Origin of the sequence: Mesorhizobium sp. CU3 (genome assembly GCF_006442965.1) — a bacterium.
Classification (GTDB): Bacteria; Pseudomonadota; Alphaproteobacteria; order Rhizobiales; family Rhizobiaceae; genus Mesorhizobium.
In genome coordinates this window covers 166,486-222,431 of the sequence record NZ_VFWX01000006.1, presented here as the reverse complement: position 1 = coordinate 222,431, position 55,946 = coordinate 166,486, and the positions used below count along the sequence as shown (strand labels likewise).

The following is a 55,946-nucleotide window of genomic DNA, read 5'->3' as shown; positions in this document are numbered from 1 at the left end:
TCGCCCGAGGGCGATGCGGTTGCCGCGTGCTGGCCTTCCAAGTCGAGTTCTTTCGCGCCCCCCTCTGTCCTGCCGGACATCTCCCCCACGAGGGGGGAGATTGGCAGCTTCGCCGCCTCGCTCTTTCCTGCGGCGCTTGTGATTGGCGAAAGCCGGCGCGCAATCGATCGCCCCCCTCGTGGGGGAGATGCCGGGCAGGGCAGAGGGGGGCGCCTCGCGCCGGACAATCGATTTTCCCATCCGCCCATCCTGCCACACCCGTCTCCCAGCACAACTGGTTCCTTCATTTTCTCGAAAACTGGACCTCGCGATGGAGACAGAGCGGGATAGACTTCTCATCGTGACGCTGGGGTAAGACGTCGACACTGATACAGTCGGGCAAGGCGCCGGGAGGGCGTTTTTCTTCGACCAAGAATGGGCGGGGCATCGTACCCAGCCGCCATAAGCCAAAACCATCTCCTCCCAAGACCAACCCCCGCGGCCATCCGGCCGCGGGGCGGAAAGTGTGCAATGACCACAGTTCGACTTGGCATCAACCCGATCACCTGGACCAATGACGACGTGCCGGAACTGGGCGGCGACACGCCGCTCGAGACCTGCCTGAGCGAAACCGCGCAAGCGGGCTATGCCGGCACCGAGCTTGGCGGCAAGTTTCCGCGCGAGAGCCGCGCGCTCAGGCCCATCCTCGACCAATACGGGCTGGCGCTGGTTTCCGGCTGGTATGACGGCCGCATCTGCGAGAAAGATGTCGACGAGGAATTCGAGGCGATCCGGCCGCATCTGACCTTGCTGCGCGATCTCGGCGCCAGGCATGTCGTCTATGCAGACACCTCGCGCGGCCGGCATGGCGCGATCCACGATCCGATCTCGCAGCGGCCGAAGCTTCTTGCCGGGGAGTGGAAGCCCTACGGCGAAAAGATCACCCGGCTCGCCGAACGTTTTGCTGATTTCGGCGTCGGCATGGCCTTCCATCACCACATGGGCACCATCGTCGAGACCGACGACGAGATCGGCAGGCTGATGCACAATACCGGCGAGGCGGTCGGGCTGCTCTACGACACCGGCCACTGCGCCTTTTCCGGCGGCGACCCGGAACGGCTGTTGCGCCGGCATGTCGAGCGCGTCGTCCACGTGCATTGCAAGGATGTGCGCCCGGCGATGCTGAAGAAGGCGCGCGAGAAAGACATGAGCTTCATGGGCGCGGTGATGGAGGGTATCTTCACGGTGCCAGGCGATGGGTCGCTCGACTATGCGACGCTGCTCAAGATCCTCGCCGACCAGGGCTATTCCGGCTGGCTGGTTGTCGAGGCCGAGCAGGACCCGGCCAAGGCGCATCCCTTGACCTATGCGACGATGGGGTATCGCAATCTGAAGAAACTCGCCGAAGGCGCCGGATTCTACGTGCACGAGCGCAAGGCCTGAAGGCAGAATGGGGCGCCGGGGAGGGCGATGAGTTCGGTCCTGTACAGAAGCGTGGTCAAGAATTTCGGCGCGCTCAACGTGCTGCGATCGCTCGACCTTGCCGTGCCGGACCACAAGTTCCTCGCCTTGCTCGGGCCGTCGGGCTGCGGCAAGACGACGGCGCTGCGCATCCTGGCCGGGCTCGACATGCCGACATCCGGCAAGGTCTTCATCGGCGAGCGCGACGTGACACGGCTGCAGCCGCGCGACCGCGACATCGCCATGGTGTTCCAGAGCTACGCGCTCTATCCGCAGATGACGGTGGGCGACAATATCGGCTATCCGCTGTGGATCCGCGGCATGGCGGATGCCGCGCGCAAGGCCAAGATCGACGAGGTCGCGGCCATCCTCGAGATCGGCCATTTGCTCGACCGCCGGCCGCGCCAGTTGTCCGGCGGCCAGCGGCAGCGCGTCGCGTTGGCGCGCGCCATCGTGCGCGACCCGGCGGCCTTCCTGATGGACGAGCCGCTCTCCAATCTCGATGCGCGGCTCAGGCTCACCATGCGCGGCGAGATCAAGCGGCTCTGCCAGCGGCTCAGCGCCACCACCATCTATGTCACGCATGACCAGGTCGAGGCGCTGACCATGGCCGATCTCGTCGCCGTCATGCATGGCGGCGAATTGCAGCAGATGGCGCCGCCGATCGAGATCTACGACCGCCCGGCCAACCGCTTCGTCGCGACCTTCGTCGGCAATCCGCCGATGAACATCCTGCCGGCCGCGCTTGCCGAGCAAGGCGTGATGGCGGGCGGCAAACTCGTCCCGCTGGAGCGGACGCGGGTCACCGCATGCCGGCTGGCCGAGATCGTCGAGATCGGGCTGAGACCCGAGGATTGCAGCGTTGCCCCATCCGACGCGCCGGGCGCGCTGCCCGGCGAAATCTACGTCGTCGAGCCGATGGGCAACGAGACGCTGGTCAATGTCCGGCTGGAGGGCGGCAACGTCCAGGTGCGCGCCGGGCGCGATTTCCGGGGTGTGGTGGGTGAAAGCATCGGCGTCGCCTTCGACCCGGCGAACGCCTGTTTCTTCAATTCGGCCGGCCTCACCGCCGTCCATAGGGTCAACAACAATGGGAGAGTGACATGATGCATTCCAGCAGACTTACTCGCCGCTCCGTCATCAAAGGCGGGCTGGTGCTGGCCTTGGCTACCACGGCCCTGACCACGCTCGGCCTGCCGCTGCCGGCCAGGGCAGCCGGCAAAAAGGTCATCATCGGCGCCTTCGCCGATGGCGGCCTGACGCCGTTCAAGGAAAAGATCATCCCGCTGGCCAAGGAGCAGGGCTTCGACATCGAGTTCCTCGAAGACGAATATGGCGTGACGCTGGAGAAGTGGTTCGCCGACGCCCATAGCGGCGCCGGCCAGTACGACCTCTATCTGCTCGACGACCCGTGGGTGCCGCAGTTCGGCGCCGCCAACGTGCTGGAAGACCTCGGCGCCGGCGGCATCGATGGGGCCGACAAGGACTGGATCGGCTCGATGATCGACATGGGCTACTGGCCGCCGCAGCAGGGGCCGCGCGTCAAGGGTTTCGAAAACGCCAAGCCGACGCTGATCTGCGTGCCCTTCGTCGGCGATTTGCAGACGCTCACCTATCGCAACGACGTCTTCACCGGCGGCGCGCCCAAGACCTGGGACGAGGTGATCGCCAAGGGCAAGGAAGGCGTCGCGGCCGGCAAGATCAAGTATCCGGTCGTCTTCCGCGGCGTCTCCGGCAACCCGATCGTCACCAGCTGGTATCCGATCTTCCTGTCGTTCGGCGGCTCGTTCTTCGACGACAAGTGGAACCCGATCTTCAATTCGGCCGAGGGCAAGGCTTCGGCCGACTTCTTCGTCGGCACGATGAAGCAGAACGCGCCGAGCGGGGTGGTCGAGTTCGATTCCGACCAGGAGGGCGCGGCGATCCTCGGCGGCGAAGCCGGCGCCATCATCCAGTATTCGGGCAACGCGCTGAAGGCCGACGACCCGGCGCAGACCAAGGTGGCGGGCAAGCTCGATTTCGGCGTCGTGCCGAAACAGGAGAAGGCGATCGCACAGATGGGTATCTTCATCGCCGGCGTGCCGAAATCGGCGCCCAACAAGGCGAACTCGATCGAGTTCCTGAAATGGTATGTCAGCGCCGAAACCCAGGCGAAGCTTTCGGAAGCGGGCTCCATTCCGGTCAAGCGCAGCGCCTTCGGCATCGCCAAGCCGGGCAACCGGCTGATCCCGGTCGCGCTGCAGCAGCTCGACGCCGGCGCGCTGCCCAGGCCGCGCACGCCGGACTGGGCGAAGGTCGAGGAACTGCTCGGCATCGAGCTCAACAAGGCGCTGCAGGCCGGCTCCGGTGGCGGCGCTGCGCTCGACACGGCCGCCAAGCAGGTCAAGGATTATCTGACCACGGCCGGCTACTACTGATGCAAGGGGAAACGCAGGCGCGCAAACATCGCCTGCAGGGGGCGGGGCTCGACCTCGCCCTCCCCTATCTCATGCTGGCGCCGGGCCTGATGATCGTGCTCGGCGTGCTGGTCTATCCGCTTTGGGACGGGCTGCGCGCGAGCGCAAAGGCCTACCGCTACGGCTCACCGGTCGCCGATGTCGGCCTGCAGAACTATGTGCGCCTGTGGAGCGACGCGCAGTTCCTGAACTCGCTCTGGGTGACGGTGAAGTTCGTCGCGCTGTCGGTGTCGCTCGAGGCGGTGCTCGGCTTCGCGCTGGCGCTTTTCTGCCTGCATGAGTTCCGCGGCATCCGCCTGCTCAGGACGGTGCTGATCATCCCGATGGTGATCACGCCGGTGGTCGTCGCCATCGTCTTTCGCCTGATCTATGCCAGTGACGCCGGCATGCTGACGGCGCTGTCGGAGGCGATGGGCGGCGGCGCGGTGCAGATCCTCGGCAGTCCGCTCAAGGCCTTCATCGGGCTTGTCGTGCTCGACGTGTGGGAATGGACACCGCTGATGTTCCTGATCCTGCTCGCCGGTCTGCAATCGCTGCCGCACGAGCCCTTCGAGGCGGCGCGCGTCGACGGCGCCGGCGCCTGGCGCGTCTTCGCCGACCTCACCTTCCCGATGATGCGGCCGGTTCTGGCTGTCGCCATCGTGCTCCGCACCATCGACGCCTTCGGCACTTTCGACCAGGTTTTCGTCTTGACCCGTGGCGGGCCGGGCGAGGCGACGAGGCTGATCTCCATCTACGGCTACGACACCGCGTTCAAATTCCAGCAGACCGGATACGCGGCGGCGCTGTTCGTGACGATCGGCCTCGTCGTGCTTGCGCTCGCCTTCAGCGCCATCAGGCTCTTGCGCAGGGTCGATGCGTCATGAGCACCCGTCTGGCGCGCATCCTCACCACCATTTTCATCCTGGCCGTCGTGCTGTTGCCGATCTACTGGCTGGTCTCGACGTCGCTCAAGTCCAACCGCGAGATCACCCAGGAAGGCACGCTCTATCCGCATGTGCCGACGCTCGACAATTATGTGCGGCTGTTCACCGAAAAGCAGTTCGGCTCCTATTTGACGAATTCGCTGGTAGTGACCTTCTTCTCGGTCGCCATCGCGCTCATCGTCGGCGCGATGGGCGCCTATGCGATCGCCAGGTTCCGCCTGCCTTTCGGCATGGAGCGCAAGGTCGGCCTGTTCCTCTTGACGCTGCGCATCATCCCGCCGGTGGTCATCCTGATCCCGGTCTACCTCCTGATGCTCAGCCTCGGCCTGCTCGACTCCTGGCTCGGGCTGATTGCCACCTACACTGCCTTCAACATCACCTTCTGCGTCTGGATGATGGAGAGCTTCTTCCGCGAGATCCCGGTCGATCTCGAGGAGGCAGCGATGGTCGACGGCGATTCGCGCTTCGGCGCCTTCCGCCGAATCACGCTGCCGCTGGCAGCACCTGGACTGGCGGCCACCGCCATCTTCGCGGTGCTGGTCACCTTCAACGAATTCCTCTTCGCGCTGGCGCTGACGGCGACGCCGCGGGCGATGACCATGCCGCGCGGCACCGCGACGCTGATCGGCCGCATCGACACCGACTGGGCCTCGATGTCGGCGGCCGGCGTCATCGGCGCGCTGCCGATCGTGTTCTTCGCACTGCTTGTGCAGCGGCATCTGGTGCGCGGGCTCACCATGGGCGCCGTGAAGTGACTGCCGGCCGGGCATGTTGAAACTGGCCGTCGCGGACGGCCCGACAGGAAAGTCGAACGCATGATGGATGTTTGTCTGTTCGGGGTGGGGCTGATCGGCCGCGTGCATGCTGGCAATCTGGCGCGGCATCCAAAGGTGAGGCTGCGCTACATCGTCGATCCTGTTCGCGAGGCGGCGGAAAAGGTCGCGGCTGTGACCGGCGCCGAGATCGCCGACACCGAAACGGTGATGAACGATCCGGCGGTGAAGATGGTGTTCATCGCCTCGGCGACGCGCACCCATGCCGAGCTCGCCATGGCCGCGGCGGCCAAAGGCAAGGCGATCTTCTGCGAGAAGCCGATCGATCTCGACCTCAAGCGCACCGACGAATGCCTGGCCGCGGTCGCGAAAGCCGACGTGCCGTTCCAGATCGGCTTTAACCGCCGTTTCGATCCGAGTTTTCGGGCGCTGAAGGAGCGTCTCACCGCCGGCGAGATCGGCGCCGTCGAGCAGGTCATCATCACCAGCCGCGACCCCGAGCCCGAAACCGAGGAAGCGCTGGCCGGAGGCGGCGGCGTTTTTCGCGAGATGACCATCCACGACTTCGACATGGCGCGGAACATGCTGGGCGAAGAGCCGGTCGAGCTCTTCGCGACCGGCTCTTCGCTGGTGGCGCCGCAGTACAAGAAGCTCGGCGACTACGACACCGCGATGTTCATCCTGCGCACGGCGTCGGGCCGGCAGTGCCACATCAACAACAGCGTCAGGGCCGCCTATGGCTATGACCAGCGCATCGAGGTGCATGGCGCCGACGGCATGCTGCAGGCCGGCAACCGGCTGCCGACCTCGGTGGAGATGTATGGCGGCAAGGGCATCTCGCGCGACAAGCCCTACTACTTCTTCGTCGAACGCTACGCGGAATCCTACGCCGCCGAGATCGATCATTTCATCACCTGCGTGGAGACCGGCAGCAAGCCGGCCGTCACCGCCAGCGATGGCCGCAAGGCGATGATCCTTTGCGAGGCGGCACTCGCCTCCGCCAAATCCGGCAGGTTCGAGCCTGTGAAGCTCTGAGCGGATCCGGCGTCAATTGGGAGTTCCGAGATGAAGATCGGCATGATCACCGACAGCCTGGGCAACCTGTCCTTCGACGAGATGCTGCGCGCCTCGGCCGAGCTCGGGCTGGAGACGCTGGAATTCGCCTGCGGCAACTGGTCGTCGGCGCCGCATATCGACCTGGCGGCCATGCTGGAGAGTGCGGCGACCCGCGCCGAATTCGTCGCCAAGGTCCGCGACCATGGGCTGACGATCGCGGCGCTCAACTGCTCGGGCAATCCGCTGCATCCGGGGCCGCAAGGCAAAAAACACCGCCAGGTGACCGAGGACACGATCCGGCTGGCGAGCCTGATGGGCATCGACCGCGTGGTGATGATGTCCGGCCTGCCCGGCGGCCCGGGCGACGCCAACCCCAACTGGATCATCACCGACTGGCCGCCCGAATGCGCCGACATCCAGCGCTATCAGTGGGACGACTGCATCATCCCCTACTGGCGCGATCTGGTGAAGTTCTCGAACAATCTCGGCATCGAAAAACTCTGCCTGGAACTGCATGGCCATCAGGCCGTCTACAATGTCCAGACGCTGTTTCGGCTGCGCGAGGCCGTCGGCGAGACGGTCGGCGCCAATTACGATCCGAGCCACCCGATATGGATGGGCGCCGACCCGATCGCCGCGGTGCGCAAACTCGGTTCCGCTATCTACTATGTCCACGCCAAGGATACGCGCGTCGAGCCGGTGCCTGCCGGCATCGACGGCGTGCTCGATGCGCGTCCGCCAAACCATTATGCAGAAAGGGCCTGGAACTACATCACGCTGGGCTACGGTCACGGCGAGACCTGGTGGCGGCAGTTCTGCACGGCGCTGAAGCAAGCCGGCTATGACGACGTGCTTTCGATCGAGCACGAGGACATGATGCTTTCGCCGACGGAAGGCATGCGCAAATCCGTGGCGCTGCTGCGCAACGTCGCCATCAATCTGGCTTAAGGCAGAGGCGGCCCATGGCAGATGCCGATTGGCTCGCGCTCGAGCGGGCTTACCGCAGATCGTCGCCGGCACGCGCCGGAAAGCCGATGCCGCCGCCGCAACTGGTCGCGGCACTTGCCTGCGAGCCGAAGCTGATCGGAAAGCATCCGGCGCTCGGCGAATTCCTGCGGACGCGATGGGCCGACGCCGCCTTCATGACGGCGGCCGGGATGGCCGAGACCGTCGGCCTGCCCACCACCACGCTGATCCGGCTGCTGGCGGCTCTCGGTTATCCGAATTTCCGCAGCTTTCGCGATGCGGTGCGGGCGCAGCTGCGATCACGCTGAGGATCAGGGCACGATTCCCCGGCAAGCCCAGGCGACGTTTGCGAACGAGCGTGGCCCATCGGACTGGCCGGCTTGGTAAGCGTCGCGAACGGCGGCTCCGACACGCGCCTGTTCGGCGGCGTCCAAAGTGGTCATGTATTTGCCAAGCGGCCCCTCGCCGGCGGCGATCGGCGCCCAGTAGTCGTCGAAGTTGTCGTAGTCCATCCGGACCATCAGCTCGGCCTCGGTGACGTCGGCAAGGCCTTGCTCGACAAAGGTCCGCTTCATCTCGCCGGGCTGCATCATCGGCTGGAAGCAGTAGCGGCTGCGCATCTGGCGGCCGCTTTCGCTAAGCGCGGCGACCGTGTCGATCATCATGCGCATGCCCGGCATGCCGCCATAATGGTCCCACACCACGGCCGCGACCACGCCGCCCGGCTTCACCACGCGGCGCATCTCGGCCACCGCCTTGCCGGTCTCCGGCACGAAGTGCAGCACCAGCAGAGCAAGGGCGCGGTCGAATGCTTTGTCGGCAAAGGGAAGCGCGGTGGCGTCGGCTTGGTTGAAGGTGATGCGCGGATCGCTGTTCTTCTCATTCGCCGCGGCGACGAAGACCGGCGAAAAGTCGATGGCCTGGATCTCGGCCAGATCGGCGGACCTCGCCAGCTCGAAGGTCAGGCTGCCGGTGCCACAGCCAACATCGAGGATTTTTTCGCCGCCGGCCAGGCCGGCGAAGTCGATGAATTTGGGCGCAAGCCTGCGGCTCCAGCGTCCCATCAACTGCTCGTAGCCAGAGGCTGCATGCACGGTGAAAATCGACGTCATCGCGTTCTCCCGGTGGCTGGGCGTCAGGCTAGACCATGACGGGGATTGCTGCCAAGCGATGACAGTTTCACGGACCGCGAGCGTTAGCCGTGCATCACTTCACGCAGCCATTGGCTGATGGCGTCGAAATCGATCGGCTTCGTCGTATCGACGTCGAACAGCGGGCCGCGCCTGAGCGGCTCGGCGCGTTTGGCGAGCTCGATCAGCTCGGGGATGTAGGCCGCGCCCGGGTGTCCCGGCAGGCGCTGGTCGAGGCGGGCGCGGTAGCGTTCGGCCAGCACCTCGCCCGGCGCGTGGCACCAGATCTCGGCGGTCTGGCCGACGCCGGCGCGCGCGAGGTGCTCTTCGAGCAGCTCGCGCGGCTGGAAACCGAACCAGGCGTCGACGACGAAAGTGGCGCCCGCCGGGGCCTCGCCGACGATCGACCAGATGGCGGCGTAGCTGGCGCGGCCGAGCCTGCGGTTGAACTCGCGATCGACCCCGTCGAGCACCGCAAGGAACGGGTTCTTCACGGTGTCGAGCGCTAGCAGCGGCCAGCCCATGCGCTCGACGATGCCGCGCGATACAGTGCTTTTGCCCGAGGCGGGAATGCCGTTGACCAGCACGGCGCGCCGGGCGCCGGCCGGCCTGGGCGATGCGGTTCCGGCGGCGAGCGCCTGGAGGCCGGAACCGATGACGCCGGCATCGTCGCCAAGCCGTGCCGCCTGCACCGGGGCCTGATACCAGGGCGCCAGCGCGGGCGCCCGGCCAAGCGCCTTGTGGGCGGCCTCGCCGAGCCCGCCGCCGAGCAGCACAAGGTCGGGGCTGAACATGGCGACCGCCGTGTCGATGGCAGAGCGCAGGGGTTTTGCCCAGGCGTCGAGTATGCGCTCCGCCACCGCATCGCCGGCAGCAGCGCGGACAAGCAACTGCTCGACGGTGATGTCGGCGCCGAGGCCGGCGCGGGCGATGTGACGGCCGAGCGCAGTGCCGGAACTCACTGTCTCGACGCAGCCGCGCCGGCCGCATTTGCAGGGCTCGCCGTCGGGGTCGACGCCGATATGGCCGAGCTGCCCGGCCGTGGCCGAGCCGCGCACGATCTTGCCGCCTTCGGCGACAGCGCCGCCGATGCCGGTGCCGATGGTGAACATGACAACATTGCCATGGCCCACAGCGGCGCCCAGGGCCATCTCGGCGACCAGCGCCATGTTGCAGTCATTGTCGACGACGACCGGCTTGCCGGCCATGCCCTCCAGCCGCGGCGCCAGCGCGACCGAGGCGAGATCGACATAGCCACCAGACAGCACAGCGCGGCGCTTTGCATCGACGCGGCCGGGAACGCCGACGCCGATGGCGGCAACGTCAGGGCCATCGAGCCTCTGTACCATCTCGGCGATGCGGCCGAGCACCAGTTCCGGATCGGGAGCGCTCTTTTCGGAAACGCGCCTGAGTATTTCACCCGAGCCCGAGACTAGGGCGGCACGCAGATTGGTGCCGCCGATATCGATCCCTATGGCCATCGACCTGTGTGGCATGGGTTGCGTGCCTGCTATGAAAAGCCAGTGCCTTGGAGCGGCTTCGGTAGCCCGCTCCGATGATCGCTCCGCCACTGAGGCACGCTGAGATTCAGGTCAGGCCGAGTCGAAAATGGTGGGGTCCGAGAACCGGAGCGGAGCGTACTTGAAGTACGTGAGCACCGGAAGCGCAGGACCCCGCCATTTGCAGACCGGCCTCACCTGAATATCAACGTGCCTCAGGCGGCTTTGCGGCGATAATTGCCGATTACAGCCTGGATTTCGCGCAACCGGGAAACCGCGACGGTTTTGAGCTTCTCGCGCTGGACGTCTCGGTCGAGCGAGATGCAGTCCTTCCACAGCGAGCGGCCGGCGATGACGCCGGAAGCGCCGTTGCGCATGGCGATCTCGACCTGGCCGAGGAAGGTGGCGTGGTTCACGCCGGCCGACAGCACCGCCCACGGCACCTCGCCGGCAAGGTCGGTGATCCTGGCGCAGGCCTCCGGCGTGCCGGGATAGGGAAGCTTCAGCACCTTCGCCCCGCAGTCGAGCGAGATGCGCGTGCCTTCCTCGACCAGCGACGGGATCTTGGCAGAGTAGTCTTCAGCGCTTTCGCCCTCGAGCTGATAGGTCAGGAACTCGACGACGAGCAGGAGATCCTCCTTGGCGAAATCGGCGATGCACTGCTTCAGGATAGCAATGTTGTGGCTGTTCGCCTCCGGCTTGTCGGCTCTGAGATAGACCATGATCTTGCCGCCGGTGCCGCCGAGCTCGCGCACGCGGCGCGCGTCGATGCCGGGAACCAGCCGCGACAGGCGATAGCCTTCCGGCGAGACATCGAAGCCCGAGGCGTCGAGGCCGATCAGCAGGGCTGTGTCGCGGTTGAGCACGCCCTCGTCGACGATGCGCGGCACCGCGCAGAGCGGATCGAGCAGCACGCAGGAGGCCTCGCTGGCGAGGTATCTGGTGATGTCGGACTTGGTGTCGCCAAGCATGTCGTTGGTGATCTTGGCCTGCTCGGCCGGGTCCGCGGCTAGCAGCGTGCGCATGCCGCCGCGCTGGTCGCAGGCGATGGCCATTATGGCGCCATCCCTGCCGCAAATCTGCTGGTAGCCGCGCAACTCCGCGGTCGTCATCCTGGTCATGGTCATCTGTCCGATCTCGGCGCACCATGCAGCCGGGCGCGCCATCCGTGAAACTGGCAAACTGCCTGCCCGAAGGCAGCAGGGCTCCGCCGCTTCGACGCGTCCCGATCGCGAGAAAAGCAGCATGCCGGGGAAGCCTGTCCAGATTGCGGGTTCGGCAAATTTGGGCGATAACTCCCGTCGGCCGGCAAACCTGTAACACGTTGCTGAAAGGAATTGCAAGCTGTCTGTGCCACCCATCCAGGACGCGACCGCATCGCGCACGATGCTGCATATGGTCGCCAAGCTGCACTATGAGGCGGAGATGTCGCAGGTCGACATCGCGCGGCGGCTGGGCGTGTCCACCGCCACCATCTCGCGGCTTCTGCAGCGGGCGCGGGCGGAAGGCATCGTGCGCATCGAGGTGCTGGATATCGTCACGCCCGAGGCGCTGACGGCGCAACTGGTGGAGCGGCTGGGGCTTCGCGACGCGGCCCTTGTCGAGACGCCGGCGACGGGCGTGCTGACGGCGCTTTCGGCGCCGCTCGGCGGGCTGCTGAGGCAAGCCGAGCTGACGGCCGGCTCCGTGGTGGCGATCGGCTGGGGCCGCGCCATCCGCGAGGTGATCCGCGCCGGCCTGCCGCGCTTTCCCGGCGTGCTGACCGTCGCTGCCACTGGCGGCATGCAGCAGCACGCGGCGCATTTTCAGATCAACGAATTCGTGCGGCTGGCGGCGGAAGAGTTCGGCGGCACGCCGCATTTCATCCATGCGCCCTATCTGCCCTCCAGCGAATTGCGCGAGGTGTTCCTCGGCGACGCGGCGATCCGCGATGCCGTGGCGCTGTGGGAGCGCACCGACGTCGCGGTCGTCGGCGTCGGCCTGCCGCATGCCATCAATGCGCCGGAGGCGAGTGCCGCGACACCGAGCGAGCAGGCGCTGGTCCATGCGGCGGGCGATGTGCTTCGGCACTATTTCGACGCCGACGGCGCACTGATCGCGTGGGAAGGCGAAAGCCGCATGATCGCCATGTCGCCGGCTCAGCTTCGGGCCACACGGCTGGTGATCGGCGTCGCCGCCGGGCCGGAGAAGGCCAGCGCCATCATCGGCGCCGCGCGCGCCGGGCTGATCAAGGCGCTGGTCACCGACACCAAGACGGCGCAGGCGATCCTCGAGGCGCTGCCGGCCTGACGTAGCCGTCAGAGATCCGTGGCGGCTTTGCGTTCCGGGCCGAGCCGCGCGGGCCGCGAATCACCGTTGTGCCGCGAACGCGTTGGGGCGATAGTCTGCCCGCGGGTTTTGCGGAGCAGGAAAGATGACGTCCAATCTGGAAATCGCTGCGATTCAATCCGCCAAGACCGACTTGCAATTTTTTTCAGCAAAGTGTTACAACTTTGCGAACCCGGCGCGGAAACGCCCCGGGGGGCGCGGATTTCCGATGCCTTGCGGAGGTAAGGTGACGGAACCGCCGAAATCGGTACGGTCAATTTCGGCTGGCTGAGCTAACGACCGGGGCGCTTGGGAGGAAGGCCGCCCGCAGACGAAACAGATTTCCCGGCCGCCGGTCGTTTCCCGAACGGCGCGACGGCCATCAGTATCAACAGCATCTGCAAATATCCGTGAGGAGGAGTTCATGAGGAAGATTTTTGCCGCGTTCGCGGCGCTCGCCATTTCGGCCTCGGCGCTGACGGCGCCCGCCCATGCGCAAGACAAGAAATACACCATCGCGCTGATCCCGGGCCTGACCACCGACGGCTTCTACATCACCATGCGCAAGGGCGCCCAGGCGGCGGCCGACGCACTCGGCGTCAACCTGGTCTTCCAGGGCGCGCCTGAATTCAATCCGGTGACCCAGGTGCCGGTGCTCGACGCCGTCATCGCCAAGAAGCCGGACGCCATCCTGATCGCGCCGACCGACAAGGCGCAGTTGGTCGAGCCGCTGCGCAAGGCCAATGACGCCGGCATCCCGGTCATCACCGTCGACACCTTCATCGGCACCGGCAGCTACCAGACCGGCGCCGGCGATGCCGACTTCCCGCTTTCCTACATCGCCTCCGACAACGTGCTCGGCGGCGAGATCGCCGCGCGGGCGCTTGCCAAGGCGGTGGGCGACAAGGGCAAGGTCTATGTGTCCAACGTCAAGCCCGGCATTTCGACCACCGACCAGCGCGAGCAAGGCTTCAAGCAGGAGATGGCCAAGCATCCGGGCATCACGGTGCTCGAGACCCAGTTCAATGACAATGACGCCAACAAGGCGGCCTCGCAGTTGCAGGCGGTGTTCGCACGCAATTCCGACCTCGTCGGCGTGTTCGGCGCCAATCTGTTCTCGGCGCTGGGTGCCGCCAACGGCGTCAAGCAGGCGGGACAGACCGGCACCGTCAAGGTGGTCGCCTTCGATGCGCCGACCAGCATCGTCGACAACATCAACACCGGCCTGGTCGACGTGGCGATCGCGCAGCATCCGGCCGAAATCGGCTACTACGGCGTCGTTTCGGCCTATGCCCATCTGACCGGGAATTCGATCCCTGTCTCCATCGGCACCGGCTTCACCATCATGGACAAGTCCAACATCGCCGATCCGAACATCTCGAAGTACCTCTACTCCGAGTAAGTCGGGACGCATTCATCTCCTCCCGGCCGGCCGGGAGGAGATCGACGCCTAGGTCCCGCCGGGACCAGGCCTTTTGTCGAAGCAAGCCGCGCGGCGGAGCATTCATGACCTCAACATCACCGGCACAACAGGCCGAAAAGCATGTCGCCCCTCAGGCGGACCATGGCGACGCGGCAAGAAGCTGGGTCCGGCGCATCGCCGAGGGGCGGGCCTGGCTGTTCCTCGCCGGCCTGATCATCTGCTTCGAAGTGTGGTCGCGCATGGCCTTCGGCGCCACCTTCGTGCTCAATCCGTTCAACCTGCAATCGATCGCGATCTTCGCCGTTGCGCCGCTGCTCTTGGCGACCGGGCAGACCTTCGTCATCATCTCGGGCGGCATCGACCTGTCGCTCGGCTTCATCATGGGACTTGCCGCCGTCGTCGCCGCCCATGCCACCAACATGGCGGGCGCGGCGATCCCGCTGCCATTGGCGATGCTTGCGGGAATTCTCGCGGCGGTGATCGTCGCCGGCGTGCCCGGCGTCATCAACGGGCTTCTGATCTCGCGCCTCAGGGTGCCGCCCTTCATCGGCACGCTCGGCATGTTCGGCGTCGCGCGCGGCACGGCTTACCTGCTCGCCGGCGGCACCACCGTGCCGGTGCAGAATTCCTGGTTCGCGGCGCTCGGCAACGGCCTGCTCTTCCGTGTGCCCTATCTCGTCATCATCACCGCGATCTTCGTCATCGTGATGCACTACATCCTGAGCCAGACGCGCTTCGGCCAGCACAATTACGCCATCGGCGCCAATGCGCAGGCGGCGCGCCGCGCCGGCATCGACATCAAGGACCATATCCTTCGCCTCTACGTGCTGTCGGCGATGTGCGCTGGCCTCGGCGGCGCGCTCTATGCCGCGCGCTTCACGGCGGGCGCCGCGCAGGCCGGCGAGCCGCTTTTGCTCGACAGCGTCGCGGCCGTCGTCATCGGCGGCGCCAGCCTGTTCGGCGGCTCCGGCACGATCTTCGGCACCGTCGCCGGCGCGCTGGTCATCGCGGTCATCCAGTACGGGCTGGTCTTCGTCAATGTCGAGCCGTTCTGGCAGTTCATCGCCGTCGGCGTCGTCATCATCATTTCCGTCCTTATCGACCAGGCGCAGCGCCGGTTCAGTGGAGCTCGTCAGGATGAATAGCGCCGCACCCCTTCTCGAAGTCCGCAACCTCTCCAAGCATTTCGGCGCGGTGCGCGCGCTCAACGACTTCTCCATGGTCGTGCGCCCCGGCGAAGTGGTGGCGCTGGCCGGCGACAACGGCGCCGGCAAGACGACGCTGATCAAGGCGATTTCGGGCGTTTACCAGCCGACCGGCGGAGAGATCCTGCTGCGGGGCCAGCCGGTGAGCTTTTCGACGCCGCAGGAAGCGCGCGAAAAAGGCATCGAGACGATCTACCAGGACCTCGCGCTCGCCGACAATCTGTCGATCGGCGCCAACATCTTCCTCGGCCGCGAGCCGATGCGCAAAGCCTTCGGCTTCCTGCCGGTGCTCGACCGCAAGAAGATGGCCGTGGCGGCCAAGGAGACGATGAGCCGGCTGGATTTCCATGTCAGCCGGCTGGAGGCGCCGGTGAGCAATTTCTCCGGCGGCCAGCGCCAGGCCGTCGCCATCGGCCGCGCCGTCTACTGGGACGCGCAGATCCTGATCATGGACGAGCCGACCGCGGCACTCGGCGTGCCGGAGCAGCGCAAGGTGATCTCGCTCATCCACCAGCTCAAGGCGCAAGGCCGCGGCGTGATCTTCATCTCGCACAATCTGCAGGACATCTTCGCCGTCTCCGACCGCATCGTGGTGCTGCGGCGCGGCGTGCAGGCCGGCGAGCGCAAGATCGCAGAGACCAATCACGACGAGGTGGTGAAGCTGATGGTGGGTGGATAAGGGGCGGACTCCGCGCCTTCGCCCGTCTTCTGGTGCGTCAGCGCTCCCACACAGGCTTGCGCGCCATGCGCGCTCGGAGCTCCCCGGAGGGCGGATTCAGGGCATCGAGCAAATCGAGAAATTTCTGATGCCCGTCGGCATCCAGAAAGAAGGCTCGCTGATCGAGAATGGCTTCCTTCGCCTTGTTGCGGGCGCTGTCCAACCTATCGCGATTGCTGCGCACATCCGTCATAGCAATCATCCCTCGTCAAATTCGATGGCAGTATAGCTCCACGTCTATACCGCAAAGACGAGGAACAATCTTGCGGGATTCTACCCCGCTGCGCCCCGATCCCGAACCCTTGCCACGCTCTCCCTTTCCACCAGCGGGCATTCCAGCTTGGTGATGGGATAGCGGCCGCGGCCGGGGACGGGCGGAGTCTCAAGCTGCTCGATCGCCCATTGGCCCATGGCGAGATGCGGCAGGATCGATGTCGTCAGCGGCGGGAAGAGGTGGCGGGCGATCTCCTCGTCGTCATAGCCGACGACGGAGATATCCTCAGGGATATGCAGGCCCGCCTCCTTCAGCGCCTCGTAGCAGCCGATCGCCGTGCGGTCGTTCTGGCAGAAGATGGCGGTGGGCTTATCCTTGAGCGCCAGCAGCTTGACGGTCGCGGCATAGCCGGCGCTGGCCGACCAGTCGCCCTCGACGACCAGTTCGGGATCGAAGGGGATGTCGGCGGTGGCCAAGGCGCGGCGATAGCCCTTGAGCCTGTCCTGCGCTGCCTGCATCCACGGCTCGCCGGTGATGGTGCCGATGCGGCGGTGGCCGTGGGCGATCAGATGCCTGGTCGCGCTCTGGCCGCCGGCGATCTCGGAGGGCACCACGGCGGGGAAAGCGTAATCCGCCGTATAGCAGTTGAGCAGGATGACCGGGATGTCGAGGCTGTAGAGGAATTCCGGCGCCGCGATCTCGCGGGTGAAGATGGTCATGTAGATCAGCGCCGAGATGCCGCGCCGCGTCAGCGCCGCAATAGCGCGCGGCTCCATTAGAGCGTCACCCATAGTCTGCGCCACCAGAAGCACATTGCCGGCGTTCCACGAGGCCTGGCGTGCGCCTTCGATGGCGACAACGGCTTCGGGGCTGGTGGCAAGCTGGTCGACGGCGAATCCGATCACGCCGTCCAGGCCCTCGAACGGCGTGACCGGCGGCCGCAGCGCCGAGAAAACCGGCGGCGAATAACCCAGCGCCCTGGCCGCCTCGATAACGCGGTCGCGGGTCTGCTGCGACAGCCGGATACCCGGCGAATTGTTGAGCACGAAGGAGACCGTCGCCTGCGAGCAGCCCGCCGCGCGCGCGATGTCGGTCATGGTGACGCGGCCCTTGGGCTTGGCGGACGGCTTGCGGCGCCTGGAGGCGGCTGAAGGATCGCGCAGTTCCGTCGGTTCACTCATGGTCGTTTCCCAAACCCGGCGACTCCGAAGCGAAGGCCGCCGGCAACGGCAAGATCGTAGAGGTTTTATGCGTTTATCGGACGCACACTGCTAATCTATATTAGCACGCGCGACATGCAACATGCCGATCGCACGTGATCGCGGCAAAATCAGCCAAACAAGGTCAGCAAAGCTGACAATTTCCTCGATTTACAGGCAGCGGCAAGGCTTGCCGCCATCGCTCTCCTCACTCCCCGGCGCGCCTCGCGACCAACGTCTCCTCCGCTGCAAAAGCGCGCGTTCCAGCCGTATAACTAATACTCTTTACTAATAGACGTAGGCATTCTAGTGTCAACTCGTCGTCGCCGTCCGGCTTCGGATTGGCGTCGGCAAAGCGTGAAGGACGCTCGACCGACCCTGCGGCGACGCCGCCGGTCAAGGCCTGCGTCCATCTCACGAAAATGTCAGACAAATCGGACTATTTACGAACGTCAGATCAGTGTCTAGTGTTTCGATCGCGGCCGGATTGGCACCGTTCTTAAGTCGGCGGGCCTTTGGGCTACACCCTTGAGGAGGAGGGTATCCGGACCGCGGGAGAGACTATCGGTGAGTTTCAAAAGGGAGGTTGAATATGAAATCTGTGATCCGTAACGCATCGGTCGCCGCGGCGGCCCTGCTTGTCGGGCTTGCGGCCACGGCGGTTACCCGCGCGGACGACAAGCCGACGCTGGCCTTCGTCGTCAACGGCGCGTCCGACTTCTGGAAGGCGGCGGAAGCCGGCGTGAAGAAGGCGCAAGGGGAGTTGCCCGACTACACGCTCGAGCTCAAATATCCGGAGCAGTCGTCGGTCGCCATCCAGCAGCGGCTGATGGACGATCTGGTGACCGCCGGCGTCAAGGGCATCATGGTGTCCGCCGTCGACCCGAAGACCTCGACGGACGGCCTGAACAAGATCGCCTCTGAGACAGCGCTGTTCACCACCGACTCGGATGCGCCGCAGACCAAGCGCGTCGCCTATATCGGCTCGTCCAACGTCGATGCCGGCAAGCAGGCGGCCGAGATCGCCAAAAAGGCGATGCCGAACGGCGGCAAGTGCCTCGGCTTCGTCGGCCTGCTCGGCGCCGACAACGCCAAGGAGCGCATCCAAGGCATGAAGGACGGGCTCGCCGGCAGCAAGATCGAGCTGGTCGACGTGCGCGGCGACGATATCGACCAGGCGCGCGCCAAGAAGAATGTCGAGGACGCGCTGGTCGCCAGCCCCGATATCACCTGCATGGTCGGCTTCTACTCCTACAACACGCCGCGCATCTATGAAGCGCTGCGCGACGCCGGCAAGCTCGGCCAGATCACCGTCGTCGGCTTCGACGACGATCCGATCACGCTGGGCGGCGTCAAGGAAGGCACCGTCGCGGCGACCGTCGTGCAGCAGCCCTTCGAATGGGCCTATCAAGGCATGAAGCTGATGGCCGCCTATCTCAAGGGCGACAAGTCGGGCATCCCGGCCAACGGCCTGATCATCATCCCGACCAAGATCATCGGCAAGGATGACGTTGACGCCTATGCCGCCAACCTCAAGGCGATGGCGGGTAACTGATCGTTCAACCACTGCGCCGGCTCAAGGTTCGCCTTGAGCCGGCGTTCGTATTGACGGGCCTGCCAAGGCCCGTCAGTCTGTAGCCCACCGGCTGCGTCAGGCGTGATGACCCCTACCGACACCACACAATCGACCACCGCTCCGTTCCTCAGCCTTGAGGCCGTGCGCAAGACCTATCCGGGCGTCGTGGCGCTGGACAGGTTCTCCATGGAGGTGCATCCCGGCGAGGTCATCGGCCTTGTCGGCGAGAACGGCGCCGGCAAATCCACCTTGATGAAGATCCTCGGTGGCGTGACGCGGCCGGACAGCGGCACCGTCAAGGTGGACGGCACCGCGCATGACGGGCTGACCGTCGAGCAGAGCATCGGCTCCGGCATCGCCTTCGTGCACCAGGAACTCAATCTCTTCGAAAATCTCGACGTCGCCGCCAACATCTTCTTCGGCCGCGAGCCGCTCAGAGCCGGGCCGCTGAAGCTGGTCGACCGCGCCAGGCTGCGCGAGATGGTGGCGCCGCTGTTGAAGCGGGTCGGCGCCAATTTCTCCGCCGACACACCGGTCGCTTCGCTGTCGCTGGCGCAGCAGCAGATGGTCGAGATCGCCAAGGCGCTGTCGATCCGGGCGCGGCTGGTGATCCTCGACGAGCCGACCTCCAGCCTGCCGATGGCCGAGACCGAAAAGCTGCTCGACGTCATCAAGGGGCTGAAGGCGGAAGGCATCAGCGTCATCTTCATCTCGCACCGCCTGCACGAGGTCGAGCGCGTCGCCGACCGCGTCGTGGTGCTGCGCGACGGCACGCTTGCTGGGACGCTGGCGAAGAGCCAGATCAACCACGACGAGATGGTGCGGCTGATGATCGGCCGCATGCTGAAGGAGCGCGAGAAGGCCGGCGAGGCGGCGCGTGCGCCGGGCGCAGTGGCGCTGTCGGCTGACGCGATCCGCACCAGCACCTATCCCGACCGTCCGGTCAGCCTGGAATTGCGCCGCGGCGAGATCCTCGGCCTCGCCGGGCTGGTCGGCTCCGGCCGCACCGAACTGGCGCGCGTGCTGTTCGGCATCGACGAGCGGCTCGCCGGCGCAGTCGCGCTGGAGGGCAAGTCGCTCAATGTCGCATCAGCCGCCGATGCGGTGGCGAACGGCATTTTCCTGGTGCCGGAAGACCGCAAGCTCACCGGCATCCTGCTCGATCTTTCGATCGCACAGAACATTTCGCTGCCCAATCTGCCGGCGCATGCCAGGCGCACGCTGGTCTCGACCAATGCCGAGCTCGCCACCGCCGAAAAGCAGAAGAAGAACCTCGGCATCAAGGCGCCGTCGGTGCTGACGCGCACCGGCACGCTGTCGGGCGGCAACCAGCAGAAAGTGGTTCTCGCCAAATGGCTGGCGATGAACCCGAAGGTGATGATCCTCGACGAGCCGACGCGCGGCATCGATATCGGCGCCAAGGCGGAGATCTACGGGCTGATGCGGGCGCTGGCCGACGCCGGCGTCGCGGTGCTGATGATCTCCAGCGACATGGAAGAGGTGATCGGCGTCTCCGACCGCATTGCGGTCATGCATGAGGGGCAGATCTCCGGCATTCTCGACAAGCAGGAATTCAGCCAGGAAAATGTGCTGTTGCTGGCGGTCGGCAAGAAGCCGAAACTGCTGCAGCTCGCGGGAGGAGCGCAATGAGCAAGAAAGACCTCGGCCTGCTGATCCTGATCCTTGTGGTCGGCGCGGTGGTGACCGCCATCAACCCGCGCTTCCTGTTGCCGATCAACCTTGCCAACACCTCGAACCTGATCGGCCTGTTCGGGATCCTCTCGATCGGCCAGGCCTTCGTCATCATCACCGGCGGCATCGAATTGTCGGTCGGATCGCTGATCGCGCTGCTCGGCACGCTGTTCATCGACTTCATCGCCGTGCGCGGCATGGACTGGCCGGTCGCCTTCGTGCTGATCATCCTGCTCGGCGCCATCATCGGCCTGGCGCATGGCTGGCTGATCACGAAACTGAAGCTGCAGCCCTTCGTGGTGACGCTGTGCGGCTTGCTGATCTATCGCGGCGTGGCGCGCTTCTATACCGCCGACGGCACGGCGGGCTTCGCGTTCGGCCAGAATTTTCCCGATCTCGAATTCCTGACCGCCGGCCGCAGCTGGGGCGTGCCGAACAGCTTCATCGCGCTGATCGTGATTGCCATCGTCATGTGGGTGGTGCTGCACCGTTCGGTGTTCGGCCGCTATCTCTACGCCATCGGCAAGAACGAGGAGGCGGCTAAATATTCGGGCATCCGCACCGGCCGGGTGGTGACCTCTGCCTATGTCATCTGCGGCGTGCTGACGGCGCTGTCGGCGATCTATTTCGCCATGTACACGCGCTCCATCTCGCCGGCCAGCCATGGCCAATTCTACGAGCTCTATGCGATCGCCGCGGCCGTGCTCGGCGGCTTTTCGCTGCGCGGCGGCGAGGGCTCGCTGATCGGCGTGCTGCTCGGCACGGTGCTGCTGCAGGAGCTGCAGAACCTGGTCAATCTGCTCGGCATCCCGTCCTCGCTCAACTTCGCGGTGATGGGCGGCGTGATCCTGATCGGCGTGCTGGTCGACCAGCAATGGGGCGTCTTCCGCGCCCGGCGCCGGATGATGGAGGCGACGCGCCAGAACGTCGCCGGCGCGCCGGCGGAGTAGCTTCGCCCTTCCGCCCACGGTTCTGATTGGATCGATGCTCGCGGGATGGCCGCCGGCCAAGCTCCGGATTTGCAGCCAACAGCAACAACGCGTGATGCGGAAAACAGCGCTTGTCGCAGAATAGGGGCTGGGCTAAGCAATTAACAAATGAGGGTTCCAAGAACAAAAAATGGGAGACTTGCCGTGACATCATCACGCTGGATCGCGCTTGCCGCGCTGGCACTGACCTGTTCAACCCCGGCGATGGCCAAGGACTGGAAGACGGTCACCGTCGCTATGGAGGGCTCCTACGCCCCGTGGAACCAGACCGACGCCAGCGGCAAGATCGTCGGCTTCGAGGTGGACATCCTCAACGACGTCTGCGCCCGCGCCAAGCTCGAATGCAGCATCGTGGCGCAGGATTGGGACGGCGTCATTCCGGGCCTCACCGCCGGCAAGTTCGACATCGTCATGGACGGCATGTCGATTACCGAAGAGCGTATGAAGACCATCGACTTCTCGATCCCCTATGCCTCCTCGCCGGTGGCATTCCTGGCCGACAAGAACGGCCCGCTGGCTAACCTTTCCAACAGCGGCAAGATGATCGACCTGTCGAAGGACGACGCCGAATCCAAGGCGGCGCTCGACACGCTGCGCAAGGAGCTCACCGGCAAGAATGTCGGCCTGCAGGTGTCGACCACCGAGGCGACCTTCGCCGACAAATATCTGAAGGACGTCGCCAACGTCCATGAGTACAAGACCACCGACGAACACGACCTCGACCTAATGGCCGGCCGCATCGACGTCGCCTTCGCCGACACCACCTATTTCCTCGGCACGCTGGCCAAGCCGGACGCCAAGGACCTGGAATTCGTCGGGCCGCAGTTCAAGGGCGGCCCGATCCTCGGACCTGGCATCGGCGCGGCTTTCCGCAAGACCGACAAGGACCTGCAGGACATCTACAACAAGGCGCTCAAGGCCGCGATCGACGACGGCTCGGTGTCGAAATACAGCCTGCAATGGTTCAAGATCGACATTACCAAGTAATGTCCCAACGGGAGCAGCCAGGCTGCTCCCGTTTTTGCATGGAGATGAACAACCGGCGCCGAGAGGGAGGCGTACGTGGAGTTTCTCAGCGATCTGCAGGCTCAGTTTGCAACGGCCTATGAGCTGTTGGCGGCCGGCTGGGGCGTGCAACTGCTGTGGGGCATTGGCTGGACGCTCGCCGTCACCGTGGTGTCGATGCTGATCGGGGCGATGCTGGGCTCAATGGTGGCGGCGGCCAAGCTTTCGCAGCGCGGCGGGCTGCGGTTCATCGGCGAAAGCTACACGACCGTGTTCCGCGGCGAGCCGGAACTCCTGATCATCTACCTGTTCTACTATGGCGGCACGCAGGTGCTGACCGGCGTGGCGCGCTCTACCGGATCGATCGGCTCGACCGACATCCTGAACATGCCGAGCTTCCTCGGCGGCGTGCTCGCGGTCGGCATCATTTCGGGCGCCTATCAGGCCGAGGTCTTTCGCGGATCGTTCCTGGCGATCCAACGCGGCGAGCTGGAGGCGGCGCGCGCCTACGGCATGTCGGCCTGGCTGCGGTTTCGCCTCGTCATCGTGCCGCAGGTGTTGCGGCTCGCGGTGCCAGGGCTCGGCAATGTCTGGCAATTGACCATCAAGGATTCGGCGCTGATCTCGGTCACTGGCGTCGCCGAACTGATGCTCACCGCAAACAAGGCGGCGCGCTCGACGCATCATTCGCTGCTTTTCTACACGCTCGCCGGCATCCTCTATCTGGTGATGACGTCGATCTCGACGCCGATCTTCGAAAAGGCCGAGCGTTACACCTCACGCAGCTTCACGCGTCCGAAATAAGAGGTGGCGGTGGATTTCGACTTCTACCTTTCGACCATGTGGAGCGTGCTGAAGGCACTGCCGCTGACGCTTGAGATCTGGTTTTTCGGTATCGCCTTCGGGCTCGTCATCGCCACCGGTCTGACCTGGTTGAGGGCGTCGGGCTACAAGCTGGGCGAGTATTTCACCCGCGCCTATGTCTTTATCTTCCGCGGCTCGCCGCTGCTGGTGCAGCTCTATCTGATCTATTTCGGGCTCTCCCAGTTCGATTTCGTCCGCCACAGCCCGATCCTGTGGCCGGTCCTGCGCGATCCGATGTATTGCACGATCGTGGCCATGGCCTTGAACACTGCCGCCTATGAGAGCGAGATTTTCCGCGGTGCGCTGCGGGCGGTGCCGGTCGGCCAGATCGAGGCGGCCAAGGCGTTCGGCATGCCGGCCTTCACGCGCTTTCGCCTGGTCACGCTGCCGATTGCGCTCAGGCTCGCCTTGCCGGCCTATTCGACCGAGATCATCCTGATGACCAAGGCGACAGCGCTCGCCTCCGTGGTGACGATCATGGAGATGATGGGGACGGCGCAGAAGATCCAGCACGATACGTTCCGGCCGATCGAGGTGCTGACCTGCGCCGGTGTGATCTACCTGCTGCTCAACCTGTCGATCGCCCGGCTGTTCGCCTGGGTCGAATACCGGCTTTCGCCGCATCTGCGTCCCCCGCCTGAGCAAAGCCAGCAAATCAAGCCCGTACCGGAGGTGTTGTGATGTCGGCAAATCCTGCCGCTGCCGCGAACGCAGCGTCATCCTCCAATGAGGCGTCCGCGATCAGCGTCAAGGAGCTGCGCAAGTGTTTCGGCGATCATGAAGTGCTCAAGGGCATTTCGCTCGAAGCGCATAAGGGCGATGTCATTTCGATCCTCGGCTCCTCCGGCTCGGGCAAGAGCACGATGCTGCGCTGCATCAACCTGCTGGAGATGCCGGACTCCGGCGAGGTGCGGGTGGACGGCGAGCTCATCAAGATGAAGCAGAGCCGCGACGGTCATCAAGCGCCGGCCGATATCCGCCAGGTGGAACGCATCCGCGCCAACCTCGCCATGGTTTTCCAGAGCTTCAATCTGTGGTCGCACATGACGGTGCTGGAAAACCTGGTCGCGGCGCCGACGCATGTCTTGAAGCGCCCGCGGGCCGAATGCCTGGAACAGGCCGAGGCGCTGCTGAAGCGCGTCGGGATATGGGAGCGGCGCAACTATTATCCGCCGCATATGTCGGGCGGCCAGCAGCAACGCGCCGCGATCGCGCGGGCGCTGGCGATGAACCCCAAGGTGATGCTGTTCGACGAGCCGACATCCGCGCTCGACCCCGAACTGGTCGGCGAGGTGCTGCGCGTCATGCGCTCGCTCGCCGAAGAAGGCCGCACCATGCTGGTGGTGACGCACGAAATGGGCTTTGCCCGCGACGTGTCGAGCAAGGTGATGTTCCTGCACAAGGGCGAGGTGGATTCGGTCGGCGAGCCGAAGGAAATGTTCGCCAAACCGCCGACGCCGCAGTTCAAGCAATTCATCGCCAACTTCAACAAGTGAAGCGCTGCCCTTCGCTTCGTCATCCACGGGCGGAGCAAGGAGCGTAGCGACGCAGCGCAGACCCGAGGATCCATTCCGTGACGTTAAGGCGTTGCGACGGTACAGAATTCTGCACCGCTGCACCCTACGATCGAGGTAACGGCATGGATCCTCGGGTCTGCGCACCGCTTCGCGGCGCTCCGCCCGTGGATGACGACGTCGCGTTAGATCATGTCCGACAGATCGGAGAACGCCATCGCCTTGCGCAGCACCTCGGCAAAGCGATCGCCGGCGATTTGCTTGTCGCCGCTGTTGTCGATCGACGTCACGTCCGGCCCCGACAATTGCACGCTTGTGCTGCGCGCCAGTCGCGCCAGCACCTCGCCGCGCGATTCACGGCCGCGCGCGGCCAGCCGTTCGGCGAGGATTTCCGGCCTCGCGGTGATCTCGACCACGGCGAGGTTGGCGTAGCGCTCGCGCAAGGCCGGGATCACACCACGCGAGACATTGGCAACGGCGACATGGCCGTTCGCTACCGCCCAGTCGACATCGGCCGGCAGGCCATAGCGCAGGCCGTGCGCGTCCCAGCAGAGCGAGAAGGCACCGTCGGCTTCCGCTTCGGCGAAAGCCGCGTCGGCCAGCGTGTCGTGGTCCTCGCTGGCGGCGTCGCTCGGCCGTGTGATGACGCGGCGGACGAATTCCAGCCGCGTCTCGCCAGCAAAGCGCTGCCTGGCGTAGCCGATCACCGTATCCTTGCCGGCGCCGCTCGGGCCAACGACGGCGACGAAGACGCCGTTGCGGATCGGCAAGGTCTCAGCCAGTTCGCGTTCGATCAGCGCTGAGACCATCATGCGACCCGACGACCCTCGCGCCACACCGTGCGCACGACCGGCACATGGTCGTCGACGCGCACGCGTACCAGATCGGCGCGGCGTCCAGGCGCGATGACGCCGCGATCGGTCAGGCCGACCGCCTCGGCCGGGTTCTTCGACACCATGGCGACGGCCTGCGGCAGCGTGATGCCCTCGACGACTCCGCCGAGGAAGAAGGCCGACTGGATCAGGCTGAAGGGGATATAGTCGGACGACAATATGTCGAGCAGGCCGTCGGCGGCGAGCGTGCGCGCCGAGACGTTGCCGGAATGCGAAGCGCCGCGCATGACGTTGGGTGCGCCCATCAGCACGCCGAGGCCCGCCGCCTTGGAGGCCTTGGCCGCTTCTTCCGTCGTCGGGAATTCGGCGACACGCACGCCCTGCTCGATCGCTTCATCGACATGGCCGGTGGTGGCATCGTCATGGCTCGCCAGCACGATGCCGCGCTCGTGGCAGGCGGCCGCGATGAAGACGCGGTTCGGGCCGGAATTGCGCGCCGATTCGGCCATTCGCTTGTCGCAGAATTTCTTGAAATCCTGATCCGTCAGCTTGAGCTTGCGCTGGTAGTAGTAGGCATAGGTCTCGAGGTTGACGAACTGGCGCTGCCCCGGCGCGTGGTCCATCAGCGAGGCAAGCTTGACCCGCTCGTCGGTCTCGAAATTGGCGAAGGCCTTCAGGCAATCCGGCGCCGAGACCTCGCAGCGCAGGTGGATGAAGTGATCGGCCCTGAGCCTATCCTCGCGCACGCTGTCCTCGATGGCGTCGGCGAGCTTGCGGATGTCGGCCGAGGTCAGTTCGGCGTCCTCGTCCATGCCGACGCGAAGTGCGTCGAGTACGGTGGTGATGCCGGCGGTCGCGACCTGTGCGTCATGGGCAAGCACCGCGGCGATCGGGTTCCAGCGCACTTTCGGGCGCGGCGCGTAGTGGCCTTCGAGGTGGTCGGTGTGCAACTCGACGAGGCCAGGGATGATGTAGTCGCCGCCCATGTCCTCGCCGGCGCGGGCAGCGCCCGGTTCGACGGCGGCGATCAGGCCGTCGCGCAGCAGCAGCGAGCCCTCGACGATCTCGTCGGGCAGCACGATGCGGGCATTGGTGAGGATTGTTTCGGCGGTCATCTCGGACGGTCCTTCAAACGGCGGTCGATCAAATCATGCGGTCTTGCGGGCCGGGCCACGGCCGAGCGCATGGTGGGACAGCACCATGAACGGGGCGCCGGGCTCGCTTTCGACAAACAAAGTCAGCGCATCCACCGGCACGGGTTGGCGCAGCACATCGGCGAACAGGCCGTCGATCGCTGCACGAAGACGCGGGCTTTCCTGCGACCCGACGCGCCCCGACAGCGTCATGTGGAAGCGGAAGGTGTCGAAAACATAGGGGTAGCCCCACTGGCAGAGGTTGCGGAACTCATCCGGCTTCAGCGAATCGGGGCTGCGGCGCTCGATCTCGGCCTCGGTGAGCGGGGCGCGAAAGGGATCGAACGCACGCACGACCTCGCCGGCGAAGGCGTTCAGGGGCGCAAACTGCGCTTCCGGCACCAGCGCGAAGAAGCCGTCGATCTGGCCGAGGACGAGACGCGGAATGACCACCGGCGGCGTGGCCTCGGCAAACGCGTCGAGCGCGGCGCGCAGCGAAGCCTCGGATTCGTCCGGCGCCAGCCGGAACGGCGCCTTCAGCGTCGCGTGGAAGCCGTAGCGCCGGGCAGAGGCCGTGTGGAAGGCCACTTCCGCCGCCGACAAGTCGCCGACGGCCTCGACCGGGCGCGGCGCCGCGCCGAACGGGTCGCGACCCAGCCAGTTGGCGGCAATGCGCGCCAGCTTCTCGTCCTGCCTCGGTGTGTAGTAGATGGCGTAGCGCATGCGTCTTCCTCGTCAAGCGCGCCGCGCCGGAAGTTCATGCGACGCGCTTCAAGTCCTGGTTTCTGACAAGTCGTGTCCCAAAAACGCCGGAGCGTTTGCGGCGACATGTGTCAGACCCGCTGCCATAGGTGATTTCCATGACGGATTGACGAAGCTTTCATGGGTTTTCGAAGGCAAGTCCAGCCTCGGAGTGCTTAGCCGACGATTTTTCCGGGCTGGACCAACGTCAATGTCGTTCGGACGCTCAAGCCTTCATCAGCCACTCATGCTCGGCGGCGTTGTGGAATTTCCACGTCCGCTTCGGTCCGGCCATGACGTTGAGATAATAGAGATCGTAGCCGTGGCAGGCGGCGCAAGGGTGATAGCCCTTCGGCACCAGCACGACGTCGCCATCCTCGATCGCCATCGCCTCGTCCAGCTCGCGCACCCCGTTGCGATCGGCGTCGGTATAGACTCGCTGGAAGGCAAAACCCTGCGGCGGGTTGAGGCGGTGGTAATAGGTCTCCTCCAGATAGGATTCCGCCGGCAGATTGTCCTGGTCGTGCTTGTGCGGCGGGTAGCTGGAGGTGTGGCCGCCCGGCGTGATGACCTCGACCACCAGCAGCGAATCCGCCGGCTTGCCCTCGGGCAGGATGTTGGTGACGTAGCGCGTGTTGGTGCCCTTGCCACGTACCTCCTGGCCGAGATCGTCGGGGCCGATGACGCGAACCGGCAGGCCGCCACCCAGACCGGGTGCGGAACAGACGGCAAGCTCCAGCTCGGTATCGGCCGTCACCGACCAGTCGGCGCCTTGCGGCACATAGACCGACCAGGGCTTGCCTTCGAAGGGCGTCATGCGCCCGCCGAGCAGGCCGAGATCCTGGCCGCCGGCGGACGCCTTGCCCTTGCCGGTGACGAAGACCAGGCAGACCTCGCGGTCGCCGCTCTTGCCCGACGCCGTCGCGCCTGCTTTGAGCCGATGCAGATCGAAACCGACATAGGTCCAGCCGGCGCTCTGCGGGGTGACGTGAGCAACGTGGCCATGGCCCTTGTCGGCCTTGACGAGCAGTTTCGACATTTTTGTCTCTCCTATTCCATTGGCTCAAGCGGGCGGACTCGAGAGTGCCGTTTACTGGAGGTCGCGGACCTTCGAGATTGGCCGAAAGGCCCGTCACTTCGTCATCCTAGGGCGGAGCAGGAGCGAAGCTCCGTTGCGAAGACCCTAGGATCCATGCCGTTACCTCAGTCGAAGGGCTCAGCGGAGCGGAATTCTGCACCGTTGCAACACGTCGAAGCCATGGCATGGATCCTAGGGTCTGCGCCGCGTCGCTACGCTCCTTGCTCCGCCCTAGGATGACGAAGCGAGAGGCGTTGCGGCTAGCCGCCGACGCTTGCGATCCTCTGCGCAAGCAACATCCGAACAGTAAGGACCTCCGCCCCATCGACCGTTCATTCCTTAGGCTCGACCGGGGGCTTCTCCTCGGCCGGCTTGTAGAGATAGAAAAACTGCCACACCGCATAACCGGCGAAGCCGAGCGCGATGACGCCCCAGAACGGCGTGCCGGAAGCGAACTCGATCACCGACCAGATCAGGCAGACGGCAACGATGGCGATGCGCCGCCACAGCGGCTTGAAGAAGGGGTGCTCGTGGTCTTTCATCGCGCCATCCGTGAGTTGCCTAACGCGCGTCGCGTTGAAACGGAGTCAGGCGACGCGCTTTAGGTCCTTGTTTTTATGCATGTCGTTCTCCCAAAACCGAGATCACTTTTGGGCGACATGCATTAAGCGCGTGAGATAAACCGGGCGCCACGACTAATCCACCGCTCAGGCCGGGAACCCTTGCGTCTCGACCGTGTAGCCGGCGGCCGTCATCACCCGCATCAGCTCCTTGTGGCCGACCTGAGCCATCTTCAGCGGCGGGTTCTTTTTCGGATCCTGCTCGGCCTCGACGACGAACCAGCCCTCGTAGCCATAATCGGCGAAACGCTGGACGATGGCGCCGAAATCGAGCGAGCCGTCGCCCGGCACGGTGAAGGCCCCGAGCGCCACGGCATCGAGGAAGGACTGTTTTGAGCGGTCGAGCCCGTCGATGACGCCCATGCGCACATCCTTCACATGGACATGGTTGATGCGCTTGTGGTGGTTATCGATGGCGCGCAGCACATCGCCGCCGGCAAAGGCAAGATGGCCGGCATCGAGAAGAAGCGGAATGCCTTCGCCGGAATGGTGCATGAAGGAATCGAGCTCCGGCTCGGTCTCGACCACCGCCGCCATATGGTGGTGGTAGGAGAGCGGCATGCCCTGTTCCGCGCACCATTCGCCGAATTCGGTGACGCGGCGGCCATAGGCCTTCATCTCGTCGCCGGTCAGCTTCGGCTTGGTGGCGAGCGGCTTGGAGCGGTCGCCCTGGATCGAACGGCCGACCTCGCCATAGACGATGCAGGGCGCGTCGACCGCCTTGAACAGCTCGATCATCGGCTGGATGCGGTCCTTGTTCGTGGCGAGGTCCTCTTTGACCAACGTGCCCGAGAACCAGCCGCCGCAGAGCGTGACGTCGGCGGCCTTCAGGATCGGCAGCATCGCCTTCGGATCTTCGGGGAAGCGGCGGCCTTTCTCCATGCCGGTGAAGCCGGCCGAACGCGACTGGCGCAGGCATTCCTCCAGCGACACGTCATCGCTCAGTTCCACGAGATCATCGTTCCACCACGCGATGGGGGACATGCCCAGTTTGGCTTTCAAGTCTTCACTCCACTATCGATTCGTTGCGCCGGATCAGCGTCGGATCAGCCTTGGCGGCCGCCCACGGCTTCCTCGTATTTCTTGCGCGCGGCATTGACCTCTCGCCGCGCCGAGACTTCCGGCACCGCGACATCCCACCAATGGCCGCCGGCCTCGGTCGAGACCAGCGGATCGGTGTCGATGACCAGCACCGTCGTCTTGTCGTTGCTCTTCGCCTTGGCGAGCGCCGTCTCCAGTTCGGCGATCGAGGCCACCTTCTCGGCCACGGCGCCGAGGCTCGCCGCATGGGCGGCGAAGTCGACGTCGGGCAGCACCTCGTGGCGCGAGTCCTTCAAGAGATTGTTGAAGTTGGCGCCGCCGGTCGCCATCTGCAGCCGGTTGATGCAGCCATAGCCGCGGTTGTCGAGCAGCACGATGGTGAGCTTCAGGCCAAGCATCACCGAGGTTGCGATCTCGGAATTGAGCATCAGGTAGGAGCCGTCGCCGATCATCACGACGACCTCCTGATCGGGCTTGGCCATCTTGGCGCCAAGACCGCCGGCGATCTCGTAGCCCATGGTCGAGAATCCGTATTCGGCGTGATAAGAACCGGGCGCGCCGGCCTGCCAGAGCTTGTGCAATTCGCCGGGAAGACCGCCGGCGGCATGCAGCAGCGTGACGCCCGAGCCCATGGCGCGCTGCACGGCGCCAATGACCTGCGCGTCCGACGGATAGGCGGCATTGGTCGAGGCCGTCACCTTGGCGGCGGCGGCCTGCCAATCCTTCTTGCCCTTCAAGGCATTATCGGTCCAGGCGCTTGGCGCCTTCCAGCCTTTCAGCGCGGCGGCCAGTTCGGAAAGCCCTTCGGCCGCATCGGCGACCAGCGGCAGCGCCCAGTGCTTGCCGGCGTCGAAGACCTGGCTGTTCAAGCCGATGATGGTGCGGCCGGCATTCTTGAACAGCGCCCAGGAGCCGGTGGTGAAATCCTGCAGCCGCGTGCCGACGGCAAGCACGACATCGGCCTCCTCGGCCAGCCGGTTGGCGGCCGACGTGCCGGTGACGCCGACAGCCGCCATGTTGAGCGGATGATCGTCGGGCAGCGAGGATTTGCCGCCCTGCGTCTCGCAGACGGGAATGCCGGCGCCCTGCACCAGCTTTGCCAGTTCGCCGGAAGCCTGCGAATAGAGGACGCCGCCGCCCGCGATCACCAGCGGCTTCTTGGCGCCCTTCAGCGCGGCGACCGCGGCCGCCAGTTCGTTGCGGTCCGGGCGCAGCCGGCGCGGCACCCAGACGCGCTCGGCGAACAGGCTTTCCGGATAATCATAGGCTTCGGCCTGCACGTCCTGGCAGAGCGACAGCGTCACCGGGCCGCATTCGGCCGGGTCGGTCAGCACCTGCATGGCGCGGTTGAGCGCCGGAATGATCTGCTCGGGACGGGTGATGCGGTCGAAATAGCGCGACACCGGCCGGAAGCAGTCGTTGACGCTCGCCGTGCCGTCGGAGAAATCCTCGGCCTGCTGCAGCACCGGGTCTGGCAAGCGGTTGGCGAAGACGTCGCCGGGCAGGAGCAGCACGGGCAGCCGGTTGACATGGGCAAGGGCAGCCGCCGTCACCATGTTCAGCGCGCCGGGGCCGATCGAGGTGGTGGCGGCCATGAAGCGGCGGCGGAAATTCGCCTTGGCATAGGCGATCGCCGCATGCGCCATCGCCTGCTCGTTATGAGCGCGGAAGGTCGGCAATTCGTCGCGGACCTGGTAGAGCGCCTCGCCGATGCCGGCGACGTTGCCATGGCCGAAGATCGCCCAGACGCCGCCGAAGATCTGAACCTTCTTGCCGTCGATCTCGGTCATCTGGCGGCTAAGGAAGCGGGTCACAGCCTGCGCCATCGTCAGGCGAACGGTCTTGCTCATTTGTCGTTTCCTCCGGCTTTTGTTGGCGCCGTTTTCTTATGCTGCCTTGCGGCCGCGCGCGGCAAGCCACGCTTCGGTCAACTGTTCGAAGCGCGACGCCATGTCGGCGACAGCCTCGTCATCCGACATCTTGCCGGCCAGCCATTGTTCGGCGGCGTTGATGAAGATGGTGCGACCGACGGCAAAGCCTTTCACGATCGGCGCCTTGGCGGTTGCGGCGAAGGCCGCGACCAGCTCGTCCTGCGGCGCCTCCAGCCCGAGCAGCACGACGCCGCGGCACCATGGGTCGTTCTTGACGATCACCTGTTCGATCTTCGCCCAGGCGCCTGCCGAGGCCTGCGGCTCGAGCTTCCACCAGTCGGGCTTGATGCCCAGTGCATAGAGTTCCTCCAGCGCGCGCGGGATGGTGGTATCTTCGAGCTTGCCATGCTTGCCGGCGATGATCTCGACCAGCAATTCGCGGCCGACTTTTCGCGCCGCTTCGAACAGAGCCCTGATCTTCTGCTGCTGCTCGACTTTCAACGCCTCGGGGTCGTCCGGATGGTAGAAGCACAGGCACTTGATGCAGTGGTCGACCGGCCATTCAGTGAGCTGCGAGCCGATATCCTGCGAGAATTCGAAGCGCAGCGGCCGCGACCCCGGCAATTCGACCGGGCGGCCGAGCCAGGCGAAGGGATGGCGGGCGAATTCGAACATCGCGTCGCGGCCATATTTCTCGTCGATCAGCATGCCGTAGCCGTCGCGGCCGGCGGCGACCTTCGCCGCAGCCTTGACCGTCAGCACCTTGAAATCCTCGATGCGCGAGACATCGGCGCCGGCCTTGGCGGCGACATCCTCGAGCTGAATGCGGTGGTCGCAAGCGAGCGCCATCAGCGAGGGAATGTCGCGGCGGCGCGTCGTCGCCCAATGGATGTGATTGATCGCCTCGTCCTTGCGCAGCGCCAGATGCTTGCTGCCGTGCTTGAGGAAGAACTGCAGCTCCTCGAAGGTCGGATATTCCGGCGCGCAGAGCAGGCGTGACACGGCGAAGGCGCCGCAGGCATTGGCCCAGGTGGCGGCGGTGGCGAAGCTCTCACCGCCGAGCCAGCCGCGCAGGAAGCCGGACATGAAGGCGTCGCCGGCGCCGAGCACATTATAGACCTCGATCGGAAAACCCTTGCCGACGACGCCATCCTCGAGATCGTCGCTGATCGGGCCGTCATAGACGATGCAGCCCATGGCACCGCGCTTCAGCACGATGGTGGCCGAGGACAGCGAGCGGATCGTCTTCAGCGCGCTCAGGCAGTCGTCGGCGCCCGAGGCGATCATGATCTCTTCCTCGGTGCCGACGATGAGATCGCAATCCGGCAGCACGGTCTTCAGCTGCGCCGAGACGCGGTCGGACTTCACGTAGCGCTCGAAACCCTCGGCATGGCCAGCGAGGCCCCAGAGGTTCGGGCGGTAGTCGATGTCGAAGACAACCTTGCCGCCCCGGGCTTTCATCAGGCGGATCGCCTTGCGCTGCGCGGCATCGGAGTTGGGACGGGAAAAATGCGTGCCGGTGACGACGACGGAGCGCGCCGAAGCGATGAAGGCCTCGTCGATATCCTCTTCAGCCAGCGCCATGTCGGCGCAGTCGGAGCGGTAGAAGATCATCGGCGAGACGCCTTCGCTCTCGACCGAGAGCAGCACCAGCGCCGTCAGCCGCTCCTTGTCGGTCTTCAAACCATCGACCGAGACGCCTTCGCGCCGAAGCTGCTCGCGGATGAAACGGCCCATCTGCTCGTCGCCGACGCGCGTCAGCAGCGCCGACCGCAGGCCGAGCCGTGCCGTGCCGACGGAAATATTGGCCGGGCAGCCGCCGACCGACTTGGCGAAAGAGGTGATATCCTCCAGCCGCGAGCCGATCTGCTGGCCGTAGAGATCGACCGAGGCGCGGCCGATCGTGATGACGTCGAGCGGCGGATATTTTGCTTCCACGGCTTCGCCCATTCGAACCTCCCATCGGCCTTGTTGTGCAGAGCAGCGTCGTTTTGGGCGGCACGCGCGAGCGGCAGCGTGGCGCCGTCAATATGAAATATTAATTCCAATCCGTAGTCAATATGGAATGAGCGTTCCCGCGTCGAAAAGCGACCGCTGGGCTGGCTTCAGCCCTTGCGCTTGCGGCCGGCTTCGCGACGCTTTTCGCCGACGGCGACGGTCAGCGCCATGGCCAGCGCCATGGTGGCCGAAATCGAGCGGAAGCCGCCGAAATCGGCCTCGGCGACTTCGAACCAGATCCTGGCGAACTGGGCGAGCGGCGAGAAGGAACTATCGGTGATGGCGACGATCGGCACGCCCTGTTCCGAAATGGCGCGCGTCTCCTCGATGGTCGCGGGCGCGTAAGGAGAGAAGCTGATAGCGATGACGGCGTCGCGCGGCGTGGCGAAGCCGATGATCTCGGCGTTCAGGCCCGCGGCCGATTCCACCAGCTGGTTGCGGATCTTGAGCTTGCCCAAGGCGTAGGCGATGTAGGACGCGACCGGATAGGAGCGGCGCTTGGCCAGCACATAGATGGTCTCGGCCTTGGCCAGCAGCGAGACGGCTTCTTCCAAATGTCCATCGTTCAAGGCACGGGAAATGTCGTTGAGCGAGGTGCTGGCGGCGGCAACGAAGCCGTCGAAGATCGCCCGGTGGCCGGCGCCTTCCTCGGCCTTGGCGCGCAAGGCGGCCAGGCGCTCGTCATAGGAGGAGTTGCGCTCGCGCAGCCGCTCGCGGAAAACCTGCTGCAGGCTGGTGAAGCCATCGAAGCCGAGCTGCTGGGCGAAGCGGATCAGCGTCGAGGGTTGCACGCCGGCGGACGCGGCAATGCTTGCCGCCGTGCCGAAGGCGATGTCGTCGGGATTGTCCAGCGCATAGGCGGCGATCTGCGCGATGCGTTTGGGCAGGCTGGCGCGCCTGTCCAGGATCGTCGCGCGCAGCGTCTCGAAATCGCGAGGCACAAGTCCGTCCATCGTCGCTCCGCCCGCGCCCATGTTGATTGCCCCCTCTCCTGCCCCATCATAGCCGGTTCATGCAAGAACACCATAAAAAATGATTTGGACGTTCCATTTGTTCTCGAAATGGATTAATTCATCCACATCAAATCCTTGTATCGGAGAGATCGAAATGGTCGGAGTTGGCCTCATCGGCACGGGCTTCATGGGCAAGTGCCACGCCATCGCCTGGAACGCGGTCGGCACCGTCTTTCCCGATGTCGAAAAGCCGAGACTGGTGCATCTGGGCGAGGTGAATGAGGAACTCGCCAGGCGCAAGGCCGGTGAATTCGGCTTCGCTAAGGCATCCGGCGACTGGCGCGCGGTGGTCAACGATCCCGAAGTCGACGTCATTTCGCTGACGACGCCCAACCAGTTCCATCCCGAAATGGCGATCGCCATCCTGGAGGCCGGCAAGCATCTGTGGTGCGAAAAGCCGATGGCGCCGAGCTTCGCCGAGGCGGAAGCGATGGCAAAGACGGCGAAAAAATCCGGCAAGGTCGCCGCGCTTGGCTACAACTACATCCAGAACCCGGCGATCCGCCACATCGGCCAGCTTCTGGACGAAAAAATCATCGGCGACGTCAATCTGGTCCGCATCGAGATGGATGAGGATTTCATGGCCGATCCCGAAGCTCTGTTCTTCTGGAAACATGAGGCGGCTTCAGGCTATGGCGCACTCGACGATTTCGCCGTGCATCCGTTGTCGCTGATCAAGGCGCTGTTCGGCCGCGTTTCACGTGTGATGTGCGACATGGTGAAACCCTATGCCGACCGCAAGGTTGCTTCCGGTGGCCGCCGGGCAGTGGAAACCTACGACATCGCCAGCGTGCTTATGCATCTCGAAAACGGCGTCGCCGGCACGCTCTTGGTCAACCGCTCGGCCTGGGGCCGCAAGGGCCGCATCGCCATTCAGATTTTTGGGTCGAAAGGCTCGATCCTCTACGACCAGGAGCGGATGAACGAATTCCAGCTCTACCTCACCGCCGACCGCCCGACCGAGCAGGGCTACCGCACCATCCTGGTGGCGCCGCACCACAAGCCCTACGACGCCTTCATCCCGGCGCCCGGCCACGGCCTTGGCTTCAACGACCTCAAGATGATCGAATGCCGCGAGCTTCTGATGCGGATCGCCGGCAAGCCGGCGCGCATCATCGATTTCGACGAGGGGCTGGAGATCGAGCGCACCGTGCATGCCATGGCAAGGTCGTTCGAGGAACAGCGCTGGGTGGATGTGCGGTAGCTGCTGCTTCCCCTTCTCCCCTTGTGGGAGAAGGTGTCGCCGAAGGGCGACGGATGAGGGGTGCTCCAGGGAAAGCCGGCGTCTCACTCCGCTGGAACACCCCTCATCCGTCTCGGCGCTGCGCGCCGATCCACCTTCTCCCACAAGGGGAGAAGGGAAATCGCGTTAGGCGCCAACTGCCGCATTGATCTCCCAACCATCCACCCATATCTGCCGCAGCCGGTCGCCTTCGCCCTTGAACCACAGGCCGGTCGGCAAGCAATCCTCGATGCGGTCGCTGCGGAAGTTGCGGATGGCCTGGCGTAATTCGCACCAGGCCACGGTGTTCACCGTCTCGGCATAGTAGATCAGCGCGATCGGGCGGATGACGCGCCGCGTGGCGCGGCCGGCTTCGTCGCGATAGGACAGGTCGAGCTTTTCCTCGTCGCGGATGGCGCGGCGGACCAGAGCGAGATCGATCGCGGCGGCGGACGGTGCTGCAAAGCCCCAGGCATGCAGCGCGTTGGCGTCTAGCGTCTGCCGCAAGGGCGCCGGCACCGCGCCGGCGATCTTGGCGACGACGCGCTTTGCCGCCTGCTTGAGCTCGCTGTCGCCGGTGCGTTCAAGCAGCGCCAGCGACAAGACGATCGCCTCCATCTCCTCGATCGAAAACATCAGCGGCGGCAGGTCGAAGCCGGGGCGCAATATGTAGCCGATGCCGCGCCCGCCCTCGATCGGCACGCGCATCGCCTGCAGTGCCACGATATCGCGATAGACCGAGCGCACCGTCACTTCCAGCCGCTCGGCGATCGTCGCCGCCGTCACCGGCCCCTTGGCCAGCCGCAGGATCTGGATGATCTCGAACAGGCGCGAGGCCTTGCGCATTTTTTCTCACCCGGCCGGAACGCAACTGACACACCCTCGTCAGTTGGAATCACCTATAGAGCCGCCTATCGGCTTGAAAATCAACAGATTCCGCAACGAAACGACCGGGCGAGGCGACAGGCAACTGACATGGACTATGCACAAAACCTCTGGCTCTTCTTCATCCTGCTGTTCGGCATCATCATCGTGCCGGGCATGGATATGCTGTTCGTGCTGGCCAATGCGCTGACCGGCGGCAGCAACAGGGGGCTGGCCGCCACCGGCGGCATCATGCTGGGCGGCGCGGTGCATACGCTGAACGGCGCGATCGGCGTCGGCCTGCTGATGCATTTCGTGCCGGTCCTGTTCACGCCGCTCTTGATCGCCGGCGCCGCCTATATGGCCTATATCGGCATTTCACTGATGCGCAGTTCGATCACCGTCGGCGATGACGGACCCACGGGAAGCCGCTCTTCCTGGAAGGCGTTTCGGCAAGGCCTGGTCACCTGCCTGATCAATCCGAAGGCCTATCTCTTCATCCTTGCCGTCTATCCGCAGTTCCTGAAGCCGGCTTACGGGCCGATCTGGATGCAGGCCACGGTGATGGGATTGCTGACGGTTGCCACGCAGGCGGCGATCTATGGCGGGCTCGCCGTCACCGCCGGCCGCAGCCGTGGACTGCTGATCGACAATCCGAAGGCAACCATCCTGACGGGGCGAGCGGCCGGGTTGCTCTTGTTCGCGGTTGCCCTGTTCACCGCTTGGGAGGGCTTGAGGGCGGCGTGAGCATCAAAGGCCCACGCCGCGTTCCTTCACGCCCCTCATCCGTCTCGGCGCTGCGCGCCGAGCCACCTTCTCCCACAAGGGGAGAAGGAAGAGGGCTCAAGCCGCGCCTTGGCGGGTCGCGAGCATCTCGCGCTTGGCCGACCGGCGCCATTCGACGGCGCCGGCGAGGCCGTGCAGGACCGTCTCGGTGGTCGCCCAGTCGATGCAGCCGTCGGTGATGCTCTGGCCGTAGGTCAGCGGCTTGCCGGGCACGACATCCTGTCGGCCGGCAACGATGTTGCTTTCGATCATGACGCCGATGATGCGCTCGTCGCCCGCCGCCACCTGGCCGGCCACGTCATGCGCGACCTTGGGCTGGTTCTCCGGCTTCTTGGCGGAGTTGGCGTGGCTGATGTCGATCATCAGCCGCGGCGCGATGCCGATGCGGCCAAGCTCGATCGCCGCCGCATCGACGCTTGCCGCGTCAAAGTTCGGCTGGACGCCACCGCGCAGGATGACATGGCAGTCCTCATTGCCGGTGGTGGCGGCAATGGCGCTGCGGCCGCCCTTGGTCACCGCCATGAAATGATGCGGCTGGGCGGCCGACTTCACCGCTTCGCCAGCGATCCGCAGATTCCCGTCGGTGCCGTTCTTGAAGCCGACCGGGCAGGAGAGGCCCGACGCCAGCTCGCGATGGATCTGGCTTTCGGTGGTGCGCGCGCCGATGGCGCCCCAGGCGACGAGGTCGGCGATGTATTGCGGGATGGTCATGTCGAGGAACTCGGTCGCCGCCGGCAGGCCGAGATTGTTGACCGCCGAAAGCACATTGCGCGCCATGCGCAAGCCCTTCTCGATGTTGAAGCTGCCATCGAGGTCGGGATCGTTGATCAGCCCCTTCCAGCCGACCGTGGTGCGCGGCTTCTCGAAATAGACGCGCATGACGATCTCGAGCCGGTCGGACAGGGTCTCGCGCAGCGCCGCCAGACGGCTGGCATAGTCAACGGCCGCGACCGGATCGTGGATGGAACAAGGGCCGACAATGACAAGCAGTCGATCGTCGGCCCCGGTAAGGATGGAATGAATTGCGTTGCGCGAAGCGGCGACGGTGCGCGTCGCGGTGAGTGAGCGCGGTATCTCGCGCATCACCTCGTCGGGCGTGCTCAAGGCTCTGATTTCGGTGACCCGAAGGTCGTCTGTGGTGGTCAACACGGCTTTCTGCTCCTGGGTTAGGAGACCTGCCGGCTGAAACAAAAAAGCCGCCAGGTCTGGCGGCTTGTCGGATTTTGATCTGGAATTTTCAGATCGAGCGCAATCCTCCCGCCGCCAGCGAGCTGCTAAAGTACCAATAGGTGGCGGACAGGTTGATCATGCGGGTCATATAGTCGATGCGCAGGCGTTTGTCACGGGGTTGATGGCGGCTAATTCTGGATGGGCCGACCCTCGCGACTTCGTCATCCCAGGGCGGAGCAGGAGCGAAGCTCCGTCGCGAAGACCCTGGGATCCATTCCGTGACCTTGGCCGAAAAATGCGACGGGCCAGAATTCTGGACCGTTGGCACCGCTCGGACGTAACGGAATGGATCCTCGGGTCTGCGCGCGTCGCTTCGCTCCTTGCTCCGCCCGTGGATGACGAAGTGAATGGCGGCTCACAGCCGCAGATCACGCGGTTCGTCGCGTTGACGCTCAAGGTCCAAATCGGAGCCGCGCAGCGGCGACTCCAACAGGAATCCCGCAAGCGTATCCTTTCGCCCGGTCCTTCGAAGCCATTCTTCAGCCGACACGACGACCACGCTTGGCTTGCCGTTTCTGGTGATCGTCTGCGGCACATGCTGCGCCCGCTCGACAACCTCGGCGAACTGAGCTTTTGCCGCTGCAATAGTCCAGCTGTTGTCTTTGGGCGCAGACATCAACCCACCCCCATGTTTGTTCAGAGAATCATGACTATGGGCGAACGGCGATGTCGCGGCAACAGGCAAGGGTGGGCTTGAGCCCGCACCCTCGGTCACCCGGACCGTGAGACTACTCGGCTGCCTCTATTCCCCAATCAGGCCAGCGATGTTCTGGTCATAGTCGACCAGCGATCCGGTCATGACGCCGGCCTGCGGGCTGATCATGTAGGTGATCAGCCTGGCGAGCTGCGCCGGCTTGACCAGCTGGCCCATGGGCTGCGAGGCCTCGGCCTTTTCCAGCCAGTCTTCCGGCGCGTCGTGCCATTTCTTCTGCACGATCGCCTCGCCTTCGGTGTCCATCCAGCCCGGCAGCACCGCGTTGCAGCGGATGCGGTTCTTCCGGTAGGCGCTGGCGACATTCTTGGTTAGCGTCGCCAGCGCGCCCTTGCTGGAGGAGTAGGGCGCCAGGAAGGACTGGCCGCAATGCGCCGCCATCGACAGGACATTGACGATCGAACCCGGCGCTTTCTTTTCCAGGAGATGCGCCACCACGCCCTGCATCAGGAAGAACGGACCGCGCACATTGGTCTGAAAGATCTGGTCGAAGGTCTCCTCGGATGTTTCGACCAGCGAACCGCGCGCAGAGGTGGCGGCGGCGTTGACCAGCGCGTTGATGGTGCCGAAGTGCGCGATTGCCGTGGCTACGGCGCGCTTGCAATCGGCGACCTTGGCGACATCGGCGCTGATGAAGATGGCGTCGACGCCGCTCTTCTTCAGCGCCGCGACCGCCTTGTCTCCCTTCTCCTGTGAGCGGCCGATGAGCGCCAGGGCGCGGCAGCCCTCGTCAGCCAGCGCCTCGGCGACGGCAAAGCCGATGCCTTGCGCGCCGCCGGTGACGATGGCGCGCGTCTTCGAATTGCGATCGGCTGATGTGCTCATCGCGCTGCTCCCAGGGTCGGAGTTCAGTTCTTACTTGTCTAGGCGAGCGGTCTTGCCTGACGTCGCATCCGTAAGCTGCCCAGTAGCCTCAAGACTGCCGCGGATGAAGTCCATGCTGCTGCCGATCGCTTCGGCCGGGTTTGCCAGCCGGTGGACCTCTGTCGAGAACGGCTCATAGGAGAACGCGCCGGCATAGCCGTTGTCCAGCAAAGCACTTATCTGGTCGACATTGCCTAGCCGATCCCCATCATCGACAAGGATCCGATGCCCGTCCTGCATCTGCTCGGTGCTCAACCCCTGATCGACGACGCCGGAGATATGGACAATGCCGGTGTATGCCGGGAAGATATCGCGCTCACCTGCGAGGTGATGGTGGAAGGTATCGTGCACGAGTTTGTAATGCGCCTCCCCTCCAACAGCCTCGATCGCGGCGATGGCGTCAGCCTTGTGGCGCAGCGACGACGTGACGAAGCCGAGCGGTTCGATCAGCGCAACAAGACCGGCTCTCGCCAGCATCGGCAGGATTTCACCGAGCGAGCGGCGTAGCGCCTCATCGCGCTCGCCTGCCGCATATTGCGGCGCGTCGTTACGCGGAATGAGGCTGATCGACTCGGCGCCGGCTTGCGCGGCCTGGTCGATCAGCAGCTGCACTTTTGCGCGCATTCCATCGGACCATGTGTTGAAGCCGTAAGCTTCCGACAATCCGAGAAGCCGAAGCCCTTTCGATCGCGCGTAGCTGCCTATCACTGTCGGCGCTTCGCCGTCGAAAAATGCGGCGGTCGACAGTTTCTTGTCGGCCAGGTCATTGCGAAGTTCGACACCGATACAGCCAAGAGAGGCTGCGAGATCGAGGAACGCACGGCAGTCGAGCCTGGGGGTCGCCATGTGGTTCAGCGAGAACTTCAGTTGCGCGGCCATCGTATTTCTCAGCAAAAATCCTGGTCTAGACCGACACAGCTTTGCCGGTCTTGGCCGACTTCAGCGCTGCATCGGCGAGCTTCAGCGCAACCAACCCATCGGCGCCGCTCGGCGCTGCCTTCTTGCCCGACGTCGCCGCGGCGATGAAGGCGGCAATCTCGTTGGCGTAGGCGTCGAGGTAGCGCGTCATGAAGAAATCGTGCAACGGCGGGCGGGTGTAGCCCTTGTCGTTGGCGAGCTCGATCGACACCGGCCGCTGGTTCTCGGCCGCGACCATGCCCTTGGAGCCATGCACCTCGATGCGCTGGTCGTAGCCATAGGTGGCGCGGCGCGAGTTGGAGATGACGGCCTGCTTGCCGGACGCGGTTTCGAGGATGACGCTGACCGAGTCGTAGTCGCCGGCTTCACCGATCTTCTTGTCGACCAGCACCGAGGCGTGGGCGCTGACGGCGACAGGTTCCTCACCCAGCAGGAAGCGAGCCATGTCGAAGTCATGGATGGTCATATCGCGGAAAATGCCGCCGGAACGGGCGATATAGTCGAGCGGCGGGGCGCCCGGATCGCGCGAGGTGATGGTGACCATCTCGACGGTGCCGATGGCGCCGTCATCGATCGCCTTGCGCACGGCGGCGAAATGCGGGTCGAAGCGGCGGTTGAAGCCGACCATCAGCGTCGCCTTGGTCTTCTCGACCGTGGCCAGGCATTTTTCGACGCGCTTGACCGACAGGTCGATCGGCTTCTCGCAGAAGATCGCCTTGCCGGCCTTGGCGAAGCGCTCGATCAGATCGGCATGGGTGTCGGTCGGCGTACAGATGATGACGGCGTCGATGTCCTTCGCCTTCTCGATGGCGTCGATGGTGCGGACTTCCGCGCCATAGGCGGCCGCAAGCTCCGTCGCCGCCTTCTCGAAGGCGTCGGCCACGGCCACCAGCCTGGCCTGCGGGTTGGAGCCGACGGCGCGGGCATGCACCTTGCCGATGCGGCCGGCGCCGAGAAGAGCGAAGCGGAGTGTCATGGAATGTCCTCGAAGGTGGTTTGAAATGGTTCCGCGCCCATCGGGCGCGGGGATTGGTCATGGCCGGCGAATCGCAGCCGGTTAGCCGTCCTGCCTATCAGGCGGCGGCCAGCTCCGCCTCCCCGGTCTTGGCGCCGGTGATGTAGGCTACGATGTCCTGGCCGTCGGTGTTTTCCTTGCGCAGATTGGCGACGATCTTGCCGCGCCGGAAGACGACGATGCGGTCACACAGGTCGAAGACCTGGCGCATGTTGTGGCTGATCAGGATCAGCGGCTCGCCATTCTGCTTCAGCGTGCGGATGATGTTTTCGACCTGCGCCGTCTCCTGCACGCCGAGTGCGGCCGTCGGCTCGTCCATGATGATCAGCTTGGAGGCGAAGGTCGCGGTCCTGGCGATCGCCACGCACTGGCGCTGGCCGCCTGACATGTGGCGGATGGTGCTCGACAGGTTCGGGATCTTCACCGCGGTGCGCACAAGTGCGGCTTCGGTCGCCTTGCGCATATATCTGCGGTCGAGGATCGAGAACGGGCCGAGGTTGAACAGCACCTTTTCGCGACCGAGGAACAGGTTCGACGGCACGTCGAGGTCGTCGGCCAATGCCAGGTTCTGGAATACGGTCTCGATGCCGGCCTCGCGGGCGGCGATCGGGCCGGCGAAGTTCACTTCCTTGCCGTCGAACCAGATCTTGCCGTCGGTGCGTTGCTCGACGGCTGTGATCTGGCGCACGAAGGTCGACTTGCCGGCGCCGTTGTCGCCCATGATGGCGACATGCTCGCCCTTGCGCAGCTCGAAATTCGCGCCTTCCAGCGCATGCACGCCGCCATAGCGCTTGGTCAGGTTTTCGGTCTTCAGAACGATGTCGCTCATGGTCAAGCCCTCAATGCCCGCATGCGTTGACGCCACTGGTCGAGAACCACCGCGCCGACGATGATCACGCCCTTGACCATCTCCTGATAGTAGGCGTCGAGGCGCAGGAAGGTGAAGCCGGAGATGATGACGCCGAAGATCAGCGCGCCGATCACCGTGCCGATGATGGAGCCGCGGCCGCCCGACAGCGACACGCCGCCGATGACCGCCATGGCGATGGCGTCGAGCTCGTACATCACGCCCATGCCGGACTGCGCGGTCAGGTTCTTGGAGCAGAGCACGACCGCAGCGAGCGAAGCGAGGATGCCGGCGATGGTGTAGACGAGGATCTTGTGGTTGGCGATCTTGATGCCGGACATGCGCGCGGCGTCCTCGTTGGAGCCGATGGCGTAGCAATGCTTGCCGTAGCGCGTGTAGGTCAGGATCAGTTGGAACAGGATCGCCAGCGCAATGAAGATGATGACCGGCCGTGACCCCGTCGAGATGGCGGCGAAGCTGTCGGTCGGAAACGAGATCGGCTGGCCCTTCGACCACCATTTGGCTATGCCGCGCGCGGTGATCATCATGCCGAGCGTGGCGATGAAGGGGGGAATGCGCGTGTAGGCGATCAACGAACCGTTGATCAGGCCGGCGACCATGCCGCAGGCGACCGCGACCAGAACCGGCACGATGACCGGCAGGTCGGTCCAGCCCTGGGCCAGGAACATCGCCTTGGGGTTCGGATTGCCGTTGACGGTCGCAACTTGCGCGAAGCTCATGGCGATCATGGCGGTGGCGCCGACGATCGAGCCGGAGGACAGGTCGATGCCGCCGGTGATGATCACCTGGGTGACGCCGATGGCGATGATGCCGACGATCGACACCTGCAGGATGATGATCTGCAGGCGCGCCTCGTTGAAGATGCCTGAGACGTCTGTGCGGGTGTTGAACAGGAAAGAGTCGCCGAGAAAGATGCGGCCGATCAACTCGAAGATGGCCACCAGGATGATGAGCGCGAGGAACACGTTGAACTCGGCCGGCCATGCGCGCTTCTTCGCATCATAGGTGAGCCCGCCTATGCCATGAGATGTCTGTGCCATGTCTTGTCCTCCGTCAGGCCGCACCTGCCCTCCCGCCCGTGCGGGCGGTGAGGAAAGCAGAGGGCGGCGCTGTTGTTTTTATCGGGTACGCCGCTCTCTCTTTGTGTTGGCGCAATTCCGGAAACCGCTTCAGGCTTTTCCCGGAATTGCGCCGGCGATGCGCTCGCCTCAGTTCTTCTTCAGGAACTTGTCGATGTTGGCCGGGGTGACAAGCTGGAACGGCACATAGACCTTGCGTTCCACCTTCTCGCCCTTGGCGAGCTTCAGCGCCGCATCGAGCGCGCCGGCGCCCTGGCCGGCGGCGTCCTGGAAGACGGTCACGTCGAGATCGCCCGCCTGCATCGCGGCCAGCGCGTCCTGCGTGGCGTCGACGCCGCCGACGACAACCGACTTCATGTCGATGTTGGCGGCCTTCATCGCCTGGATGGCGCCGATGGCGCTTTCGTCATTGTTGGCGATGACGCCGTCGAACTTCTTGCCGGTCGACAGCCAGTTGGTCATCAGGTTCTGCGCTTCGTCGCGGTTCCAGTTCGAGGTCTGCTTGTCGATGATCTTGATGAAGCTGCAGTCCGGCGTGGCGATGACATCGTCGATGTCCTTGGTGCGCTGCACGGCGGCCTGGTTGGAAAGCTCGCCCATGATCACATAGACATTGGCTTCCTTCTTGCCGGCTTCCTTGAACAGGCGGCAGGCTTCCTTGGTCTCGAGCGTGCCGGAATCGGCCTCGTTCGAAGCGACGAAGGCCTGGTTTTCGGGCAGCGAATTGACGTTCACCGGCTCGCGGTTGACATAGACCAGCGGGATCTTGGCGGCGGCGGCGGCATCCGACATCGCCTGGGTGGCCGAGGTGTCGACCGGGTTGACGATGATGGCGTCGACGCCCGAGGCGGCGAAGTTCTTGATCTGATCGAGTTGCTTGGCGACGTCGTTCTGCGCGTCCTCGACCTGCAGCTCGACGCCGCTCATGCCCTTGGCCTGCTCGATCATGCCGTTGCGCAGCACGGTCAGGAAGTTGTCGTCGAATTTGGCCATCGACACGCCGATCTTGGCGGCGAAGGCGGATGAGCACATCAGCGCCGAAAGCGCGACGCCCAAAAGCAGCTTTTTCATTTTATATCTCCTCCACGCGGTGTCCGGCTGCACCCATTGAACCGGAATCCCCGGTTTGCTCCGGGGAATCTCTCCCTGCGGCCTTTTCGCTCCGGCGGCGCGATGGAACGCCGGCCTCCCTGTTTGAAACAGACGTTCCGGAACGAAAGAACCAAAATACCTAGTTGGTGAAATATTTATTCCATTTCAGGGTGAGACGTCAAGGGCGATTCGGAATGAACATGCCGGAATCTCACGACTGATTGATGCAGGATCGAAGGTCATGCCCATCGGCCGGGATTTTGCCGACGGCGCGAACATGAAAGAAATCCATCATCTGATGGATCACATCATTTTCTCGGGTGTCAGATATTTTCCGGGAGAAAAATATCGAAGGGCAGGAAGGTCTGACCGGGCGCATTGGCCGCGCCGCTTTCGATTGCATGCGCCATCAGCACCAGCAGTTCCCGGCAAAGTGCCGCCAGCGGCGTCGAGATCACCATGGTGAGGATGTTGTCGGCAAGCGCGGCGCGCGAGACCGCATTGATCTCGTTGCAGATGACGACCGGCATCTCTGCCGGGCTTGCCGCCCGCAGCGCCGAGACCGCGCCCTCCATGCCGCCGCCGGCGACATAGCAGCCGACGAGATCAGGATGGCGCGCCAGAAGATCGAGCATGGCGTCATGCGTCACGTCATTGGCCTCGAGATTGACCAGCGTCTCCATCACGGTGAAGTCCGGCGCGTGCTCGCGAAAGAAGGAACGGAAGCCGATCTCCCGCAATTCATGGCCATGGAAGCGGTGGCTGCCGACGAAGAGCGCGACCTTGCCCGGCTTCTGCGCGGCCTTGGCGATCATCCAGGCGGCGCTGCGGCCGACCTTGCGGTTGTCGAGCCCGACATAGCCCTCGCGGATGCCGGCGGCGAAATCCGACAGCAGCGAGAAGACCGGCTGACCCTTGGCCTTCAGCGCCTCGACGACCGCCGTCAGCGTCGGGTGATCCGGACCGACGACGGCGATGGCGCGGGATTTCGCCGCCAGCCTGCGCATCTGCGCGGCGATCTCGTCGGGCGCCAGCGTGGCGGCGAAATCGATCGTCGCGACACCGCGGAAGCGCTGCGACTGCGCCACCGCCAGCTCGAGCTCGCGGGCGAAATCGCCATAGAAGACGTCGTTGCCCCTGAGCAGCAGGAAGCCGAGACGGTATTCCGGCAGTTCCTGGCGCATGCGCTGCTTGATCAGCCCGGCCGCGTGATAGCCGATCTCGGTGGCGGCCTCGTAGACGCGGCGCGCCGTGTCCTCGCGCACCGGCAAGCGGTTGTTCAGCACCCTGTCGACCGTCGCGACGCTCAGGCCCGAGACGCGCGCGAGATCGGTAATGGTCGGCCGCTTTGCCATCGATGCTCCACCTTTGCCCGAGTCACGATAGCTCATTCTGATAGGAAATGATAGAAACTATCTTTGTGATGTTGAAGCTATCATAGCTCGGCGGTATGGTGAAGTCGAAACCAGCGTTGTGCGGACGATGCAAGGCCAAGAGCCTCCGCCGGCGGCTGATGGAGGAATCCCAATGACGGCAATGACCTCTTCGGCGGCAACTCCGCGCGACTACAGCCTGATCGGACGCGACGCCCAGCGCGCGGTAGAGAACGGGCTGGCGGCGGCCGAGTGGTACCACACCGACATCCCCCGCAAGCAGATGAAGGAGCTGATGCAGCGCTCCGACCAGCCGGCGATCCGCGACACCATCATCTGGCTGGCTGCCTTCGCTGTCAGCGCGGCCGGCGGCATCTGGTTCTGGGGAAGCTGGTGGTGCGTGCCGTTCTTCTTCGCCTATGGCACGCTCTACGGCTCCTCGACCGATTCCCGCTGGCACGAATGCGGCCACGGCACCGCCTTCCGCACCCAGTGGATGAACGATGCCGTCTACCAGCTCGCCTGCTTCATGATCATGCGCAATCCGGTGACATGGCGCTGGAGCCATACGCGCCACCACACCGACACCGTCATCGTCGGTCGCGATCCGGAGATCGCCGTCATGCGGCCGCCGGACCTGCTGCGCGTGGTGCTGAACTTCTTCGGCGTTCTCGATGCCTGGCATGCGATGGTCGACATGGTGCGCAACGCTGCAGGCGTCATCGGCGCGGCGGAAAAGACCTTCATTCCCGAGCAGGAGCAGCCGAAGGCTATTCGAGTGGCCCGCATCTGGCTTGCCATCTATCTCACGACGATCGCGCTGGCGCTTTATATGCACTCGTGGCTGCCGCTGATGCTGATCGGCCTGCCCCGCCTCTACGGCGCCTGGCATCACGTCCTGACCGGCCTCCTGCAGCATGGCGGGCTCGCCGACAATGTGACCGACCACCGGCTGAACAGCCGCACGGTGCTGATGAACCCGGTCAGCCGCTTCATCTACTGGAACATGAACTACCATGTGGAGCATCATATGTTCCCGATGGTGCCTTATCACGCGCTGCCGAAGCTGCATGAACTGATCAAGCACGATCTGCCGGCGCCGACGCCGTCGATCCTGGCCGGCTATCGCGAAATGATCCCGGCCTTCCTGCGCCAGCTGCGCAACGAGGACTATTTCCTCAAGCGGGCGCTGCCGCCGACGGCGCGGCCTTATCGCGACGACCTGCACGGCGACACGCCGATGGCCGCCGCGGCCGAGTGACATTCGAGACATCCATGATTTTCGGGAGGACGAGATGAGCGACTGGGTCGAAGCCTGCGCGGCCGACGATATCGACGAAGAGGACGTGATGCGGTTCGACCATGCCGGCCGCACGTTCGCGATCTATCGCAGTCCGGACGACGAGTATTTCGCCACCGACGGCCTGTGCACGCATGAAAAGGTGCATTTGGCCGACGGACTGGTGATGGACGATATCATCGAATGCCCCAAGCATAATGGTCGCTTCAACTACAAGACCGGCGCCGCCCGCGGTGCGCCGGTCTGCGTCAACCTCAAGACCTATCCGGTCAAGGTCGACGCCGGCAAAGTCCTCATCCAGATCGGGTGATGCCATGGCGGGGATGGTCATCATCGGCGCGGGCGAGTGCGGCGGGCGGGCCGCGCTCGCCCTGCGCGATCTCGGCTTCGAAGGGCCGGTGACGCTGGTCGGCGACGAACCGCATCTGCCCTATGAGCGGCCGCCTTTGTCGAAGGAAGCGATGACAGCCGAGGCGCCGGCCATCAAGGCCATCGCCAGCGACGAACTCTTCGCCGAACGCTCCATACGGCACATCCATTCCGTCCGGGCCGTTTCCATCGACCGGGCCGCGCACCAGGTGCGGCTGTCGGACGGCACTTCGCTTGCCTATGACAGGCTGCTCATCGCCACCGGCTCGGTGCCGCGCAAGCTGCCGATGGCGGGGCTGGGCGGACGCTGCGTTTATCTCAGGACCTTCAACGATGCGCTGGCCATCAGGGCTCATCTCAGCGCCGGAAACCGCGTCGCCATTATCGGCGGCGGCTTCATCGGGCTGGAACTGGCTGCCTCAGCGCGCAAGCTCGGCGCGGCGGCGACGGTCATCGAGGCGCAACCGCGCATCCTGATGCGCGGCGTGCCGGCGGAAATCGCGGAAATCATCCATAAGGAACACGAAGCTCAAGGCGTAAACATTCTGGCCGGTCAAGGGATCACCGGTATCGCCGATGACGGCGCAGAGGTTCGCATCACGCTTGCCGACGGCAAGGAGATCGCCGCCGATCTCGCGGTGATCGGCATCGGCGCCGTGCCGGTGACGGCGCTGGCCGGCGAGGCCGGGCTGGCGATCGACAACGGCATCGCCGTCGACGAACATTTGCGCACGGCCGACCCGGATATCTTTGCCGCCGGCGATTGCTGCTCGTTTCCTCTCGTCGTCTATGGCGGACGGCGGGTGCGGCTCGAAGCCTGGCGCAACGCGCAGGAGCAAGGCGCGCTGGCCGCGAGGAACATGCTGGGCGCCGACGAGGCGCATGCCGCCGTGCCGTGGTTCTGGTCGGATCAGTATGGGCTGACGCTGCAGATCGCCGGGCTTTCGGACGAAGGCCGCTCAACCGTGCGGCGCGATCTCGACGACGGCGCCTTCATCCTGTTCCATCTGGCGCAAGACGGACGGCTGGTCGCCGCCAGCGGCATCGGCCCCGGCAACGCCGTGGCGCGCGACATCCGCCTGGCGGAAATGCTGATTGCCAAACGGGCGAGCCCGGCGCCGGAAGCGCTCGGATCGCAGACGGTCAAGCTGAAATCGCTGCTGGCGGCGTGAGCGAAACGGCTAGAACAGCGCCTTCAGCTCGTCCAGCTTGTCGTTGACCAGCCAGCCGTAATAGTTCTCCTCGGGTAGCTTTTCCGGCTCGCCCGCGGCGCGGCGCTTGTCGTTCTCGGCCTTCAGCGCATAGGCGCGCTGCTCTGGATTGCCGACGTTGTATAGCGTCGCGGTCAGGCCCGGATTGTGCGAGATATCGAAGCCCGCGATGTTCCTATAGGCATCGATCGACTTCTTGATCGTCGCGGCGACATAAGGCAGCGTCAGGTCCGGATCCATGATGGTCTTGTAGACCGTGTTGGGATCGCCGACATCGAGCTTGGGCAGGCCCGAGACTTTGTGCACCAGGTCGCTCATCTGCAGCGCCGTCAGCGGGTTCAGCTGGCCGAGGCCAAAAGTCTGGCCGGCATAGTAAGGCTGGAAGAAGGTGGCGCCGAAGCGGTCGTTGGGGAAATCCTCGCCGCCGACAGTCTTGCCGCGGAATTCATGGTTCCAGACCTCTTCGCGGCATTCCCACAAATCGTAGCTGTCGCTCATGCCGGCGCATTTCTTGAATTGCGGCCGCTGGATGAAGTCGGTGACGTCCTCGCCCTCATAGGCAAAGGTCAGCTTGCTCGACAGATAGGAGATCGCCTTGACGTAGTAGGTCTGCAGCCGGTCATAGGCATCGACATTGTAGGTGTGCTCGCCGACGATGGCGCCAACGATATGCATCGGATCGATGCCGTAGGCGGCGGCCGCCTTCCTGATCTTGGCGCGCAGGTCGGCGTCGTTCTGCAACAGCGCATAGACCTTGCGGTACTTGGCCTGGAAGGTGGTGTTGGTGGCCTGGGTGCGCCGGCTGGAGGCGCCCGGAATATCCGGCTGCACGCTGTTGCGGTTGCCCGGCGGCACCATGGTTGCGGCATCCGCCGTTGCCACCGCCGCCGCCAGCGCAAGACCCGCCAGGAGTAGTATGTATTTCTTCATAAGCCGCCGCCTTTAACCGGCGGCAAACTAGGAAAAGCGCACGGCAGAGTCGAGAGAAGCCTTCAGCCTGCCACTGCGAATGGTGGCCAGATGCTTCCATTTGGCCACACTTCGAATTTCGGGCCAGCCGCAAAGCCAGCCCGAAATCGAGAGAGGAATCAGAGGATGAAGCGCGACAGGTCGGTGTTGCGCGACAGGTCGCCGACATGCTTCTCAACATAGGCGGCGTCGATGACGACCTTTGTGCCGTTGCGGTCCGGCGCGTCGTAGGAGATCTCGTCGAGCACCCGCTCCATCACCGTCTGCAGGCGCCTTGCGCCGATGTTCTCGACGCTGGCGTTGAGGTCGACGGCGATGCCGGCAAGCGAATCGATGGCGTCGTCGGTGAAGCTCAGTTCGACGCCTTCGGTCTTCATCAGCGCGATATACTGCTTGATGAGGCTCGCTTCGGTCTCGGTGAGGATGCGGACGAAGTCCTCCTTCTCAAGCGCGCGCAATTCGACGCGGATCGGCAGGCGACCCTGCAGCTCCGGCAGAAGGTCGGACGGCTTGGAGACATGGAAGGCGCCCGAGGCGATGAACAATATATGGTCGGTCTTCACCGGCCCGTATTTGGTCGCGACCGTCGTGCCTTCGACCAGCGGCAGCAGGTCGCGCTGCACGCCTTCGCGCGAAGGGCCGCCCGAAATGTCGCTCCTGGCGGCGATCTTGTCGATCTCGTCGAGGAAGACGATGCCGTCATTCTCGGCCGATTCCAGCGCCTGGCGCACCACCTCGTCCTGGTCGAGCAGCTTGTCGGACTCGTCGTTGACCAGCAGCGTGTAGGAATCGCGCACAGTCGTCTTGCGGGTCTTGGTCTTGCGGCCGCCCATCGCCTTCGACAGCATGTCGTTGATGTTGAGCACGCCGACATTGCCGCCCGGCATGCCGGGGATCTCGAAGCCGGGCATGCCGCCGGTGCCGGTATCGGCCACCTCGATCTCGATTTCCTTGTCGTCGAGCTCGCCGTCGCGCAGCTTCTTCTTGAAGCTGTCGCGGGTCGCCGGGCTCGCGGTCTTGCCGACCAGCGCTTCCAGGACGCGCTCCTCGGCGTTGATCTGGGCGCGCGCCTTGACGTCCTCGCGCATCTTCTCGCGGGCCAGGCCGATGGCGACCTCGACAAGGTCGCGCACGATCTGCTCGACGTCGCGGCCGACATAGCCGACCTCGGTGAACTTGGTCGCCTCGACCTTGACGAAGGGCGCGCCGGCGAGCCGCGCCAGGCGGCGCGAGATCTCGGTCTTGCCGACACCGGTCGGGCCTATCATCAGGATGTTCTTCGGCATCACCTCTTCGCGCATCTGGCCTTCCAGCTGCTGGCGGCGCCAGCGGTTGCGCAAGGCGATGGCCACGGCGCGCTTGGCGTCCTTCTGGCCGATGATGAAGCGGTCGAGTTCCGAAACGATTTCACGGGGAGAAAAGGTGCTCATACTACTCAAATTCCACTTTGCCACTGCCGGATGGACTCGAACGGATGCAGCAGCATAATCACGTTGAGCGTCAGATTGTCCCGGATGATGTAGCCCGTGCCGAGCTCGAAGCTGAGCGCCAGGGCCACGATCACCCATATAGGTAGCTTTCGCGCCATCACAAATCCCAGCGCCATGAACAGCGTGTCGGACACCGAATTGATGATCGAATCGCCGTAGTAGTTCAGCGAAATGGTGCCGGCGCGGTAGCGCTCGATGATGAAGGGGCTGTTTTCCAGGATCTCCCAGCCGCCTTCGATGAGGACGGCGAAGGCGAGCCTTAAGCCCACCGGCGAGCGCGGAAACAGCGCCCAGGCCAGCGCGTAGAACAGGAAGCCGTGGATGATATGGGAGAAGGTGTACCAGTCGGCGATGTGCTGGGAGTTCTCCGAGCTGTTGACCACGCCGTGCCAGAGTTTCACGTAGCCGCAGGTGCAGATCGGCGGATGGCCCATGCCGTAGAGCACGCCGGCCTGGAAGACGATCAGCGCCAGTACGATGAGCAAGCCCATGCGCCAGCTGTCCTCATAGGCCGACAGCGTCTTGTCCTCTTCGCTCATCAGTCCCCCAGATTTTCCTCGTCCTCGGCCGCGTCGACGGCCATCAGCACGACGTCCCCATATTGCGATTGCCTGCGGCCGATCGGCCTGAAGCCGGCCTTCTCGTAGGCGCGGATGGCGCGGCCATTGTCGGGATGCGGATCGATGATGACGCGCGGCGCGCCTTCCTCGAACAGCTCCTCGACGAATTGACGCGCGATGGCCGAGCCATGGCCGATGCTGACCAGCTCCGGCAGGCCGATCGTTAGATCAATGCCCAGAGTGCCGAAGGGCTGGTCCGCATAGGGATGGTCGTCCTCCATATGCGGATCGTAGCTCTGCAGATAGGCGATCGGCCGGCCGTCGAGCTCGACGATCAGCGGTTCGACCGAGACCGAGTCGATGTGCTCGCGGATTTCGGCGATCTCTTTTTCCGGATCGTCCCACCATTGGGCGACATGCGGCTCGCTCAGCCAGCCGGCGATCATCGGCAGGTCTTTTTCCGTGACCGGCCGAAAATCATATGGCTGAACGCGCTCAGACGGCATCGAGCGTTTCGACGACGAAATTGTTGTTGGTGTAGACGCAGATGTCGGAAGCGATCTGCATCGCCTTGCGGGCGATCTCCTCGGCGTCCTTGTCGGTGTCGATCAGCGCACGCGCCGCGGCAAGCGCGTAATTGCCGCCGGAGCCGATGGCCATGACGCCATGCTCGGGCTCCAGCACGTCGCCATTGCCGGTCAGCGCCAGCGAGACGGACTTGTCGGCCACCAGCATCATCGCTTCCAGGCGGCGCAGATAGCGGTCGGTGCGCCAGTCCTTGGCGAGCTCGACGCAGGCGCGCGTCAGTTGGTCCGGATATTGCTCGAGCTTGGCTTCGAGGCGCTCGAGCAAGGTGAAGGCGTCCGCCGTGGCGCCGGCGAAACCGGCAATGACGCCGCCGCCCTTGCCGATGCGGCGCACCTTGCGCGCATTGCCCTTCATGATGGTCTGGCCAAGGCTGACCTGGCCGTCGCCGGCGATCACGACCTTGTTGCCCTTGCGCACGGTCACGATGGTCGTGGCGTGCATGGTGAGTTCATTCGACATTTAATGCTCCGATGCGCGCTATCCCTTTTAAAAGGCGATTGGCGCGGTACGAGTGACTTTGATCGGCCATATGTATGCATATAGCGAACGATTGCAAACCGCCTCGGACCAAGGCCCGTAGCGACCCGGAATGGCAACTGGCAATCGCCGGATCATGCTGATAGAAGGCTTTCGTTTTCAAGCCCGGGCCACCGGGTAAGAGCAGCAAGGACAGAGCGATGCCGCGTTCCGCCGAAGTCAGCCGCAAGACCAAGGAAACCGAAATTTCGGTTTCCTTGCATGTCGACGGCAAAGGCAAATCCGAGATTTCGACCGGCGTCGGCTTCTTCGACCACATGCTCGACCAGCTGTCGCGGCATTCGCTGATTGACATGACGATCAACGCCCGGGGTGACCTGCATATTGACGACCACCACACCGTCGAGGATACCGGCATCGCCATCGGCCAGGCGCTGGCGAAGGCGCTGGGCGAGCGGCGCGGCATCATGCGCTATTCCTCGATCGACCTTGCCATGGACGAAACGCTGACCAGGGCGGCGATCGACGTGTCGGGGCGGCCGTTCCTGGTCTGGAACGTTGCCTTCTCGTCGCCGAAGATCGGCACGTTCGACACCGAGCTGGTGCGCGAGTTCTTCCAGGCGCTGGCGCAGAATGCCGGCATCACGCTGCATGTGACCAACCATTACGGCGCCAACAACCATCATATCGCCGAGACCTGCTTCAAGGCGGTGGCGCGGGCGCTGCGCACCGCGCTGGAGCCCGACCCGCGCCAGCCCGACGCGGTGCCTTCCACCAAGGGATCCCTGAAAGGCTAGCCCTATGGCCATCTATGTCGTGATGGAGCCGCCGGCGGCCAGCGCGAAAGCCGAGGACATCGCTTTCCTGCGCGACGGCTTCACCTGGCTCGGCTTGCTGTTTTCGCCGCTCTGGCTTGCCTGGAACCGGCTGTGGATCGAGGCGGCACTGACCTTCATCGTCATGGCGGTGCTGTCGGCGGTTGGCGAGAAGCTCGGGCTCGAATGGGCCGGATCGATGCTGTCGCTGCTGGTCTCGCTCTATGTCGGCTTCGAAGGCCAGAACTTGCGCATCGCGGCGCTGCGCCGCCGCGGCTGGCGCGAATGGGGCGCGGTCGAGGCCAAAAATCTCGGCGATGCCGAGATGCGCTATGCGCTGGAGGTCGACGCGGATGACGAGGAGCCGGCGCCGCTGCCGCGCATCGTACCCGACGCGTCCTTGGCGCGGCCGCCGCAGACCGGCATGGCGCTGGGGCTGACCCATACGCCGGGAAGGCCCTGAGTATGCGGGTAGCCATCATCGATTACGGCTCGGGCAATCTGCGCTCGGCCACCAAAGCCTTCGAGCGCGCCGCGCATGAGGCGGGCATTGCCGCTGATATCGAGCTGACGGCCGACGCCGAGCGGGTGCGCGGCGCCGACCGCATCGTGCTGCCGGGTGTCGGCGCCTATGCCGATTGCGCCGCCGGGCTCCATGCCGTCGCCGGCATGTGGGAGACGGTCGAAGAGGTGGCGCTTCGCAAAGCGCGGCCTTTCCTCGGCATTTGCGTCGGCATGCAACTGATGTCTGAGCGCGGGCTGGAAAAGACCGTGACCAACGGGCTCGGCTGGATCGGCGGCGACGTCAAGGAGATCCAGCCCGCCGATCCGGCGCTTAAGATCCCGCAGATCGGCTGGAACACG

General features: G+C 64.6%; 56 protein-coding genes (1 of these 56 running past the window's edge). 27 read left to right on the top strand and 29 right to left on the bottom strand.

Annotated elements, in window-relative coordinates:
- The first annotated feature begins 510 nt into the window (after positions 1-510).
- The 8 genes from iolE (FJ988_RS11755) to FJ988_RS11720 are packed head-to-tail and all read left to right on the top strand — an operon-like array spanning position 511 to position 7,925.
- Positions 511-1,422, top strand: a complete 912-nt coding sequence (iolE, locus tag FJ988_RS11755; protein ID WP_140817663.1) for a myo-inosose-2 dehydratase — start codon at positions 511-513, stop codon at positions 1,420-1,422.
- Positions 1,423-1,449: 27 nt separating this feature from the next.
- Positions 1,450-2,547, top strand: a complete 1,098-nt coding sequence (locus tag FJ988_RS11750; RefSeq protein ID WP_140817661.1) for an ABC transporter ATP-binding protein — start codon at positions 1,450-1,452, stop codon at positions 2,545-2,547.
- The gene (locus tag FJ988_RS11745; RefSeq protein WP_140817658.1) at positions 2,544-3,857 is read left to right on the top strand and encodes an extracellular solute-binding protein; all 1,314 of its coding nucleotides are present in this window, start codon (positions 2,544-2,546) and stop codon (positions 3,855-3,857) included. Before FJ988_RS11750 ends, FJ988_RS11745 begins: the two co-directional genes overlap by 4 nt.
- On the top strand, positions 3,857-4,762 hold the full coding sequence (locus FJ988_RS11740; RefSeq protein ID WP_181183509.1) for a carbohydrate ABC transporter permease: 906 nt from the start codon (positions 3,857-3,859) through the stop codon (positions 4,760-4,762). Before FJ988_RS11745 ends, FJ988_RS11740 begins: the two co-directional genes overlap by 1 nt.
- Positions 4,759-5,577, top strand: coding sequence for a carbohydrate ABC transporter permease (locus FJ988_RS11735; protein WP_140817654.1), 819 nt, complete (start codon positions 4,759-4,761; stop codon positions 5,575-5,577). The genes FJ988_RS11740 and FJ988_RS11735 overlap by 4 nt, the downstream gene beginning before the upstream one ends.
- 60 nt (positions 5,578-5,637) lie before the next feature.
- Positions 5,638-6,630, top strand: coding sequence for an inositol 2-dehydrogenase (iolG, locus tag FJ988_RS11730; protein ID WP_140817652.1), 993 nt, complete (start codon positions 5,638-5,640; stop codon positions 6,628-6,630).
- Between the two features lie 30 nt (positions 6,631-6,660).
- Positions 6,661-7,599, top strand: a complete 939-nt coding sequence (locus FJ988_RS11725) for a sugar phosphate isomerase/epimerase (protein WP_140817650.1) — start codon at positions 6,661-6,663, stop codon at positions 7,597-7,599.
- Positions 7,600-7,613: 14 nt separating this feature from the next.
- Entirely contained in the window at positions 7,614-7,925 is a 312-nt protein-coding gene (locus tag FJ988_RS11720) for a hypothetical protein (protein WP_140817648.1), read from the top strand.
- A gap of 3 nt (positions 7,926-7,928) precedes the next feature.
- Here the strand turns inward: FJ988_RS11720 and FJ988_RS11715 are convergent, their stop codons facing one another.
- The 3 genes from FJ988_RS11715 to FJ988_RS11705 form a co-directional block, all read right to left on the bottom strand.
- Positions 7,929-8,729: a class I SAM-dependent methyltransferase gene (locus FJ988_RS11715; RefSeq protein ID WP_140817646.1), complete on the bottom strand. Its 801-nt coding sequence runs from the start codon at positions 8,727-8,729 to the stop codon at positions 7,929-7,931.
- Between the two features lie 83 nt (positions 8,730-8,812).
- The gene (locus tag FJ988_RS11710; RefSeq protein WP_140817644.1) at positions 8,813-10,243 is read right to left on the bottom strand and encodes an ROK family protein; all 1,431 of its coding nucleotides are present in this window, start codon (positions 10,241-10,243) and stop codon (positions 8,813-8,815) included.
- A 218-nt stretch (positions 10,244-10,461) separates the two neighbouring features.
- Positions 10,462-11,367 (bottom strand): tagatose-bisphosphate aldolase, encoded by a 906-nt coding sequence (locus FJ988_RS11705; RefSeq protein ID WP_140817642.1) that lies wholly within the window; start codon positions 11,365-11,367, stop codon positions 10,462-10,464.
- A gap of 265 nt (positions 11,368-11,632) precedes the next feature.
- Here FJ988_RS11705 and FJ988_RS11700 point away from each other — a divergent pair, with 265 nt between their 5' ends.
- The 4 genes from FJ988_RS11700 (at position 11,633) to FJ988_RS11685 (ending at position 15,860) form a co-directional block, all read left to right on the top strand.
- Positions 11,633-12,535 (top strand): sugar-binding transcriptional regulator, encoded by a 903-nt coding sequence (locus tag FJ988_RS11700; RefSeq protein ID WP_140817852.1) that lies wholly within the window; start codon positions 11,633-11,635, stop codon positions 12,533-12,535.
- 442 nt (positions 12,536-12,977) lie between these two features.
- Positions 12,978-13,955, top strand: coding sequence for an ABC transporter substrate-binding protein (locus tag FJ988_RS11695; RefSeq protein ID WP_140817640.1), 978 nt, complete (start codon positions 12,978-12,980; stop codon positions 13,953-13,955).
- Between the two features lie 104 nt (positions 13,956-14,059).
- Complete coding sequence (locus FJ988_RS11690) at positions 14,060-15,121, top strand: ABC transporter permease subunit (RefSeq protein WP_140817638.1); 1,062 nt, start codon at positions 14,060-14,062, stop codon at positions 15,119-15,121.
- Positions 15,114-15,860, top strand: a complete 747-nt coding sequence (locus FJ988_RS11685; RefSeq protein ID WP_140817636.1) for an ATP-binding cassette domain-containing protein — start codon at positions 15,114-15,116, stop codon at positions 15,858-15,860. Before FJ988_RS11690 ends, FJ988_RS11685 begins: the two co-directional genes overlap by 8 nt.
- Positions 15,861-15,897: 37 nt before the next feature.
- Here the strand turns inward: FJ988_RS11685 and FJ988_RS11680 are convergent, their stop codons facing one another.
- Both FJ988_RS11680 and FJ988_RS11675 read right to left on the bottom strand, forming a co-directional pair.
- Positions 15,898-16,092 (bottom strand): DUF1778 domain-containing protein, encoded by a 195-nt coding sequence (locus FJ988_RS11680; protein WP_181183508.1) that lies wholly within the window; start codon positions 16,090-16,092, stop codon positions 15,898-15,900.
- Between the two features lie 80 nt (positions 16,093-16,172).
- Positions 16,173-17,294 (bottom strand): LacI family DNA-binding transcriptional regulator, encoded by a 1,122-nt coding sequence (locus FJ988_RS11675; protein WP_181183507.1) that lies wholly within the window; start codon positions 17,292-17,294, stop codon positions 16,173-16,175.
- 610 nt (positions 17,295-17,904) lie between these two features.
- On the opposite strand from FJ988_RS11675, the gene FJ988_RS11670 reads away from it, so the two are divergent.
- The 7 genes from FJ988_RS11670 (at position 17,905) to FJ988_RS11640 (ending at position 24,934) form a co-directional block, all read left to right on the top strand.
- Positions 17,905-18,867, top strand: a complete 963-nt coding sequence (locus FJ988_RS11670) for a sugar-binding protein (RefSeq protein ID WP_140817632.1) — start codon at positions 17,905-17,907, stop codon at positions 18,865-18,867.
- Between the two features lie 105 nt (positions 18,868-18,972).
- Positions 18,973-20,538, top strand: a complete 1,566-nt coding sequence (locus FJ988_RS11665; RefSeq protein ID WP_140817630.1) for a sugar ABC transporter ATP-binding protein — start codon at positions 18,973-18,975, stop codon at positions 20,536-20,538.
- Positions 20,535-21,530, top strand: a complete 996-nt coding sequence (locus tag FJ988_RS11660; protein WP_140817628.1) for an ABC transporter permease — start codon at positions 20,535-20,537, stop codon at positions 21,528-21,530. The genes FJ988_RS11665 and FJ988_RS11660 overlap by 4 nt, the downstream gene beginning before the upstream one ends.
- A 183-nt stretch (positions 21,531-21,713) precedes the next feature.
- Positions 21,714-22,556 (top strand): transporter substrate-binding domain-containing protein, encoded by an 843-nt coding sequence (locus tag FJ988_RS11655; protein ID WP_246688516.1) that lies wholly within the window; start codon positions 21,714-21,716, stop codon positions 22,554-22,556.
- Positions 22,557-22,631: 75 nt separating this feature from the next.
- Positions 22,632-23,378 (top strand): ABC transporter permease, encoded by a 747-nt coding sequence (locus tag FJ988_RS11650; protein WP_246688515.1) that lies wholly within the window; start codon positions 22,632-22,634, stop codon positions 23,376-23,378.
- Positions 23,379-23,387: 9 nt separating this feature from the next.
- A complete protein-coding gene (locus FJ988_RS11645; RefSeq protein WP_246688514.1) occupies positions 23,388-24,119 on the top strand; it encodes an ABC transporter permease in 732 nt (243 codons plus the stop codon).
- Positions 24,119-24,934 (top strand): ABC transporter ATP-binding protein, encoded by an 816-nt coding sequence (locus FJ988_RS11640; protein ID WP_140817624.1) that lies wholly within the window; start codon positions 24,119-24,121, stop codon positions 24,932-24,934. The genes FJ988_RS11645 and FJ988_RS11640 overlap by 1 nt, the downstream gene beginning before the upstream one ends.
- A gap of 203 nt (positions 24,935-25,137) precedes the next feature.
- Here FJ988_RS11640 and phnN read toward each other — a convergent pair whose 3' ends face one another.
- The 9 genes from phnN to FJ988_RS11585 all read right to left on the bottom strand — a co-directional run bounded on the left by phnN (position 25,138) and on the right by FJ988_RS11585 (position 35,220).
- Complete coding sequence (phnN, locus tag FJ988_RS11635) at positions 25,138-25,764, bottom strand: phosphonate metabolism protein/1,5-bisphosphokinase (PRPP-forming) PhnN (RefSeq protein ID WP_181183506.1); 627 nt, start codon at positions 25,762-25,764, stop codon at positions 25,138-25,140.
- A complete protein-coding gene (locus FJ988_RS11630; protein ID WP_140817622.1) occupies positions 25,761-26,900 on the bottom strand; it encodes an alpha-D-ribose 1-methylphosphonate 5-triphosphate diphosphatase in 1,140 nt (379 codons plus the stop codon). Before FJ988_RS11630 ends, phnN begins: the two co-directional genes overlap by 4 nt.
- 33 nt (positions 26,901-26,933) lie before the next feature.
- The gene (locus FJ988_RS11625; protein ID WP_140817620.1) at positions 26,934-27,641 is read right to left on the bottom strand and encodes a DUF1045 domain-containing protein; all 708 of its coding nucleotides are present in this window, start codon (positions 27,639-27,641) and stop codon (positions 26,934-26,936) included.
- 244 nt (positions 27,642-27,885) lie between these two features.
- Complete coding sequence (iolB, locus tag FJ988_RS11620) at positions 27,886-28,698, bottom strand: 5-deoxy-glucuronate isomerase (protein WP_140817618.1); 813 nt, start codon at positions 28,696-28,698, stop codon at positions 27,886-27,888.
- Positions 28,699-29,069: 371 nt separating this feature from the next.
- Positions 29,070-29,279: a DUF3329 domain-containing protein gene (locus FJ988_RS11610; protein ID WP_140817616.1), complete on the bottom strand. Its 210-nt coding sequence runs from the start codon at positions 29,277-29,279 to the stop codon at positions 29,070-29,072.
- 165 nt (positions 29,280-29,444) lie between these two features.
- Positions 29,445-30,359: a myo-inosose-2 dehydratase gene (gene iolE, locus FJ988_RS11600; protein WP_140817614.1), complete on the bottom strand. Its 915-nt coding sequence runs from the start codon at positions 30,357-30,359 to the stop codon at positions 29,445-29,447.
- Between the two features lie 44 nt (positions 30,360-30,403).
- Positions 30,404-32,248 (bottom strand): 3D-(3,5/4)-trihydroxycyclohexane-1,2-dione acylhydrolase (decyclizing), encoded by a 1,845-nt coding sequence (gene iolD, locus FJ988_RS11595; protein ID WP_140817612.1) that lies wholly within the window; start codon positions 32,246-32,248, stop codon positions 30,404-30,406.
- Between the two features lie 36 nt (positions 32,249-32,284).
- On the bottom strand, positions 32,285-34,219 hold the full coding sequence (gene iolC / locus FJ988_RS11590; protein ID WP_140817610.1) for a 5-dehydro-2-deoxygluconokinase: 1,935 nt from the start codon (positions 34,217-34,219) through the stop codon (positions 32,285-32,287).
- 155 nt (positions 34,220-34,374) lie between these two features.
- Positions 34,375-35,220 (bottom strand): MurR/RpiR family transcriptional regulator, encoded by an 846-nt coding sequence (locus tag FJ988_RS11585; RefSeq protein ID WP_140817608.1) that lies wholly within the window; start codon positions 35,218-35,220, stop codon positions 34,375-34,377.
- Positions 35,221-35,374: 154 nt separating this feature from the next.
- Here FJ988_RS11585 and FJ988_RS11580 point away from each other — a divergent pair, with 154 nt between their 5' ends.
- Positions 35,375-36,484, top strand: coding sequence for a Gfo/Idh/MocA family protein (locus tag FJ988_RS11580; RefSeq protein WP_140817606.1), 1,110 nt, complete (start codon positions 35,375-35,377; stop codon positions 36,482-36,484).
- 165 nt (positions 36,485-36,649) lie between these two features.
- On the opposite strand, the gene FJ988_RS11575 is transcribed toward FJ988_RS11580, so the two are convergent.
- Positions 36,650-37,348, bottom strand: a complete 699-nt coding sequence (locus FJ988_RS11575; RefSeq protein WP_140817604.1) for a YafY family protein — start codon at positions 37,346-37,348, stop codon at positions 36,650-36,652.
- 129 nt (positions 37,349-37,477) lie between these two features.
- Here FJ988_RS11575 and FJ988_RS11570 point away from each other — a divergent pair, with 129 nt between their 5' ends.
- Positions 37,478-38,113, top strand: coding sequence for a LysE family translocator (locus FJ988_RS11570; RefSeq protein WP_140817602.1), 636 nt, complete (start codon positions 37,478-37,480; stop codon positions 38,111-38,113).
- Positions 38,114-38,209: 96 nt separating this feature from the next.
- Here the strand turns inward: FJ988_RS11570 and FJ988_RS11565 are convergent, their stop codons facing one another.
- The 9 genes from FJ988_RS11565 to FJ988_RS11525 form a co-directional block, all read right to left on the bottom strand.
- Entirely contained in the window at positions 38,210-39,301 is a 1,092-nt protein-coding gene (locus FJ988_RS11565) for a 3-deoxy-7-phosphoheptulonate synthase (protein WP_140817600.1), read from the bottom strand.
- A 436-nt stretch (positions 39,302-39,737) separates the two neighbouring features.
- Entirely contained in the window at positions 39,738-39,998 is a 261-nt protein-coding gene (locus FJ988_RS11560) for a type II toxin-antitoxin system Phd/YefM family antitoxin (RefSeq protein WP_140817598.1), read from the bottom strand.
- Positions 39,999-40,124: 126 nt separating this feature from the next.
- Complete coding sequence (locus tag FJ988_RS11555; protein ID WP_140817596.1) at positions 40,125-40,919, bottom strand: SDR family oxidoreductase; 795 nt, start codon at positions 40,917-40,919, stop codon at positions 40,125-40,127.
- Between the two features lie 30 nt (positions 40,920-40,949).
- Positions 40,950-41,837, bottom strand: coding sequence for a TIM barrel protein (locus FJ988_RS11550; protein WP_246688513.1), 888 nt, complete (start codon positions 41,835-41,837; stop codon positions 40,950-40,952).
- Between the two features lie 25 nt (positions 41,838-41,862).
- Positions 41,863-42,852: an inositol 2-dehydrogenase gene (gene iolG / locus FJ988_RS11545; protein ID WP_140817594.1), complete on the bottom strand. Its 990-nt coding sequence runs from the start codon at positions 42,850-42,852 to the stop codon at positions 41,863-41,865.
- 97 nt (positions 42,853-42,949) lie between these two features.
- Complete coding sequence (locus FJ988_RS11540) at positions 42,950-43,720, bottom strand: ATP-binding cassette domain-containing protein (protein WP_140817592.1); 771 nt, start codon at positions 43,718-43,720, stop codon at positions 42,950-42,952.
- Positions 43,721-43,722: 2 nt separating this feature from the next.
- The gene (locus FJ988_RS11535) at positions 43,723-44,799 is read right to left on the bottom strand and encodes an ABC transporter permease (protein WP_140817590.1); all 1,077 of its coding nucleotides are present in this window, start codon (positions 44,797-44,799) and stop codon (positions 43,723-43,725) included.
- 168 nt (positions 44,800-44,967) lie between these two features.
- Positions 44,968-45,909, bottom strand: a complete 942-nt coding sequence (locus tag FJ988_RS11530; protein WP_140817588.1) for a sugar ABC transporter substrate-binding protein — start codon at positions 45,907-45,909, stop codon at positions 44,968-44,970.
- 344 nt (positions 45,910-46,253) lie between these two features.
- A complete protein-coding gene (locus FJ988_RS11525; RefSeq protein WP_140817586.1) occupies positions 46,254-47,285 on the bottom strand; it encodes a LacI family DNA-binding transcriptional regulator in 1,032 nt (343 codons plus the stop codon).
- A 172-nt stretch (positions 47,286-47,457) separates the two neighbouring features.
- On the opposite strand from FJ988_RS11525, the gene FJ988_RS11520 reads away from it, so the two are divergent.
- The 3 genes from FJ988_RS11520 to FJ988_RS11510 are packed head-to-tail and all read left to right on the top strand — an operon-like array spanning position 47,458 to position 50,144.
- Positions 47,458-48,564, top strand: coding sequence for a fatty acid desaturase family protein (locus FJ988_RS11520; RefSeq protein ID WP_181183505.1), 1,107 nt, complete (start codon positions 47,458-47,460; stop codon positions 48,562-48,564).
- 34 nt (positions 48,565-48,598) lie between these two features.
- Positions 48,599-48,913 (top strand): MocE family 2Fe-2S type ferredoxin, encoded by a 315-nt coding sequence (locus tag FJ988_RS11515; RefSeq protein ID WP_140817583.1) that lies wholly within the window; start codon positions 48,599-48,601, stop codon positions 48,911-48,913.
- Positions 48,914-48,917: 4 nt separating this feature from the next.
- Positions 48,918-50,144: an NAD(P)/FAD-dependent oxidoreductase gene (locus FJ988_RS11510; RefSeq protein WP_140817580.1), complete on the top strand. Its 1,227-nt coding sequence runs from the start codon at positions 48,918-48,920 to the stop codon at positions 50,142-50,144.
- A 9-nt stretch (positions 50,145-50,153) separates the two neighbouring features.
- Here the strand turns inward: FJ988_RS11510 and FJ988_RS11505 are convergent, their stop codons facing one another.
- The 5 genes from FJ988_RS11505 to hslV all read right to left on the bottom strand — a co-directional run bounded on the left by FJ988_RS11505 (position 50,154) and on the right by hslV (position 54,249).
- Positions 50,154-51,113, bottom strand: a complete 960-nt coding sequence (locus tag FJ988_RS11505; protein ID WP_140817578.1) for a DUF1402 family protein — start codon at positions 51,111-51,113, stop codon at positions 50,154-50,156.
- Positions 51,114-51,271: 158 nt separating this feature from the next.
- Positions 51,272-52,582 carry an ATP-dependent protease ATPase subunit HslU gene (gene hslU / locus FJ988_RS11500; protein WP_140817575.1) on the bottom strand — a complete coding sequence of 437 codons (1,311 nt, stop codon included), beginning with the start codon at positions 52,580-52,582 and terminating at the stop codon, positions 51,272-51,274.
- 5 nt (positions 52,583-52,587) lie between these two features.
- A complete protein-coding gene (locus tag FJ988_RS11495; protein ID WP_140817573.1) occupies positions 52,588-53,181 on the bottom strand; it encodes a DUF2585 domain-containing protein in 594 nt (197 codons plus the stop codon).
- On the bottom strand, positions 53,181-53,708 hold the full coding sequence (locus tag FJ988_RS11490) for a GNAT family N-acetyltransferase (RefSeq protein ID WP_140817571.1): 528 nt from the start codon (positions 53,706-53,708) through the stop codon (positions 53,181-53,183). Before FJ988_RS11490 ends, FJ988_RS11495 begins: the two co-directional genes overlap by 1 nt.
- On the bottom strand, positions 53,698-54,249 hold the full coding sequence (gene hslV / locus FJ988_RS11485; RefSeq protein WP_140817570.1) for an ATP-dependent protease subunit HslV: 552 nt from the start codon (positions 54,247-54,249) through the stop codon (positions 53,698-53,700). Before hslV ends, FJ988_RS11490 begins: the two co-directional genes overlap by 11 nt.
- 218 nt (positions 54,250-54,467) lie before the next feature.
- On the opposite strand from hslV, the gene hisB reads away from it, so the two are divergent.
- The 3 genes in view from hisB to hisH are tightly spaced (at most 4 nt apart) and all read left to right on the top strand, a layout consistent with a single transcriptional unit that may run on beyond the window.
- Positions 54,468-55,064, top strand: a complete 597-nt coding sequence (gene hisB, locus FJ988_RS11480; protein WP_140817569.1) for an imidazoleglycerol-phosphate dehydratase HisB — start codon at positions 54,468-54,470, stop codon at positions 55,062-55,064.
- Positions 55,065-55,068: 4 nt separating this feature from the next.
- Positions 55,069-55,545 carry a DUF2628 domain-containing protein gene (locus FJ988_RS11475; RefSeq protein ID WP_140817567.1) on the top strand — a complete coding sequence of 159 codons (477 nt, stop codon included), beginning with the start codon at positions 55,069-55,071 and terminating at the stop codon, positions 55,543-55,545.
- A gap of 2 nt (positions 55,546-55,547) precedes the next feature.
- Positions 55,548-55,946, top strand: the 5' portion of a protein-coding gene (hisH, locus tag FJ988_RS11470) for an imidazole glycerol phosphate synthase subunit HisH (RefSeq protein WP_140817564.1). It continues 252 nt past the right edge of the window; only the first 399 of its 651 coding nucleotides appear in the window; the start codon lies at positions 55,548-55,550; its stop codon lies off the right edge, out of view.

Bases quoted from the DNA above. Each gene is read 5' to 3' on its own strand.
- iolE (WP_140817663.1), top strand. From the start codon at position 511: ATGACCACAGTTCGACTTGGCATCAACCCGATCACCTGGACCAATGAC.
- FJ988_RS11750 (WP_140817661.1), top strand. From the start codon at position 1,450: ATGAGTTCGGTCCTGTACAGAAGCGTGGTCAAGAATTTCGGCGCGCTC.
- FJ988_RS11745 (WP_140817658.1), top strand. From the start codon at position 2,544: ATGATGCATTCCAGCAGACTTACTCGCCGCTCCGTCATCAAAGGCGGG.
- FJ988_RS11740 (WP_181183509.1), top strand. From the start codon at position 3,857: ATGCAAGGGGAAACGCAGGCGCGCAAACATCGCCTGCAGGGGGCGGGG.
- FJ988_RS11735 (WP_140817654.1), top strand. From the start codon at position 4,759: ATGAGCACCCGTCTGGCGCGCATCCTCACCACCATTTTCATCCTGGCC.
- iolG (WP_140817652.1), top strand. From the start codon at position 5,638: ATGATGGATGTTTGTCTGTTCGGGGTGGGGCTGATCGGCCGCGTGCAT.
- FJ988_RS11725 (WP_140817650.1), top strand. From the start codon at position 6,661: ATGAAGATCGGCATGATCACCGACAGCCTGGGCAACCTGTCCTTCGAC.
- FJ988_RS11720 (WP_140817648.1), top strand. From the start codon at position 7,614: ATGGCAGATGCCGATTGGCTCGCGCTCGAGCGGGCTTACCGCAGATCG.
- FJ988_RS11715 (WP_140817646.1), bottom strand. From the start codon at position 8,729: ATGACGTCGATTTTCACCGTGCATGCAGCCTCTGGCTACGAGCAGTTG.
- FJ988_RS11710 (WP_140817644.1), bottom strand. From the start codon at position 10,243: ATGCCACACAGGTCGATGGCCATAGGGATCGATATCGGCGGCACCAAT.
- FJ988_RS11705 (WP_140817642.1), bottom strand. From the start codon at position 11,367: ATGACCAGGATGACGACCGCGGAGTTGCGCGGCTACCAGCAGATTTGC.
- FJ988_RS11700 (WP_140817852.1), top strand. From the start codon at position 11,633: ATGCTGCATATGGTCGCCAAGCTGCACTATGAGGCGGAGATGTCGCAG.
- FJ988_RS11695 (WP_140817640.1), top strand. From the start codon at position 12,978: ATGAGGAAGATTTTTGCCGCGTTCGCGGCGCTCGCCATTTCGGCCTCG.
- FJ988_RS11690 (WP_140817638.1), top strand. From the start codon at position 14,060: ATGACCTCAACATCACCGGCACAACAGGCCGAAAAGCATGTCGCCCCT.
- FJ988_RS11685 (WP_140817636.1), top strand. From the start codon at position 15,114: ATGAATAGCGCCGCACCCCTTCTCGAAGTCCGCAACCTCTCCAAGCAT.
- FJ988_RS11680 (WP_181183508.1), bottom strand. From the start codon at position 16,092: ATGACGGATGTGCGCAGCAATCGCGATAGGTTGGACAGCGCCCGCAAC.
- FJ988_RS11675 (WP_181183507.1), bottom strand. From the start codon at position 17,294: ATGAGTGAACCGACGGAACTGCGCGATCCTTCAGCCGCCTCCAGGCGC.
- FJ988_RS11670 (WP_140817632.1), top strand. From the start codon at position 17,905: ATGAAATCTGTGATCCGTAACGCATCGGTCGCCGCGGCGGCCCTGCTT.
- FJ988_RS11665 (WP_140817630.1), top strand. From the start codon at position 18,973: ATGACCCCTACCGACACCACACAATCGACCACCGCTCCGTTCCTCAGC.
- FJ988_RS11660 (WP_140817628.1), top strand. From the start codon at position 20,535: ATGAGCAAGAAAGACCTCGGCCTGCTGATCCTGATCCTTGTGGTCGGC.
- FJ988_RS11640 (WP_140817624.1), top strand. From the start codon at position 24,119: ATGTCGGCAAATCCTGCCGCTGCCGCGAACGCAGCGTCATCCTCCAAT.
- phnN (WP_181183506.1), bottom strand. From the start codon at position 25,764: ATGATGGTCTCAGCGCTGATCGAACGCGAACTGGCTGAGACCTTGCCG.
- FJ988_RS11630 (WP_140817622.1), bottom strand. From the start codon at position 26,900: ATGACCGCCGAAACAATCCTCACCAATGCCCGCATCGTGCTGCCCGAC.
- FJ988_RS11625 (WP_140817620.1), bottom strand. From the start codon at position 27,641: ATGCGCTACGCCATCTACTACACACCGAGGCAGGACGAGAAGCTGGCG.
- iolB (WP_140817618.1), bottom strand. From the start codon at position 28,698: ATGTCGAAACTGCTCGTCAAGGCCGACAAGGGCCATGGCCACGTTGCT.
- FJ988_RS11610 (WP_140817616.1), bottom strand. From the start codon at position 29,279: ATGAAAGACCACGAGCACCCCTTCTTCAAGCCGCTGTGGCGGCGCATC.
- iolD (WP_140817612.1), bottom strand. From the start codon at position 32,248: ATGAGCAAGACCGTTCGCCTGACGATGGCGCAGGCTGTGACCCGCTTC.
- iolC (WP_140817610.1), bottom strand. From the start codon at position 34,219: ATGGGCGAAGCCGTGGAAGCAAAATATCCGCCGCTCGACGTCATCACG.
- FJ988_RS11585 (WP_140817608.1), bottom strand. From the start codon at position 35,220: ATGGACGGACTTGTGCCTCGCGATTTCGAGACGCTGCGCGCGACGATC.
- FJ988_RS11580 (WP_140817606.1), top strand. From the start codon at position 35,375: ATGGTCGGAGTTGGCCTCATCGGCACGGGCTTCATGGGCAAGTGCCAC.
- FJ988_RS11575 (WP_140817604.1), bottom strand. From the start codon at position 37,348: ATGCGCAAGGCCTCGCGCCTGTTCGAGATCATCCAGATCCTGCGGCTG.
- FJ988_RS11570 (WP_140817602.1), top strand. From the start codon at position 37,478: ATGGACTATGCACAAAACCTCTGGCTCTTCTTCATCCTGCTGTTCGGC.
- FJ988_RS11560 (WP_140817598.1), bottom strand. From the start codon at position 39,998: ATGTCTGCGCCCAAAGACAACAGCTGGACTATTGCAGCGGCAAAAGCT.
- FJ988_RS11555 (WP_140817596.1), bottom strand. From the start codon at position 40,919: ATGAGCACATCAGCCGATCGCAATTCGAAGACGCGCGCCATCGTCACC.
- FJ988_RS11550 (WP_246688513.1), bottom strand. From the start codon at position 41,837: ATGGCCGCGCAACTGAAGTTCTCGCTGAACCACATGGCGACCCCCAGG.
- iolG (WP_140817594.1), bottom strand. From the start codon at position 42,852: ATGACACTCCGCTTCGCTCTTCTCGGCGCCGGCCGCATCGGCAAGGTG.
- FJ988_RS11540 (WP_140817592.1), bottom strand. From the start codon at position 43,720: ATGAGCGACATCGTTCTGAAGACCGAAAACCTGACCAAGCGCTATGGC.
- FJ988_RS11535 (WP_140817590.1), bottom strand. From the start codon at position 44,799: ATGGCACAGACATCTCATGGCATAGGCGGGCTCACCTATGATGCGAAG.
- FJ988_RS11530 (WP_140817588.1), bottom strand. From the start codon at position 45,909: ATGAAAAAGCTGCTTTTGGGCGTCGCGCTTTCGGCGCTGATGTGCTCA.
- FJ988_RS11525 (WP_140817586.1), bottom strand. From the start codon at position 47,285: ATGGCAAAGCGGCCGACCATTACCGATCTCGCGCGCGTCTCGGGCCTG.
- FJ988_RS11520 (WP_181183505.1), top strand. From the start codon at position 47,458: ATGACGGCAATGACCTCTTCGGCGGCAACTCCGCGCGACTACAGCCTG.
- FJ988_RS11515 (WP_140817583.1), top strand. From the start codon at position 48,599: ATGAGCGACTGGGTCGAAGCCTGCGCGGCCGACGATATCGACGAAGAG.
- FJ988_RS11510 (WP_140817580.1), top strand. From the start codon at position 48,918: ATGGCGGGGATGGTCATCATCGGCGCGGGCGAGTGCGGCGGGCGGGCC.
- FJ988_RS11505 (WP_140817578.1), bottom strand. From the start codon at position 51,113: ATGAAGAAATACATACTACTCCTGGCGGGTCTTGCGCTGGCGGCGGCG.
- hslU (WP_140817575.1), bottom strand. From the start codon at position 52,582: ATGAGCACCTTTTCTCCCCGTGAAATCGTTTCGGAACTCGACCGCTTC.
- FJ988_RS11495 (WP_140817573.1), bottom strand. From the start codon at position 53,181: ATGAGCGAAGAGGACAAGACGCTGTCGGCCTATGAGGACAGCTGGCGC.
- FJ988_RS11490 (WP_140817571.1), bottom strand. From the start codon at position 53,708: ATGCCGTCTGAGCGCGTTCAGCCATATGATTTTCGGCCGGTCACGGAA.
- hslV (WP_140817570.1), bottom strand. From the start codon at position 54,249: ATGTCGAATGAACTCACCATGCACGCCACGACCATCGTGACCGTGCGC.
- hisB (WP_140817569.1), top strand. From the start codon at position 54,468: ATGCCGCGTTCCGCCGAAGTCAGCCGCAAGACCAAGGAAACCGAAATT.
- FJ988_RS11475 (WP_140817567.1), top strand. From the start codon at position 55,069: ATGGCCATCTATGTCGTGATGGAGCCGCCGGCGGCCAGCGCGAAAGCC.